The sequence below is a fragment of the Enterococcus sp. BWT-B8 genome (assembly GCF_020567625.1).
Lineage (GTDB): Bacteria > Bacillota > Bacilli > Lactobacillales > Enterococcaceae > Enterococcus_L.
Genome location: NZ_JAJDJV010000001.1, coordinates 173,015 through 230,685, shown reverse-complemented (window position 1 = coordinate 230,685; position 57,671 = coordinate 173,015). Strand labels below are relative to the sequence as shown.

The 57,671-nt window shown below is 37.4% G+C and carries 60 protein-coding genes, 1 pseudogene and 1 riboswitch (2 of these 62 running past the window's edge); of the genes and pseudogenes, 10 read left to right on the top strand and 51 right to left on the bottom strand.

Annotation, left to right across the window (positions count from 1 at the left end; translation table 11 throughout):
- From LI951_RS01080 to cysK, 4 genes are all read right to left on the bottom strand, one after another.
- On the bottom strand, positions 1–68 hold the start of the coding sequence (locus tag LI951_RS01080; protein ID WP_202069011.1) for an NADH oxidase. Its footprint begins 1,282 nt before the window's first position; the window shows 68 of its 1,350 coding nt (coding positions 1–68); its start codon is at positions 66–68; the stop codon falls past the left edge of the window.
- Between the two features lie 266 nt (positions 69–334).
- Complete coding sequence (locus tag LI951_RS01075) at positions 335–718, bottom strand: RidA family protein (RefSeq protein ID WP_229440999.1); 384 nt, start codon at positions 716–718, stop codon at positions 335–337.
- A gap of 9 nt (positions 719–727) precedes the next feature.
- Positions 728–1,162, bottom strand: coding sequence for a peroxide-responsive transcriptional repressor PerR (perR, locus tag LI951_RS01070; RefSeq protein WP_202069017.1), 435 nt, complete (start codon positions 1,160–1,162; stop codon positions 728–730).
- A 240-nt stretch (positions 1,163–1,402) separates the two neighbouring features.
- Positions 1,403–2,332, bottom strand: a complete 930-nt coding sequence (gene cysK / locus LI951_RS01065) for a cysteine synthase A (RefSeq protein ID WP_202069018.1) — start codon at positions 2,330–2,332, stop codon at positions 1,403–1,405.
- A 161-nt stretch (positions 2,333–2,493) separates the two neighbouring features.
- Between cysK and LI951_RS01060 the strand changes: the two genes are divergently transcribed.
- On the top strand, positions 2,494–3,492 hold the full coding sequence (locus tag LI951_RS01060) for a 4-hydroxy-3-methylbut-2-enyl diphosphate reductase (RefSeq protein WP_229440998.1): 999 nt from the start codon (positions 2,494–2,496) through the stop codon (positions 3,490–3,492).
- A 413-nt stretch (positions 3,493–3,905) separates the two neighbouring features.
- Here LI951_RS01060 and LI951_RS01055 read toward each other — a convergent pair whose 3' ends face one another.
- The gene (locus LI951_RS01055) at positions 3,906–4,184 is read right to left on the bottom strand and encodes a zinc ribbon domain-containing protein (protein WP_229440997.1); all 279 of its coding nucleotides are present in this window, start codon (positions 4,182–4,184) and stop codon (positions 3,906–3,908) included.
- A 594-nt stretch (positions 4,185–4,778) separates the two neighbouring features.
- Here LI951_RS01055 and LI951_RS15290 point away from each other — a divergent pair.
- A pseudogene (locus LI951_RS15290) lies at positions 4,779–4,988 on the top strand (DUF5626 family protein); the annotation flags it as partial.
- Between the two features lie 142 nt (positions 4,989–5,130).
- Here LI951_RS15290 and LI951_RS01050 read toward each other — a convergent pair.
- The 4 genes from LI951_RS01050 to LI951_RS01035 all read right to left on the bottom strand — a co-directional run bounded on the left by LI951_RS01050 (position 5,131) and on the right by LI951_RS01035 (position 8,987).
- Complete coding sequence (locus LI951_RS01050; protein ID WP_229440996.1) at positions 5,131–5,310, bottom strand: dioxygenase; 180 nt, start codon at positions 5,308–5,310, stop codon at positions 5,131–5,133.
- A gap of 168 nt (positions 5,311–5,478) precedes the next feature.
- Positions 5,479–6,333 (bottom strand): glucosaminidase domain-containing protein, encoded by an 855-nt coding sequence (locus LI951_RS01045; RefSeq protein ID WP_229440995.1) that lies wholly within the window; start codon positions 6,331–6,333, stop codon positions 5,479–5,481.
- 318 nt (positions 6,334–6,651) lie between these two features.
- Positions 6,652–8,646 carry a transketolase gene (tkt, locus tag LI951_RS01040; RefSeq protein ID WP_229440994.1) on the bottom strand — a complete coding sequence of 665 codons (1,995 nt, stop codon included), beginning with the start codon at positions 8,644–8,646 and terminating at the stop codon, positions 6,652–6,654.
- 98 nt (positions 8,647–8,744) lie between these two features.
- Complete coding sequence (locus LI951_RS01035; RefSeq protein WP_202069023.1) at positions 8,745–8,987, bottom strand: DUF896 family protein; 243 nt, start codon at positions 8,985–8,987, stop codon at positions 8,745–8,747.
- A gap of 150 nt (positions 8,988–9,137) precedes the next feature.
- On the opposite strand from LI951_RS01035, the gene lexA reads away from it, so the two are divergent.
- Complete coding sequence (lexA, locus tag LI951_RS01030; protein WP_229440993.1) at positions 9,138–9,758, top strand: transcriptional repressor LexA; 621 nt, start codon at positions 9,138–9,140, stop codon at positions 9,756–9,758.
- 574 nt (positions 9,759–10,332) lie between these two features.
- Here the strand turns inward: lexA and LI951_RS01025 are convergent.
- From LI951_RS01025 to LI951_RS01015, 3 genes are read right to left on the bottom strand one after another with little or no spacing between them, the layout of a single operon-like run.
- Complete coding sequence (locus tag LI951_RS01025; protein WP_229440992.1) at positions 10,333–10,827, bottom strand: dihydrofolate reductase; 495 nt, start codon at positions 10,825–10,827, stop codon at positions 10,333–10,335.
- Positions 10,828–10,849: 22 nt separating this feature from the next.
- On the bottom strand, positions 10,850–11,797 hold the full coding sequence (locus LI951_RS01020) for a thymidylate synthase (RefSeq protein WP_202069030.1): 948 nt from the start codon (positions 11,795–11,797) through the stop codon (positions 10,850–10,852).
- 16 nt (positions 11,798–11,813) lie between these two features.
- On the bottom strand, positions 11,814–13,676 hold the full coding sequence (locus LI951_RS01015) for an ABC-F family ATP-binding cassette domain-containing protein (RefSeq protein ID WP_267491688.1): 1,863 nt from the start codon (positions 13,674–13,676) through the stop codon (positions 11,814–11,816).
- A gap of 338 nt (positions 13,677–14,014) precedes the next feature.
- Between LI951_RS01015 and LI951_RS01010 the strand changes: the two genes are divergently transcribed.
- A complete protein-coding gene (locus LI951_RS01010; protein ID WP_229440990.1) occupies positions 14,015–14,554 on the top strand; it encodes a hypothetical protein in 540 nt (179 codons plus the stop codon).
- Positions 14,555–14,604: 50 nt separating this feature from the next.
- On the opposite strand, the gene LI951_RS01005 is transcribed toward LI951_RS01010, so the two are convergent.
- The 17 genes from LI951_RS01005 to LI951_RS00925 form a co-directional block, all read right to left on the bottom strand.
- The gene (locus LI951_RS01005; protein ID WP_229440989.1) at positions 14,605–15,000 is read right to left on the bottom strand and encodes a hypothetical protein; all 396 of its coding nucleotides are present in this window, start codon (positions 14,998–15,000) and stop codon (positions 14,605–14,607) included.
- A 254-nt stretch (positions 15,001–15,254) separates the two neighbouring features.
- Positions 15,255–15,455 (bottom strand): hypothetical protein, encoded by a 201-nt coding sequence (locus tag LI951_RS01000; protein ID WP_202069057.1) that lies wholly within the window; start codon positions 15,453–15,455, stop codon positions 15,255–15,257.
- Positions 15,456–15,638: 183 nt separating this feature from the next.
- The gene (locus LI951_RS00995) at positions 15,639–16,487 is read right to left on the bottom strand and encodes a DegV family protein (protein ID WP_229440988.1); all 849 of its coding nucleotides are present in this window, start codon (positions 16,485–16,487) and stop codon (positions 15,639–15,641) included.
- A 79-nt stretch (positions 16,488–16,566) separates the two neighbouring features.
- Positions 16,567–17,685 carry an LCP family protein gene (locus tag LI951_RS00990; protein ID WP_229440987.1) on the bottom strand — a complete coding sequence of 373 codons (1,119 nt, stop codon included), beginning with the start codon at positions 17,683–17,685 and terminating at the stop codon, positions 16,567–16,569.
- Positions 17,686–18,234: 549 nt separating this feature from the next.
- Complete coding sequence (gene pheA, locus LI951_RS00985; RefSeq protein ID WP_202069039.1) at positions 18,235–19,086, bottom strand: prephenate dehydratase; 852 nt, start codon at positions 19,084–19,086, stop codon at positions 18,235–18,237.
- Between the two features lie 4 nt (positions 19,087–19,090).
- Positions 19,091–19,600, bottom strand: a complete 510-nt coding sequence (locus tag LI951_RS00980) for a shikimate kinase (protein WP_229440986.1) — start codon at positions 19,598–19,600, stop codon at positions 19,091–19,093.
- A gap of 11 nt (positions 19,601–19,611) precedes the next feature.
- The gene (aroA, locus tag LI951_RS00975) at positions 19,612–20,895 is read right to left on the bottom strand and encodes a 3-phosphoshikimate 1-carboxyvinyltransferase (protein ID WP_229440985.1); all 1,284 of its coding nucleotides are present in this window, start codon (positions 20,893–20,895) and stop codon (positions 19,612–19,614) included.
- A 15-nt stretch (positions 20,896–20,910) separates the two neighbouring features.
- Positions 20,911–22,008: a prephenate dehydrogenase gene (locus LI951_RS00970; RefSeq protein ID WP_229440984.1), complete on the bottom strand. Its 1,098-nt coding sequence runs from the start codon at positions 22,006–22,008 to the stop codon at positions 20,911–20,913.
- Positions 22,009–22,038: 30 nt separating this feature from the next.
- Entirely contained in the window at positions 22,039–23,205 is a 1,167-nt protein-coding gene (aroC, locus tag LI951_RS00965) for a chorismate synthase (protein WP_229440983.1), read from the bottom strand.
- A gap of 5 nt (positions 23,206–23,210) precedes the next feature.
- Positions 23,211–24,275 carry a 3-dehydroquinate synthase gene (aroB, locus tag LI951_RS00960; RefSeq protein WP_202069047.1) on the bottom strand — a complete coding sequence of 355 codons (1,065 nt, stop codon included), beginning with the start codon at positions 24,273–24,275 and terminating at the stop codon, positions 23,211–23,213.
- A gap of 46 nt (positions 24,276–24,321) precedes the next feature.
- On the bottom strand, positions 24,322–25,347 hold the full coding sequence (gene aroF, locus LI951_RS00955; RefSeq protein WP_202069048.1) for a 3-deoxy-7-phosphoheptulonate synthase: 1,026 nt from the start codon (positions 25,345–25,347) through the stop codon (positions 24,322–24,324).
- A gap of 36 nt (positions 25,348–25,383) precedes the next feature.
- Positions 25,384–26,253 (bottom strand): shikimate dehydrogenase, encoded by an 870-nt coding sequence (gene aroE / locus LI951_RS00950; protein WP_229440982.1) that lies wholly within the window; start codon positions 26,251–26,253, stop codon positions 25,384–25,386.
- A 569-nt stretch (positions 26,254–26,822) separates the two neighbouring features.
- The gene (locus tag LI951_RS00945) at positions 26,823–27,275 is read right to left on the bottom strand and encodes a hypothetical protein (protein ID WP_202069050.1); all 453 of its coding nucleotides are present in this window, start codon (positions 27,273–27,275) and stop codon (positions 26,823–26,825) included.
- A gap of 86 nt (positions 27,276–27,361) precedes the next feature.
- Positions 27,362–27,724, bottom strand: coding sequence for a thioesterase family protein (locus LI951_RS00940; protein WP_229440981.1), 363 nt, complete (start codon positions 27,722–27,724; stop codon positions 27,362–27,364).
- A gap of 96 nt (positions 27,725–27,820) precedes the next feature.
- Positions 27,821–29,044, bottom strand: a complete 1,224-nt coding sequence (locus LI951_RS00935; RefSeq protein ID WP_229440980.1) for a CCA tRNA nucleotidyltransferase — start codon at positions 29,042–29,044, stop codon at positions 27,821–27,823.
- Complete coding sequence (dapB, locus tag LI951_RS00930; RefSeq protein WP_229440979.1) at positions 29,041–29,829, bottom strand: 4-hydroxy-tetrahydrodipicolinate reductase; 789 nt, start codon at positions 29,827–29,829, stop codon at positions 29,041–29,043. Before dapB ends, LI951_RS00935 begins: the two co-directional genes overlap by 4 nt.
- Positions 29,822–30,169, bottom strand: coding sequence for a nucleotide pyrophosphohydrolase (locus tag LI951_RS00925; protein ID WP_229441268.1), 348 nt, complete (start codon positions 30,167–30,169; stop codon positions 29,822–29,824). Before LI951_RS00925 ends, dapB begins: the two co-directional genes overlap by 8 nt.
- Before the next feature lie 116 nt (positions 30,170–30,285).
- Between LI951_RS00925 and LI951_RS00920 the strand changes: the two genes are divergently transcribed.
- Positions 30,286–31,179, top strand: a complete 894-nt coding sequence (locus LI951_RS00920; RefSeq protein ID WP_229440978.1) for a YitT family protein — start codon at positions 30,286–30,288, stop codon at positions 31,177–31,179.
- 59 nt (positions 31,180–31,238) lie between these two features.
- Here the strand turns inward: LI951_RS00920 and LI951_RS00915 are convergent, their stop codons facing one another.
- From LI951_RS00915 to LI951_RS00905, 3 genes are read right to left on the bottom strand one after another with little or no spacing between them, the layout of a single operon-like run.
- Positions 31,239–31,784, bottom strand: coding sequence for a YpiB family protein (locus tag LI951_RS00915; protein WP_229440977.1), 546 nt, complete (start codon positions 31,782–31,784; stop codon positions 31,239–31,241).
- Positions 31,785–31,792: 8 nt separating this feature from the next.
- Complete coding sequence (locus LI951_RS00910; protein WP_229440976.1) at positions 31,793–33,049, bottom strand: tetratricopeptide repeat protein; 1,257 nt, start codon at positions 33,047–33,049, stop codon at positions 31,793–31,795.
- Between the two features lie 4 nt (positions 33,050–33,053).
- Positions 33,054–34,106: a hypothetical protein gene (locus LI951_RS00905; protein ID WP_229440975.1), complete on the bottom strand. Its 1,053-nt coding sequence runs from the start codon at positions 34,104–34,106 to the stop codon at positions 33,054–33,056.
- A 607-nt stretch (positions 34,107–34,713) separates the two neighbouring features.
- On the opposite strand from LI951_RS00905, the gene LI951_RS00900 reads away from it, so the two are divergent.
- A complete protein-coding gene (locus tag LI951_RS00900; protein WP_229440974.1) occupies positions 34,714–35,616 on the top strand; it encodes a hypothetical protein in 903 nt (300 codons plus the stop codon).
- A gap of 86 nt (positions 35,617–35,702) precedes the next feature.
- Here the strand turns inward: LI951_RS00900 and LI951_RS00895 are convergent, their stop codons facing one another.
- The 4 genes from LI951_RS00895 to der all read right to left on the bottom strand — a co-directional run bounded on the left by LI951_RS00895 (position 35,703) and on the right by der (position 39,665).
- Positions 35,703–36,971, bottom strand: coding sequence for a hypothetical protein (locus LI951_RS00895; RefSeq protein ID WP_229440973.1), 1,269 nt, complete (start codon positions 36,969–36,971; stop codon positions 35,703–35,705).
- Positions 36,964–37,467 (bottom strand): RNA polymerase sigma factor, encoded by a 504-nt coding sequence (locus tag LI951_RS00890; protein ID WP_229440972.1) that lies wholly within the window; start codon positions 37,465–37,467, stop codon positions 36,964–36,966. Before LI951_RS00890 ends, LI951_RS00895 begins: the two co-directional genes overlap by 8 nt.
- A gap of 374 nt (positions 37,468–37,841) precedes the next feature.
- On the bottom strand, positions 37,842–38,117 hold the full coding sequence (locus LI951_RS00885) for an HU family DNA-binding protein (RefSeq protein WP_069698339.1): 276 nt from the start codon (positions 38,115–38,117) through the stop codon (positions 37,842–37,844).
- Positions 38,118–38,354: 237 nt separating this feature from the next.
- A complete protein-coding gene (gene der, locus LI951_RS00880) occupies positions 38,355–39,665 on the bottom strand; it encodes a ribosome biogenesis GTPase Der (RefSeq protein ID WP_202066185.1) in 1,311 nt (436 codons plus the stop codon).
- A gap of 635 nt (positions 39,666–40,300) precedes the next feature.
- On the opposite strand from der, the gene LI951_RS00875 reads away from it, so the two are divergent.
- The gene (locus tag LI951_RS00875) at positions 40,301–40,747 is read left to right on the top strand and encodes a hypothetical protein (RefSeq protein ID WP_229440971.1); all 447 of its coding nucleotides are present in this window, start codon (positions 40,301–40,303) and stop codon (positions 40,745–40,747) included.
- Between the two features lie 55 nt (positions 40,748–40,802).
- On the opposite strand, the gene rpsA is transcribed toward LI951_RS00875, so the two are convergent.
- The 5 genes from rpsA to LI951_RS00850 form a co-directional block, all read right to left on the bottom strand.
- Positions 40,803–42,014 (bottom strand): 30S ribosomal protein S1, encoded by a 1,212-nt coding sequence (gene rpsA, locus LI951_RS00870; RefSeq protein ID WP_229440970.1) that lies wholly within the window; start codon positions 42,012–42,014, stop codon positions 40,803–40,805.
- Between the two features lie 118 nt (positions 42,015–42,132).
- On the bottom strand, positions 42,133–42,804 hold the full coding sequence (gene cmk / locus LI951_RS00865; RefSeq protein ID WP_202066179.1) for a (d)CMP kinase: 672 nt from the start codon (positions 42,802–42,804) through the stop codon (positions 42,133–42,135).
- Between the two features lie 152 nt (positions 42,805–42,956).
- Entirely contained in the window at positions 42,957–43,487 is a 531-nt protein-coding gene (locus tag LI951_RS00860) for an SAG1386/EF1546 family surface-associated protein (RefSeq protein ID WP_202066177.1), read from the bottom strand.
- Positions 43,488–43,560: 73 nt separating this feature from the next.
- Positions 43,561–45,003 (bottom strand): RecQ family ATP-dependent DNA helicase, encoded by a 1,443-nt coding sequence (locus LI951_RS00855; protein ID WP_229440969.1) that lies wholly within the window; start codon positions 45,001–45,003, stop codon positions 43,561–43,563.
- A complete protein-coding gene (locus LI951_RS00850) occupies positions 44,954–46,045 on the bottom strand; it encodes a helix-turn-helix domain-containing protein (RefSeq protein WP_229440968.1) in 1,092 nt (363 codons plus the stop codon). Before LI951_RS00850 ends, LI951_RS00855 begins: the two co-directional genes overlap by 50 nt.
- A gap of 43 nt (positions 46,046–46,088) precedes the next feature.
- Here LI951_RS00850 and LI951_RS00845 point away from each other — a divergent pair, with 43 nt between their 5' ends.
- Positions 46,089–46,313, top strand: a complete 225-nt coding sequence (locus LI951_RS00845; RefSeq protein WP_229440967.1) for a ferredoxin — start codon at positions 46,089–46,091, stop codon at positions 46,311–46,313.
- Positions 46,314–47,025: 712 nt separating this feature from the next.
- Here LI951_RS00845 and LI951_RS00840 read toward each other — a convergent pair.
- The 9 genes from LI951_RS00840 to LI951_RS00800 form a co-directional block, all read right to left on the bottom strand.
- The gene (locus LI951_RS00840) at positions 47,026–47,631 is read right to left on the bottom strand and encodes an ECF transporter S component (protein ID WP_229440966.1); all 606 of its coding nucleotides are present in this window, start codon (positions 47,629–47,631) and stop codon (positions 47,026–47,028) included.
- A 179-nt stretch (positions 47,632–47,810) separates the two neighbouring features.
- Positions 47,811–47,934: riboswitch (FMN riboswitch) on the bottom strand.
- A 253-nt stretch (positions 47,935–48,187) separates the two neighbouring features.
- Positions 48,188–48,904 carry a pseudouridine synthase gene (locus LI951_RS00835; protein ID WP_202066155.1) on the bottom strand — a complete coding sequence of 239 codons (717 nt, stop codon included), beginning with the start codon at positions 48,902–48,904 and terminating at the stop codon, positions 48,188–48,190.
- A gap of 1 nt (position 48,905) precedes the next feature.
- Positions 48,906–49,523: an SMC-Scp complex subunit ScpB gene (gene scpB / locus LI951_RS00830; protein WP_229440965.1), complete on the bottom strand. Its 618-nt coding sequence runs from the start codon at positions 49,521–49,523 to the stop codon at positions 48,906–48,908.
- Complete coding sequence (locus LI951_RS00825) at positions 49,520–50,302, bottom strand: segregation/condensation protein A (protein ID WP_202066144.1); 783 nt, start codon at positions 50,300–50,302, stop codon at positions 49,520–49,522. Before LI951_RS00825 ends, scpB begins: the two co-directional genes overlap by 4 nt.
- Before the next feature lie 23 nt (positions 50,303–50,325).
- Positions 50,326–50,691: an N-acetyltransferase gene (locus tag LI951_RS00820; RefSeq protein WP_202066143.1), complete on the bottom strand. Its 366-nt coding sequence runs from the start codon at positions 50,689–50,691 to the stop codon at positions 50,326–50,328.
- Between the two features lie 18 nt (positions 50,692–50,709).
- Positions 50,710–51,603 carry a site-specific tyrosine recombinase XerD gene (gene xerD / locus LI951_RS00815; protein WP_229440964.1) on the bottom strand — a complete coding sequence of 298 codons (894 nt, stop codon included), beginning with the start codon at positions 51,601–51,603 and terminating at the stop codon, positions 50,710–50,712.
- Positions 51,604–51,850: 247 nt separating this feature from the next.
- A complete protein-coding gene (locus LI951_RS00810) occupies positions 51,851–52,774 on the bottom strand; it encodes an alpha/beta hydrolase (protein WP_229440963.1) in 924 nt (307 codons plus the stop codon).
- Positions 52,775–52,804: 30 nt separating this feature from the next.
- Complete coding sequence (locus LI951_RS00805; RefSeq protein ID WP_229440962.1) at positions 52,805–52,960, bottom strand: hypothetical protein; 156 nt, start codon at positions 52,958–52,960, stop codon at positions 52,805–52,807.
- A 197-nt stretch (positions 52,961–53,157) separates the two neighbouring features.
- Positions 53,158–54,252: a DUF871 domain-containing protein gene (locus LI951_RS00800; protein ID WP_229440961.1), complete on the bottom strand. Its 1,095-nt coding sequence runs from the start codon at positions 54,250–54,252 to the stop codon at positions 53,158–53,160.
- A 731-nt stretch (positions 54,253–54,983) separates the two neighbouring features.
- On the opposite strand from LI951_RS00800, the gene LI951_RS00795 reads away from it, so the two are divergent.
- Complete coding sequence (locus LI951_RS00795) at positions 54,984–55,727, top strand: peptidylprolyl isomerase (protein WP_202066137.1); 744 nt, start codon at positions 54,984–54,986, stop codon at positions 55,725–55,727.
- Positions 55,728–55,915: 188 nt separating this feature from the next.
- Here the strand turns inward: LI951_RS00795 and LI951_RS00790 are convergent, their stop codons facing one another.
- The gene (locus LI951_RS00790) at positions 55,916–56,464 is read right to left on the bottom strand and encodes a TetR/AcrR family transcriptional regulator (protein WP_229440960.1); all 549 of its coding nucleotides are present in this window, start codon (positions 56,462–56,464) and stop codon (positions 55,916–55,918) included.
- Between the two features lie 197 nt (positions 56,465–56,661).
- On the opposite strand from LI951_RS00790, the gene LI951_RS00785 reads away from it, so the two are divergent.
- Positions 56,662–57,671: the 5' portion of a DUF1576 domain-containing protein gene (locus tag LI951_RS00785; RefSeq protein WP_229440959.1), read on the top strand. Its footprint extends 331 nt past the window's final position; only the first 1,010 of its 1,341 coding nucleotides appear in the window; it begins with the start codon at positions 56,662–56,664; its stop codon lies beyond the right edge, outside the window.

Genomic DNA, 57,671 nt, shown 5'->3' with positions numbered 1-57,671 from the left:
TGATGGGCCAGAATATTTTTCACAGCCGCTGTACCAGCATGAGTACATCCTACAACTACCACTTTCATAATATGGTTCCCCTCTACTTTCAATTTTTCTAAATTTTGTTTCCTGCATAGGACCTAAAAGGCTCTAATACAGGTTACAATTAGAACTATAACAAACTGAGAATCATTATTCGATTCTTGTGCTTGTGAATCGAAAGAATATTTTTCACAATATCCAAGATGAAAGTATAATATATTTTCTATATTGTTCACAGATTTATCTAGGATTCCCTTATAGCAACAAAAAAAGCTGAGAGGATCAACTCTCTCAGCTTGTGAAATCAAACTTAATTAGGTACTGCAGCAATTACTTCAATCTCAATTAGCACATCTTTTGGGAGTCTTGCCACTTCAACTGCAGAGCGTGCCGGCAGGTGTTCGTTAAATGCTGTGGCATAAATCTCATTAAATGCAGCAAAATCATTCATATCTTTCAAAAAACAAGTCGTCTTAATCACTTGATCAAATGAAGTTTCTGCTTCGTCCAAGATAGCCTGAATATTTTTGAGTACCTGTTTTGTTTGTTCTTCTATCGTGTTTCCAATAACTTCTCCCGAATCAGGATGAAGCGGTACCTGACCAGATGCAAATAGAAATCCATTGTATATGTTTCCCTGTACATAAGGTCCAATTGCTTTCGGTGCACGATCAGTATGTATTTTTTTGATCATAAGGTACTCCTATTCCTTTATTTTTTGACAATCCGGACATACGCCATATAGCTCCAAACGATGTTCATTGATTTCAAAACCAGTAAGCCTGCTGGCAGCCATCTCTACATCTTCCAAACCAGGATAGTGAAAATCGACTATTTTTCCACAATTTTGGCAGATTGCGTGATAATGCTTTTTTGATCCGAAGTCGAATCGGCTGGAAGCATCTCCATAATTCATTTCCTGAACAAAACCAATTTCTGTAAAAAGTCTTAAGTTGTTATAAACAGTAGCAACGCTCATATTAGGAAAGCGCCCCTCCAATGCCCGATAGATTTCGTCCGCTGTTGGGTGCGTATGATTTTCTATTAAGTACTCTAAAATAGCATAACGTTGGGGAGTAATCCGAATATTGGCTTCTTTCAATTCTTCCATTGCATTTTTGACCAATACATTATCCATTGAAAAATCCCTCCTTTTCTTAAATAATACTATTTCTAAACAAGCTTTACAAGAAATATTGGCTGAAAATGTTGTAAAACCGGGAATTCTTCCTGTTTATGTTAAATAAAAGTTTCATTAGTAATGAAAAACATTTAAAAATTGGTCTGGTACATAAATAATTCCCAGACCAATACTATTTGGAAAATCCGAGTAAACGGTTGAACAGAAACACAAGGCTCTTTTATTGCCTGCGGTCAGCTATTCTTCTGTTTGATATAAAGCAGTCGACAGATATCTTTCACCATTATCAGGAATGACAGCAAGTACCTTTTTGCCTTTCCCAAGCTTTTGGGCGGTTTCAATCGCAGCTTTTATCGCAGCACCAGCTGAAATTCCTACCAAAATTCCTTCCTGTGAAGCTGCTGCTCTTGCAGTTTTTATTGCATCATCACTTGATACAGCAATCACTTCATCATAAACTTCTGTATCCAACACTTTAGGAATAAATCCAGCGCCAATTCCCTGAATTTTATGCGGACCAGGGGTACCCCCTTCTAAAACCGGTGATTCAGTTGGCTCAACTGCAATAATATTTATAGAAGGATAAACACGTTTTAATTCATGACCGGCTCCGGTAATTGTCCCGCCAGTACCAATACCGGAAACAAAAGCATCCACACCGGAATTGCCAAATGCGTCTTCAATTTCTTTTGCCGTTGTTCTTTCATGAATTGATGGATTTGCTGGATTATCAAATTGAAGAGGCATAAAATAGCCATTTTGTTCAGCTAGTTCAGTTGCTTTGGCGATTGCGCCCTTCATTCCTTCAGTACCGGGAGTCAAAATTAATTCTGCTCCGTAAGCTTTCATTAACTGGCGACGTTCCACACTCATTGTATCCGGCATAACAATGATTACTTTATAGCCTTTTGCAGCGCCGACCATTGACAAGCCGACACCTGTATTCCCGCTTGTCGGTTCAATAATCGTACCGCCTGCAGTTAATTTGCCGTCAGCTTCTGCTTTTTCAATCATACTTAACGCAATGCGATCTTTTACGCTCCCTCCAGGATTGAAAAATTCCAGCTTCACATAAACTTCAGCTGCATCAGTCGGAACAATATTGTTTAATCGAACAATAGGCGTTTTCCCTATTAATTGTGTAATAGATTTAGCAATTTTTGTCATGTGATTTCCCCCGTTCATAATTATCAGATTTCTCTAATCATAGCGCATTTTTTGAAATCACGCCATTAATTTGCTATAGTTATATAGTTGTCCACTGAAATTTATAAATCCTTAATAAAAGTAGTGTATAGTAAAGAAAACAATAATTAGGAGCTAGGTAAATGGAAATTATAAATATAAGTCCAAGAGGTTACTGTTATGGGGTTGTTGATGCAATGGTAATTGCCAGGAATGTCTCCCTAGATGAGTCGCTTCCGAGACCTATCTATATATTGGGAATGATTGTTCACAACAGACATGTGACGGAAGCCTTTGCCAGTGTTGGTATCCAAACACTCGACGGAGAAAATCGGGAAGATATTCTTGATCAAGTCGACACAGGAACTGTGATTTTGACGGCTCACGGAGTCTCTCCGAAAATAAAAAAGCTGGCTGCTGAAAAAGGACTGACTGTCATTGATGCAACCTGCCCGGATGTAACTATTACACATGAATTAATCGAAAAAAAGGTAAATGAAGGTTTCGATGTTATCTATATTGGCAAAAAAAATCATCCTGAACCAGAAGGGGCCGTAGGCGTCGCACCGGAGCATGTTCATCTGGTGTCTACTGTTGAAGATATCAATGAGTTATCGTTCACTGAAGATAAAAAATTATTTTTAACTAATCAGACAACGATGAGTCAATGGGATGTATTGGATTTGATTGAGTTAATAAAAAGTAAATTCCCATCTATCCGTGTTCATCAGGATATATGCAAGGCAACACAAGTAAGGCAGGAAGCAGTTGTGGAACAGGCTCAGGGCTGTGATTTGACTTTAGTGGTTGGTGATCCGAAAAGTAATAATAGCAACCGCTTGGCACAGGTTTCTGAATCTCAGGCGGGTGTGAAGGCATATCGTGTTTCAGACGTTTCCGAAATCCGTCCGGAATGGCTTAAGACTGTAAAAAAAATAGCAGTCACTGCCGGCGCTTCCACTCCCACACCAATTGTCAGAGAAGTTCTTGACTATTTGGAGAATTTTGATTATTTGAATCCAACTACCCATATTAAAAAATCTGAAGTTGCGGACGAAGCGATACTTCCCCGACCAAGAATAAAAGAAATAGACAAAAAAAGAGAACGACGCTTAGAAGAGCTGCGTCAGGGGAAACGGTAATCAGAACTAATTTTAAATTCCAAACTCTCTTTATATCTAAATGCGAATAAATGGCGGAACAAAAGCAAAAATTCTTTTTGCAATGAGTAACCGCAGGAGCAGCTCCTTCGGAATTAGGCCAAACGATCCTGAAAATATAAGAAACTCCAGGTAGGTAACATCGTCAACCTAAGAGAAACTTCGAAAAAAATTGGAGTTTCTCTTTTCTTTTCTCCCAAAATCTTTTACAGTAAAAGAAAAGGGGTGATTTGCATGGCTGCTCCCTATCATAAGCGATTTGATCTGATTACCCGCTTTGTCATAACGATACTCTATCACCAAGCCTAGTAGTAAACAAAAAAAGACACTGTAGTTTTTTACCAACAGCATCTTTGAAATTATTTTTAATTAGAGAGTAATCCAAACGTTCGAAATTATTTACTCCAACGTTCTAATTTCGCTACAAATTTTTTTGTGTACATTCTTTTCAAGAAAAATTTCTCGATTCGTTTCATGTCTGAATTTAAAAATCCTTGATATGATTTTTCATAAAATTCATTGAAGCTTATGTCGGGATCTGTCCATGTTCCATTTTGATAGCATAAGGCACAAAATTTTCCTGATAGTACTCCATCTTGCTCACTCCCAAAATCTTCTTGTCTTTTCATTGGTTTCCCACACGAACCACAATAGGTTATTTTTTGTTTATTCATTTTACTCACATCCTTTCGAAAGAAATAGTATATCATACTTCATTCTTAAATTAATATTTTTGAACAACAAAAGTTGGAAGAAATAGAATTTAGATTAATCAACTACGGTATCGTGATAAAAATAATGAAATTTTCAGTTTTTATCGTCTTTACTTGAGAAAGATATGCGGATTTCTTTTTAAGCCTTGTTTTTAGGAATGCACATCCCTGCTGTCATTGAAATTATTTTACTCCCTAATCTAATTGCTCTTATCTAAAATATTCTTGTTAATACTGAAAACAATCATGAGTTGACACACTGTAAACAGAACAGTGCTTACTTTTTCCCCCTTCTTTTGTACTGTTGAATTATAAAGAATGAGGAGTAATAATAATGAAAAAAAGTATTAATTTTAGACATCTCAATATTTTTTTGCATTGTTGGAAACAGCTCAGTTACTCATGCTGAAAAAGATCAAAAATCGGTTACCTATTCGTTATACAACACGCAAAAACAGATTTTCAGCAGAAAAAGAGCCCTCTCTTTTTCGAGTGTTGGGAAATGGTACGTATACCGTTTCAACAGAAAGAAAGGACTCTTGAAAAGCCAGCTATCAGGTAATTGTAAAAAATAACTCAATTACTTCACCAAAAAATGCAAGTGTTACTGCTATCTCTGGTTCATTTACTCGTAAATCTTTGCGAATTGACCATTCAAAACAAGCAACCTACTATTTAAAAAGAAAGGCAGGAACATCTACAACAAATATCAAATTTCGTGCAACAATCAATAGCTCTAACTTGAATGTTTCGGTTCTCACTTAGGACTCCGGCATATAATTTACTTCAATTTTTGATCCCACAAAAGATAGTCACCAATCATAATAAATGTGAAATATAAATTAATCAGAAAGCAACACGTACATACAACGTTAATTAGCCTATAAAATGTGTTGCTTTTTTTATTTCATTTCACAATAATTGGCGCAAGTAATAATCCTAATGGTGCTGCTACAGACAAACCGATGACAGCAATTAACAAAAGTAATCCTTCATCTTTTTCTCCTCTTCCTATATCATGCATCCAGTTCAATTTTTTACGATACTCTTCTATCGTTTCATTATTTTCTTTAATTCTTTGTTTCAATGCTTCATTTTCCTGAAGAAGTTCATTAGAGGGAAACCAACTTCATCTTAACTGTTTAGGAGGCTTTTTTACTCCCTCGCTGGAACCCCTAGCTTTCAGAACATCCAAAAAATAACACGCAGAAAGGCTGTTTTCCAGCTTCTCTGCGTATTTTCTGCTTTATCAGTATTAACGAACTTCAATGATTTGACCAACTGTAATCATATCCCCGGAAAGACCGTTTAAAGACATAAGCTGATCCACTGTAATGCCATAGCTTTCAGCGATTCCCCATAACGTATCTCCAGATTGTACCGTATAGCTTGAAAGCCCTGATGCAGTATAATCAACTGCTTCTCCGGCAGAATAATCGGTATAATAGCTGTAATCACTTCCTGAATCAAAACGTGTCAATCCATAGGCATCAATCAGCCAATTTAGTTTTTGCGCATAGCTTGGGTCTGTCGCATACACGCCAGTCAAAGCTGCTGTAGCGTCCAAATAACTGGTTGTATTACTTTTCCAGACACCGGAATAATGATAATCTCCATAGCTTGAAACCGCTGATAAGAGAACATTTGCGTGATCTAAAAACGATTCATAATAAGAGCTGTATACTCTGAAAGGCTCTGAAGTAACAAGCCACTGTCCTTCAAGATATTCTGTGGTTGACATATAAACGGTTTGACCATTGTAGCTTCCTTTCACACCGAATAGGTTATAATTAGGTGCAGAAGCCAGCTGAGAATTTCCGTAGCTGCTTTCCAGCAAAGCCTGTGCAATCATAACGGAAGCATATAAATCATTTGCACCTGCTACAGCAGAAGCTGAGTAACCAATCGATTCAATAAAGTCCTGAGGAGATACTGAGGAAATTTGTTCATAATCAGTTGCTTCAGCTTCTTCAGAAAAAACAAAGGCTCCGCTCATTACCGGAACGGATAGTAAAGCAATACCCATGCTGGATGCAAAACGGTTCATATTCTTCTTTTGTCTGTCGGCTTTTTTTATATGTCTGCTGCTCCGAGTTTCATAAATTTCCATTCACTTTTTTCCTCCCTAACGATTGTCATAGTAATAGTTTATGTGTATTTTATAAAAGAAACAACAATCTAGTTTTAAAAAAAAGAAATTTAAACTATTTGAAACTTTACTGTAATAAAAATAATTTTTGTTTCAAATTGATTTTTTTGAATATTTTCCGTATGTACAGCATATAATTAAGGTTTAGAAATGATTTGTTGCTCGTTTTCATTTTATTTTCATGACAAATACATTACTTTAACTAATTTGTATTTACAAGTAAAAAAAAGCAACCGATAAACTTCTTAATTACAGGAAGTTTATCGGTTGCTTTATGAACTAAAGTTTTTCATAGGTAGAAATCACATTATCAACTGTGAACCCAAATTTTTCTAGAACTACATCACCTGGTGCAGAAGCGCCAAAATGATCAATTGTGATGGTTGCTCCTTCTGTTCCTATATACCGCTCCCACCCAAATGGAGAAGCTGCTTCGATTGCTACACGTTTTGTAACAGCTTTTGGAAGGACTGTTTCCTTGTATTCTGCAGATTGACTTTCAAACAAGTCAAAACTTGGCATAGATACAACAGAGACATCTTTTCCTTGTTTGGCAAGCTCTTGTTGCGCTTCAATCGCAAGGTTCACTTCTGAGCCTGTCGCAATCAAAATTCCTTCAGGTGTTGCCCCTTTTTGAGGAGAGATTACATACGCTCCTTTTTGGACTGTATCGTGTGCATGTTCTTTTGTTCCTTCAATTACAGGGAGATTTTGTCGGCTTAACACCAAAATCGTCGGCTTGTCGGTTGTCGTCATGGCAATCTTCCAGGCCGCAACTGTTTCGTTGCCGTCTGCCGGACGAATCACCTGAACACCTGGCATGCAACGGACACTTGCCAACTGTTCAATCGGTTCATGTGTTGGTCCGTCTTCTCCTACCGCAACAGAGTCATGTGTCAACACATAAGTTACTGGCGTTTTTTGCAAAGCCGCCAAGCGAATTGCAGGACGCAGATAATCTGTAAATACGAAGAACGTCCCGCCATAAACTTTTGAGCCGCCGTGCAGCTGAATGCCATTCATTGCTGCCGCCATCGCAAATTCGCGCACGCCAAACCAAATATTTCGACCTTCATATTGCCCCTGTTCAAAATCTTTCTCACCAGCGACCATTGTATTGTTGGAAGCAGACAGATCGGCTGAGCCGCCCCAGAAGCTTGGAACGACTTTTGAAATAGCCTGAATCGTATCTTTGCTTGTCACACGGCTTGCTGCACTTGAACCAACGTCATAACTTGGCAATTCTTTGTCCCAGTCTTCAGGTAATTTTCCTGCAAAGGCATCTTTAAATTGTTTTGCAAGATCCGGATGAGATTTGCTGTAATTTTCAAACAGTTTATTCCATTCAGCTTCAGCTTTTTCGCCGTCTTCAATCATTCTTTCAGTAAAGCGTTCTGCTACTTCATCAGGAACTGTGAAATCTGGATATTCCCAACCATAAACAACTTTTGCTGCATCGATTCCTTCCTGACCAAGCGGTGCGCCATGAACCGCAGATGTTCCTTCTTTCGGTGCGCCAAATCCAATCACTGTTTTCACTTCGATCAAGGTTGGTTTGCCTGTCTCAGCTTTGGCGTCTTCGATTGCCTTTGAAATAGCCTCCAGATCGTTTCCATCCTTTACCAGAATATGCTGCCAGCCATAGGCTTCGAAGCGCTGGCCAACATTTTCAGTAAAGGACTTTGAAGTCGGCCCATCCAAGGAGATGTCATTGGAATCGTAAAGAACGATTAGTTTGTCCAGTTTCATGTGACCGGCCATTGAAGCAGCTTCCTGAGAAACTCCTTCCATTAAATCACCGTCACCGCAAAGAGCATACGTATAATGATCAACAACATTAAAGCTGTCTCTATTATAAACAGCAGCTAAATGTGCTTCAGACATTGCCATTCCGACAGCCATGGCAATTCCCTGACCTAATGGTCCTGTTGTTGCTTCCACGCCGTCCGTATGACCGACTTCCGGATGTCCTGGTGTTTTACTGTCCCATTGACGGAAGTTCTTTAAATCGTCTATTGTCACGTTATAGCCTGATAAATGAAGCAGACTGTAAAGTAAGGCAGAACCATGACCGGCAGAAAGAACAAAACGGTCGCGATCTGCCCAGTTTGTTGAGGTTTTTGGGTTAACCTTTAAATGCTTGGTCCAAAGCGCATAAGCCATAGGCGCTGCACCCATAGGCAGTCCTGGATGTCCCGAATTTGCTTGTTGAATGGCTTCGATGCTGAGCGTACGAATGGTATTCACACCTAGTTGATCAGTTTTGTCGAACAAAAATATCATCTCCTATTTAGGTTTTTTTTACCTTTATTACTCACATTGTACCTTAATTCATTTATGAAAGCAATTACTTTTAGTAAAGTTAACTCTAATTATTTGCGGTCATGCAGCCCTTTTTCTTTTTGAATCTGTTTCAGCTTCTCAGGTGTTACATCATTGCCTTTTGGATCTACCACTTTCATTCCCTCAATATGATGCCGCATTCCTTTACGAAATGTCTGCAGATATTCTTCACGCAGTTTCTTCTGCTCATTGAGTTCTAAATCTGTAAGCGGACCTTCTTTGGCTTTACGTGCCAGAGCGTTGATACGTTCCATCTTTTCTTTTGAAAGCATCGTCTTCCCTCCTTTATCAATCCCTTTTATCTTATAAGAACATGCTTGAAAAAACAACTGTCTTTCCTATTGATTTTACACGAACGCTTGTTTGATTTCATGAGAGAAATATGTTAGACTGTAACTATAATTTGAAAGAAGGTGTGGATATTGGCAAAACGTACCGAGACAAGACAGGTAGAAGTATTAAAATATATATATGAACAAGTAGAGCTAAAAGGATATCCGCCAACCGTTCGCGAAATTGGAAAAGCTGTGAATCTTTCCTCTACGTCAACAGTGCATGGCCATTTAGCCAGACTTGAAAAAAAAGGGCTGATTTTAAGAGATCCAACCAAACCTCGGGCAATTGAGTTAACAGCAGAGGGGTTGGAAAAAATTGGGGTTCAGCCTACAACTATTCCTATGCTGGGTGTTGTTACTGCCGGGGAACCAATACTGGCTGTTGAGGAAGCGTCAGACTTCTTCCCCTTGCCTCCTGACCTTCAATTTGAGCAAAATGCATTATTTATGCTGACAATTCGAGGAGAAAGTATGATCAATGCCGGTATCCTTGATGGTGATCAGGTCATTGTCAGAAAACAGGCTGATGCGACAAATGGAGATATTGTCATAGCTATGACAGATGAAGATGAAGCTACCTGTAAAAGATTCTTTAAGGAAACAGATTATATTCGTCTTCAACCGGAAAATGATGCCTTGGAACCCATTCTTTTGGACAATGTTTCCATACTGGGTAAAGTAGTTGGTCTATACAGAAATCATATTTAATTAAACCATTTACTGGGTCTGAATTCCTTTAATCGAAGGAATTTGGATCTTTTTTACAAAAAGACCAGTCGAGCTCTTTAAATTCGGCCTGACGGGTCTCTGCTATTTACTCAAAATGATTGCTTCATGTGCTGAAAGTGTTATAAAACAGAGCGGGCTGTTCAAATTGCTCGGAAAAAAGAAGCAAATAGATGAAACATCTCTTTATAGCCAACACAATCATCCTGTTTTCCAATGAGAAATATTACAGGTCTATATAGCTAAGTTTACCTAATTTGGATATCGTAGCCAATACTTTAATGATACTCAACAAATATATGATTTGCTTTTAACAGACTTGGAAGTACCTCATTCTGATATCTGGTCCAAGTAGAAGTCGTTGCTATTACAGCCATTTCAAAAAAACAGAACCTGCTTCTCTTTCTTCTGCAGAAATGGGGTCGTCCAATAATTTTACTTTTCCAAAAGTTGTCGTAACAGTAAAGTTCTGTTTTTCCTTTTTGCAACAACACCCGGACAAAGTAAAATTATCTCGTCAGCTGACTGTGGAGCCAGCCTTTCCTATACACAGAATTCATGAACCTGTCCGCTGATAGGTTTCGAATTCATGAGGGTACTTGTTTAGTTCGTCTGTTTCTCCTTCGCTTGAATTGATCAGCGTCCATTTTTCCCAATCGACAAAAGGAAAGGATGTATCTGCATCAAAATCGCCATGAATAACAGTCCGATATAGAACATCACAGTAAGGCAGAAAATCCTGATAAATATTTGCTCCCCCGGCAATAAAAGTAATACCTGAAAATTCTTCTGCATAGTTTATAACTTCTTCTATGCTGTTCATTACAACAACATTTTCAGCTTGATATTCTTTGTCTCTAGTCAGAATGATCGTCTTTCTATTGGGCAGTGCTTTGCTCCCCATTCCTTCAAATGTCTTTCTTCCCATGACAATCGTATTGTCCTCAGTCATCTTTTTAAAAAATTTCAAATCATTTGGCAAGTGCCATGGCAGGACATTTTCTTTACCAATATTCCCCTGTTCATCCTGAGCCCAAATAGCTGCTAACATTATTTTTTAACTCCCTTCAACTTTAAACCGCAATTGGTGCCTTTATCGCTGGATGGGGATTGTACCCTTCCAAAGTGATATCTTCCATTTCAAAATCAAATACAGATTTCTTTTCCGTATTTAAACGGAGTTTAGGTGCATCTCGTATATCGCGAGACAGCTGTTCCTTCATTTGTTCAAAGTGATTACTGTATAAATGAGCATCTCCCAGAGTATGAACAAAGTCTCCGACTTGAAGACCTGTTTCATGAGCAATCAAATGAGTCAATAATGCATAGCTGGCTATATTAAAAGGAACACCAAGAAAAACATCCGCACTTCTCTGATAGAGCTGGCAGCTTAGCTTCCCATCATTTACATAAAACTGAAACATTGTATGGCATGGAGGCAGAGCCATAGAAGGAACATCTTCCGGATTCCAGGCAGACACAATTAATCTTCGTGAATCAGGTGTTGTTTTAATCATCTCAATAACGGATTGGAGCTGATCAATAAAGCTGCCGTCTTTTGTTTCCCAATGTCGCCATTGCGCTCCATAGATATTTCCAAGCTCTCCAAATTTTTCAGCAAAAGCCGAATCTTCAAGAATATTTTTACAGAAATGCTGATGCTGCTCATCATAAGATTTTTTAAACGCTTCATCTGTCAGCACACGATGACCAAAGTCAGTCATGTCAGGGCCGTTGTATTCAGGACTCTTAATATAACGTTCGAATGCCCATTCATCCCAGATATGATTATTATGCTCCAGTAAATAGCGGATATTGGTATCCCCGTTGATAAACCATAACAGCTCACTTTTAATCAAACTGAAAGGGACGCGTTTAGTTGTCAGTAAAGGGAATCCTTCAGATAAATCAAATCGCATTTGATAACCAAAAATACTTTTTGTTCCTGTCCCTGTCCGGTCTTCCTTGTAATTTCCTTCTGTTAAAATTTTCTTTCCTAAATCAAGATACGCTTTTTCCATACAAAATCCTCCTGCTTTATTCTGAAAACTGACTCAAATAGTCCCAACGTTCAATTTTCTGTTCCAGTCTTTCTTCTGTATTTTCAAGATCCTTCTGCAATTCCTGCAAACGGGTAAAATCTTCACCGGATCGATTCATCTCAGCAATGATCTGCTCTTGCTTTTCCTCCAACTCTGCAATCTCGTCTTCGATAACATCCCATTCTTTTTGTTCCATATAGGTCAGCTTCTTTTTTTCTTTTTCCGTTTTTCCGTTTATCATGGGAGACTTTATTTTTTTAATTTCAACTTTTTCTTCAACGAGCTTTTTTTCTAAATAACTGCTCATTGAGCCATAATAACTGGAAATCTGTGCATTTCCTTCAAATATTAGCAGTTTATCTATCGTTTTATCAAGAAAATAGCGATCATGAGAAACAGCAATTACAGTGCCCTTAAATCCCTGAATATAATCTTCCAAAACAGTGAGTGTATCAATATCCAAGTCATTTGTCGGTTCATCCAAAAGGAGAACATTGGGTTGACTAATCAGCAATTTTAGAAGGTATAACCGTCTTTTTTCACCACCCGATAATTTTCCAATGACTGTTCCATGCATAGATCTTGGAAAAAGAAATCGTTCCAGAAGCTCAGCAACCCCTATTGTCTGTCCATCGGCTGTTCTGGTTTCCTCTGCTGCTTCCTGAAGATAAGCAATCATGCGCTTTTCCGGATTCATTTCTTCATTTTGCTGCGTATAGTAGCCCAATCGAACTGTTTCGCCAATACTGTAAAAGCCGCTGTCCAGTTCAAGCCTGCCGGAAAGAATATTTAACAGTGTTGATTTACCGGCACCATTCTTTCCAGTAATTCCAATTCGATCATTCGACTGAATCAGTAATGAAAAATCACGAAGCAATTGTTTTCCCTCAATACTGTAAAAACCGTTTTTTATCTCCAAAACTTTCTTACCCAGACGTTGCGAAGCAAGATTCAGCTCAACTGATTCTTTGCTCTGTACCTGATTCAAATTCTCTTTCAGCTCATGGAAACGATCCTGACGTGCCTGCTGTTTTGTTCCTCTCGCCTGTACACCAGCACGCATCCATTCTAATTCCTTCTTGAAAAGCTGCTTTCTTTTTTCTTCCTGCTCTATCTCAACACGTTCTCGTTCGGCCTTCGAACGTAAATAAGCTTCATAATTTCCTTTATATTCATATAATTTTCCGTGTGAGAGTTCAAAAATTCGATTGACAATACGATCCAAAAAATAACGATCATGGGTAACCATTACTAACGCACCGGAATAATTCTTCAAATATTTTTCAAGCCAGTTAATCGCTTCGTAATCTAAATGGTTGGTAGGCTCATCCAAAAGCAGTAAGTCAGGTGCTTCAATCAAGGTTTGAGCCAAACTGACTCTCTTTTTCTGTCCACCAGATAATTCTCCAATTCTCTTTTCCAAAGTAGCAATTCCCAGCTTTTGAAGAATTATTTTTGCATTGGTGTCAGCAGTCCAGGCATCCTCCTTATTCATTTTTTCTTCTGCTCGGCTGTACTGTTTTTGAATTGTTTCATCCAAGCCGTTTTCGTTTAATGCCAGAAGTGCCCGCTCATATTCTCGGACTGCCTGAACAAGGGGTGTATTCCCTTGAAATACCGCATCCAGTACAGTTAGTTCGGGAACAAATTCCTGAGCCTGTGAAAGATAACCGATTCGGTAATCCCTCATCACAGTAATGGGGTTGGCATCTCCCTCGCCGGAGTCCTCTCCTGCCAAAATATTGAGTAAACTTGTTTTCCCAGTTCCATTGATACCAATCAAACCAATTCTGTCTTTTTCATGAATCAAAAATGATAATCGATCAAATAATGTTTTTTCACCAAAAGTTTTGGTCAACTGTTCAACTCTTAATTCTTTCACAAGTTCACATCCTTTTCATCTTGAACATTGTAACAAAAAACGACTAAAAAAAGAAGTCGTGCTTCTTTATAAATATCGGCATCTGGATTTTGCGTAGTTAATATCAAGCTCATCCGCTGAACTTAAATATTTTTATGAGTGTTACAAATCTCGAGAATCAACGTTTTCAGCAGCAATAAGTTAAACTATGAAAATAGAGCTTCGTATTTTGAGATTGACTGCTAAGAAAAGGCTAATCAAAAAGATATAAATAAAATTTCATAAATACAATATTTCTTTCTTATGTTATTATAAAGTAAAAAAGGAGGTTTCGAATGAATCATCAAGAATTTTTTCACTTTTCCATTCCAATCTATTTCTCAAAGAAGAAATGGATTAATAACAATTTTGTCGTATTTAGAAGGTTGTTGGATGGCTGTATATTCTTACTACTCTGGTTGCCAGTTTTGATTGCAATTAATAAATTTCTAAGTTTTAGCTCCACTGATCAATTTTTATCTGCTATCTCTGGGATTCTAATAATCTTCCTGTCGAAGAAAATAACTAGATATATTCTTAATAATTATTTTTCTCAAACAACTACTATTGGTGAAATTGATCAATTTCGATTTTATATTCAGACTGGTGATGAAAAAAAGATTTATCGGAAAATTGATATTTTGGATGCTGATTTCAGGACACAATTTAACAGATTTAGCGCAACGTACTCTTTTTATATTCAATTAAGAGACATCCCGAAAATTTTATGGACTCATCAAAATGGAAAAAAACTGAATCAAACACTGAAAATAATCAATCACTGGAAAGAGAATCCAAGCCGGCTTACAAGCCTGAACGATTTAAAAAGCTCATAATAAGAAAGACAGAACAAATTGACCTGGAGTCGTAATTTGCCCTGTCTTTCTTATTCATTTTCTTCAATAATGATATCTATTTCCAAATCTTTTGCAACCTTATCTGCAAGGAATGTCAACAGCTGATCCAATGGTACTTTAAAGACTAAACATGAGCCTCTCCGGCCATTCCTAAAATAATTCATTCGAATCTCTTCACCTTTTATTGATAAAACGATCTTTTCAAGATCTGAATAGCTGATCCCTTTATTATCAAATGAATTCACAATGATTTTATTTTCTGCCAATCCTTTAGAATCAATCATAAAACTAAACAACAGACAGGAAGTAAAGATATCCAGCAGCTTGTCATTTAATGTCTGCGGTGTAAAAATTCCCAAACCGAGAAATGCCAGTCCAAGGACAATTCCGATAATAATTGGAATGTTGGAACGTTTAGCATACATGTCAATACTTTTACGGACTAAGAGCAAATAAATATACAGTGTTACTACAAATGCAATAAAAATGATTGTGAAAAAATCAATAATGGGAATACCCTCCTTTGTGCTCCTTTAAACCTGCAATGATTATGAAAAAACAGTCCGTTTTTTTACTGAATAGGCTCAGTGTTAACCTCAAGATAACAACAGGAAATCTCTTTTCTTTAAGTCGAACGATCTATTATGTCTCAAATCAAATGTTATATATTTTATTCTCTTTATAAAACTCTGTTATTACAATTAAAAGCCAGCAGCTGCTGATTTATTTGTTTGATCTTATTTTTACTAACTAGTATTTCTCGAATGATTTGATCACGCCTATCCCCTCGAGGTAAACGGTTAACCACCTGATAGTATACTGCGAGCAGTTGAACCTGCTGCATTTTTTCTTTCTGCAATCGTTCTATTTTTCCTGTCACGAATATATCCCCTTTAATAAATGATTGCCGTTGAGCACACTGTAACAGTGTATCACAGACTACTCAACTGTTGAAATATTTAGCCGACAATTGATTTTAGACAGGAAATGTTCAAGTAAAAACCGAGGAAAGTTTTTGCACACCTGCCTCGGTCAAAAAATAAAATGAATAAGTTCTGAAAAATTAGTAGGCAGAAATGGCCAGACCAATTGCTTTCTCTCCTAAGTGTGTACCAATAACCGGACCAAAATGACCAATCTCAATTTCTGCATTTGGATACTGTTCCTGAAGCTTTTGTTTTTCTTCTTCTGCAACAGCAAGATTATTCGCATGAATAACATACAGTTTCACAGGATGATTAATCTCAGAAGCACGTTGACCGATTATTTTTTCTGCTCGGGTAAATGCTTTTTTGATCGAACGGATTTTTTCAAACAGAACAATCTTTCCATCTTCAAATGTTAAAATCGGTTTAATTTTAAGCAGTCCGCCAATTAAAGCAACCCCATTCGTCAATCTTCCGCCTCGAACAAGATTATTTAAGTCATCAACAACTAAATACACATAAGTATTATCTCTCATTATATCCAGTTTATTGATAATATTCTGAATAGACTCGCCATTCTCAGATAAATTCAATGCTGTTTCTACCATGTTACCCATGGGCATACTTGTAATTTTCGAATCATACGGATAAATGTCTATTCCTTTAACACTGTCTTTAACAGAAGACAGATTAGTGACAAAGCCGGAAATTCCAGCGGATAAATGAATACTTAGAATAGTGTCATAGCCCTTAGCTGCCAAAGACTCATATAATTCAATCACTTCTCCCAATGCTGGTTGCGAAGTAGTTGGAAACTCCGAGCTGCTGTTTAACAGATCGTAATATTCATCTGCCTCTATATCTATCCCTTCATTGTAAATTTTTCCATCTAAAATTACTGGAATAGGGATAACAAACAAATCATCATGTTCCTTAATTCTATCTGGTAAATAAGCTGTACTATCAGTTACAACAGCAAGTTTCATATAAAAACCCTCGTTTCATAATTCTAAACTTTATTAAATATAACATACTCTTAAATAGATGAAAACTGTATTTTTTATACTAATCGGCCAAAAATGCTTGTATAGCCTGCTGGTTCATCTCATTATCAGTCGCTAAAACGCTCCCTGCATAATCATAGTACTCATCCCACCAGGAACCATCAACAGGGACTGTTAAACGATCAATACCTGCTGTTCCTTTCAAAGCCAGTGAAGGTCCGTTCTTTAAAATAAATGACATCGGAATATTATTGGCCATATATCCGATAAGCTTACCTGCAGATTCGGGTGTACGAATTAAAACCAGTGGTGATTTCAGTTGAGAAATGACAGCAGTCATCACCTGCTGCTGTCTCCGAACCCGCCCGAAGTCTCCTTCTTCATCCATTCTGAAACGAGCATATTGTAACAGAACATGTCCATCCATCTTTTGATTTCCCTGCGCAATATCAACGCCATCCAAATTTAAATCTTTTTCTGAATCAATTTCAACTCCTCCTGGGAATAGAGAATCAATCACCTTCTCAAAGCTTTGGAAATCTACTTTAGCATAGTATTTGCAATCAATACCGAAATTTTGTGCAAGAGTTTGTCTGACAAGCTCCGCACCGCCATATGCATAAGCAGCATTGATCTTATTTGTTTCATATCCTGGTATGTCAACAAATGTATCTCTCATGAATGAAATCAATTTCAGCTTTCCAGATGGCCCGTCCAATTGCAAAACCATGATAGTATCCGCTCTTCCTGAATCCTCTCCCCTAGTATCACTTCCTAGAATCAGAATGTTATTTGCTCCATTTGAACTCGTCACCCCATTAAATATCTCTGCTTCTTCTTGAGGAATCGATGTGTCATTTTCAGCAGCATGTTTCCCTTTGAAAAAGAAAACAATAGGAAGGACAATCAAAAGTATCAACATAATGAGCAGCCAACGCAGCAGCTTTATTTTTCTTCTCTTTTTAGGTTTCTTAACTTTGGGAGGCTTACCGGGACCCGGAATATTGCCACTATCTTCCGAATCACTGTACAATCTCGTTTCCTGATCCTGATAGTCCTGTTCAACTGGTTGTTTTTCTGTTTTCCGTCCATTCTTTTCTCGTCTTGGATTAAAGCTTCCTTTATTTTCAGATTTTTGGGAATCTTCATGTATATGCTTAAATCGGTCCATTCGACTCATTTCGTATCCACCTCATTTTTACTGTCAAGAATAAGCATACTCTATTTTAAAGTAAATGTCTTTGTTCAACAGTCATTTTTTAGAAAAAATAACCTTTTTAAAAAGAAGATTATCTCTGTTTATTTGTAATAAACACTCCCGAATTTCCAAATAAAACATGAAAAATATATAATTTAAATCACTTTTCTGTATTTGTAAAGCTCTTCTGTTGCTTTATCATATATTTCTAAATTAACGGATATTTTAAAAGGTCTCTGATAAAAATGAACATTTATTTTTTCTATTGTTATCTGTAAGCAAAGTATTTTGAATCTCCTTCAAAAACTATCTTATGTAAAAATTTTGCATAAATAATTCCGAAATATAAAAATAATTTTAATGACTAAAATCAGAGAAATAATTTTTGATACCTGGCGAACAATAGATTATATTTCTGCAAAATACGAACATGAGAATAGATCAAAAGTAGATGCTGTACTAATTTCTTGTTACACACGAAAGCAAGCTCCAACTGTGTTTATCATTAGTTGAATACTTGCTTCCTGTTTTCTAAATTCCATGTATCGGATGAATTTGATAGGTTCCGAATACTTTTACCGAACCGCCCAACAAGCGTATTTCCTCCAAAGCAAATTCTATAAGTTCTTTTGGTTTATTTATATTTACATCAATTAAAAAGAAATATTCTCCCAGCGTTGTTTTTAAAGGCCGCGATTCAATTTTGCTCAAGTCAATTTCCCGCCAGCTAAACACAGATAATGCCTTATGCAGTGCCCCCGGCATATTATTAGGCATTGTAATAGCAAGCGTCATTTTTTCCTTTTCAACTGGAATATGTTCAAGTTCCACCTGCTCAGAGCCAATTACCCAGAATCTGGTGCGGTTTATTGCAACATCCTGAATATTCTGTTGTACAATAACCAAATCGTATGTCTCGGCAGAAAGTTTAGGTGCTATGGCAGCAATCTTCTGGTCTGGATGTTCGGAAACAAAGTTTGCTGCATAAGCAGTTGAAGGTGTCGGCTCTAATAGTGCATCTGGAAAATACTGATTGATAAATTCCTGAGATTGAGCCAATGCCTGCGGATGAGATAAAATCCTAGTTATACTTTGCCAGTCGTCCTGATTTTTTTTACTGACCATCAGCTGTTGAAAAATCGGCAATACAATTTCAGCGCCCACAGGAATCCTGCTTTGATGGAAAAGATAATCCACTGTAGTATTCACTGAGCCCTCAAGTGTATTTTCTATTGGAACGACACCCAGATCAACTTCCCCGAATTCAACTGCTTTGATGCATGCAGGAATTGAACGAAATGGAATTAATGCATCTTTTGGAAACGCTGTTTTCGTTGCTGTATGGGTAAATGAGCTTTCCGGACCGAGATAACCTACATTCATTTTTTCACCTCTGCTTTAACCTAGTTAGTATTTCTTCTGTAATTTCTTCCGGTGTTCGCTGATCGGTACTGACAATCATACTTGCAGATTCTTTATAGAAAGAAATTCGAGGCTCAAACACCTGTTTTATTTCTTCTGGAGATTTAGATACAACCAAAGGACGAACTGTCGTATGATCATTTTTTAGTCGTGGTATAAATACCTCCGGAGCTGTTTCCAGATAAACAACCGGCTTCATCTGCTTTAATAGTTCCCGATTTTCCGGCCGCATAACAATTCCTCCGCCGGTAGAAATGACAAAGCCGTGATCAATATATTTTTTTAAGACAGTGGTTTCCTTTTCACGAAATGCATCCTCTCCATATAAATCGAAATATTCCTGAATCGTCATTCCAATCTCTTCTACTATTTTGTCATCAAAATCTATATGGTTCATTCCTGTAGACTTAGACAATAATTTCCCTACAGTTGTTTTACCGGCTCCCATAAACCCAATAAGAGTGATTCCCTGCATTTTTTCTCCTCCTACTTAAATAAAATTTCCAAATCATTGAAAAAATTCGGATAAGATACAGAGATCGCCTCTGCTCTGTTTAATTCAACTGATCCATTTTCTACCAGTAATGCAGCTATCTGAAGCATCATTCCAATTCGATGGTCTCCATAGCTTGTTACACGACCGCTGTTTAATGATGTTTTTCCGCGTATAATCAGACCATCATCTGTTGGTGTAATATCCGCTCCAAGCTTATTCAGCTCGTTGGCAACCGCATCAATACGGTTTGTCTCTTTCACTTTTAGTTCCTCTGCATCGCGAATAACGGTGATTCCTTCTGCTTGAGTGGCCATTAAAGCAATGATCGGCAGTTCATCAATTAGACGAGGAATAATCTCACCGCTGATCTCGATCCCTTTTAACTCGCTTGCTTCCACGGTGAGTGTACCAGCCTTATTATTTTCGCTGCTCACTTCTTCTATTGTAATCTTTCCGCCCATTTGCTTAATAACATCAATTATTCCGGTTCGTGTAGGATTTAAGCCGACATTTGTCAATGTAATTTTACTTCCAGGTATGATTAATCCAGCTGCTAAAAAGAATGCTGCTGAGGAAATATCTCCTGGTACAGTAACTTCCTGCCCAGTCAGTTTTTGAGGACCAGTCACTTGAATTTCTCTATCATTTACTGCAATGCTTCCTCCAAATTGGCGAATCATATCCTCAGTATGGTCTCTTGTTTTTTCTTTTTCAACAACAGTTGTCATTCCTTCAGCCTGTAATGCTGCAAATAGAACAGCTGATTTGACTTGGGCACTTGAAACAGGCATATCATAATGAATAGGCTGAAGTTTCTCCGATCCATTTATTGTCAGCGGAGGAAATTCTGTTCCTTCATGACCTGAGCATACTGCTCCCATTTGATTGAGCGGGTTCATCACTCTGGCCATAGGACGTTTCGCAATTGAATCATCCCCTGAAAGCTCTGAGGCAAAAGGTCTGCCAGCTAAAATTCCGCTGATTAAGCGGATAGTTGTTCCTGAATTTCCCACGTCAATCTGCCTAGCAGGTTTTTTCAAGCCTTCAAAACCTTCGCCATGAACAATAATAGTTTCTCCATCGTCTTCAATGCTCACACCTAATGCTCTAAATGCTTCAATTGTACTGAGACAGTCTTCCCCTCGTAAAAAATTTTTTACCACGGTTTTACCATAAGCAATCGAACCGAACATGATACTTCTATGTGAAATGGACTTGTCGCTGGGTACATGAACTGTTCCGGATAGCTGCTGTTTATTCGTTACTAATTTCAAAATATCCCTCCTTTATTATTTTTCATAACATAGATAATTCGTTTCTTTTTCAATAACTTCCTTTGCTTTTGTCAAGTCTTGTTCTCTTTTAAATGTCAGCTGCAAAATTCCAAAAATATCTTCCCTGGTTTCAAGAATTTTCAAATTAATTAGAGATAGATTTGCTTTTCCGATAATTCCCGTAATTTCCGCAATAACTCCTGGAATATCTGGAATGTCTATGAATAAGTCGTGAAAGGCTGGAATAGCACCTTCTTTATGGATCGGCATTTGATTTCGTGTCTCTTTTGCTTCCTGGAAAAACTGGAAAACAGCCAATCTGTTTTCCTCTTTCAGCCACTTAGAAACCTGATTCATTTCAGATTGCCAGCTTGAAATCAGCTCCAAAAGCTTTTCTCTGTTGCTCATCAATATATCTGTCCACATTTCAGGATCAGAAGATGCAATTCGTGTCATATCTCTGAACCCTCCGGCAGCCAATTGTTTTGCTCTTGGATGTCGGGTGGTGAAGTCCTTGCTTTGATTGACAAGTCCTGCAGCAATAATATGCGGTAAATGGCTTAGCATCCCTGTGATTTTATCATGCTCCTCTGTCGTCAATATCACAAATTTCGCATTTGTCCCTTTCAAAAGCTCTTTTAATGAACTTATATATTCCGGTTTTGTCAGAACATTAGGGGTTAAAATATAATACGCATTTTCAAAGAGCCGCTCATCTCCTGCTGTAACCCCCGACTTATGTGAACCTGCCATGGGATGGCCGCCAATAAATGAATGCAGCTTCAGCTTTTCTGCCTCGGCAACAATTTCCTGTTTGGTGCTGCCCACATCAGAGATGATTACTTCCTCTTTCAGCCGAAGCTTGCTTAGTATCAACAGCTGCCTCTTAACTACTTCAACAGGAGAGCACAGCAGAATTACATCAGCCTTCGGAGCTTCACTTTCAATTGAAGCCGCAATTTTATCTATTAGTCCTCTTTTCAAAGCAAAATCTTCTGAGCTTTTTTCGATATCCATTCCGATAATAACTGTTTTGGGATGTTCTTTTCTGATTACCAGTGCCAGTGACGTGCCAATCAGTCCTAGCCCAATGATTAATACATTTTGTTTCATTTCTCTTCACACCCCGATTTTTGTAGTTGGTTAAAATTGCTGAGTGTAAAGGCGATAATCCGTTATTTCCTTTTTCATTTGGTCGAATGAATCGCTGCCGAATTTTTCCAGCACTGCTTGAGCAATCTCGGTTGCTACTACTGCTTCACAAACGACGCTGGCAGCAGGCACTGCGGTGCTGTCTGATCGTTCAACACTTGCTTTATAGGCTTCTTTAGTATCAATATTCACGCTTTGGAGTGGTTTGTACAGTGTAGGAATAGGTTTCATTACCCCACGCACAATGATGGGCATGCCATTGGTCATTCCGCCTTCAAAACCACCCAGATTATTAGATGTTCTTGTATAACCGGTTTGTTTATCCCAAATGATTTCATCCATCACCTGACTGCCAGGTTTATGCCCCATTTCAAAGCCGATACCAAATTCCACACCTTTAAATGCATTGATGCTGACAACTGCCTGTGCAATTTTGGCATCAAGTTTTCGATCCCATTGGACATAGCTGCCCAATCCGACAGGGACACCGCCAACTAATACTTCGACAACCCCACCAATCGTATCGCCATTTTTCTTAGTTTGATCAATCAGTGTTTTGATTTCTTCCTCGACTGAAGGGTCAACGACTCGTACCTCTGACTGCTCTGATCTGTTTCTCACTTCAGATATCGTCATATTTTCAGGGATCTCGGCTTTAATTCCTCCAAGTACTACAACATGCCCGGCCACCTCGATATCAAGCTCTTTCAAAAGCTTCTTGGCAACAGCGCCAATTGCTACACGCATCGTTGTTTCTCTTGCTGAAGATCGTTCAAGTACGTTTCTCAAATCATCATGCTCGTACTTAATCCCCCCTACCAGATCCGCATGCCCCGGTCTTGGCTTATTGACTCTGCGAATATTTTTTTCTTTTTCAGACACCGGTTCAACCGACATTACAGACTGCCAGTTTTTCCAGTCTTTATTTTCCACAATCATAGTAACTGGAGATCCCAGAGTTTTTCCGTGACGAACACCTGATGTGATACGCACCATATCCTTTTCAATCAGCATTCTTCCACCTCTGCCATAGCCGGTTTGACGACGGGCGAGTTCAAAATTTATATCCTCTGCACTTAAAGGAAGCCCTGCAGGCAGTCCTTCAATAATTGCTGTTAATTCAGGTCCGTGTGATTCACCTGCTGTAATAAATCTCACTAAGCTCAGCTCCTTTTCAAATAGTCCTTCATCTCTTCAATGCTAACTGTTTCAATTTTTGCCTGACCAATTGTTTCAAGTAAAATAATCTTTATTGATGTACCTCTGGTTTTTTTATCATGAGTCAGCGCTTGAAACAATGTTTCTTCCTGCCAATTGTCATAAGTAGCAGGCAAACCGAATTTTTCTATTAACTCAATTAACTGGTTTGTCGTATTTTTTGGAGTCAACCCTTTTTCTTCAGCAATTTGATTCATCTGAACCATTCCTATTGCTACGGCTTCCCCATGACTGACAACACCATAACCAGCTGTATTTTCAATGGCATGACCAATCGTGTGACCGAAATTTAAGATCAGCCGAATGCCATTGTCCAGTTCATCTTCTTCTACAACTTTTCTTTTTATCTTTAAACAATCAGTAATAATTTCAGAAGCATGCTGCAGCAGATCCTGTTCATCTTTTAACTGCTGCAGTTTTCCCCAGAGCTCTTTATCGGCGATTGCTGCAGATTTTATGATTTCAGCAATCCCTTCCTTCAAACGTCTATTTTCTAACGTTTTCAATGTTTCAGGATCAATCAGGACACCGTCTGGCTGCCAAAATGCACCAACTAAATTTTTTGCTCGGTTAGTATTGACACCCGTTTTTCCTCCGATACTGCTGTCAACTTGAGCAAGTAGTGTAGTTGGTACCTGCAGGAAATGAATACCACGCATATATGTTGCAGCAGCAAAACCTGCCAGGTCACCAATCACACCACCTCCAAGTGCAATAATTCCATCACTTCGAGTAAACTGATTTTCAGCCAGATGATCATAGATTTTTTCAGTATTTGTTAAATTTTTACTGGGTTCTCCTGCCGGTACTACAAATTTAGTAACATCAAACCCTGCAACTGATAATTGCTCAAGTACCGTTGAACTATAAATTTTATCTACTGTACGATCTGTGATTACTGCGATTTTTTGAGGCTTCCATAATTGCTGAACCCACTCTCCCAGACGAGACAGACTGTTTTTTTCAATGATAATCTCATAGCTGTGATTTGGAAGGGTAACTGTTAACATATAATCCCTGCTTTCTTTTATACTCATTCATTGAAGCGATGCTGATTTATTTGTCCAGATTTCGAATCTCTTTCATCGCTTTTTCCATTATTTGAACTTCTGCCATCATTCGCAGGTAAGTTTTTTCGTTCAATGACTGAGGTCCGTCAGACCATGCATTTGCCGGATCTGGATGAATTTCCACAATCATACCGTCTGCTCCTGCTGCAACTCCTGCGCGAGCCATAGGCGGCACTAAATCCCAAATTCCTGTTCCATGGCTTGGATCTACAATAATTGGGAAGTGGCTCAGTTTTTTTATTAACGGAACTGCGCTTAAGTCAAATGTATTTCGTGTTGCTGTTTCGTAGGTGCGGATACCCCGTTCAATAAAAATCACATTATTATTGTTTTGAACAGCGATATATTCCGCTGCATTCAGCCACTCATCAATTGTACCTGAAATTCCGCGTTTTAAGCCAATTGGTTTTCCTGTCTTCCCGACAGATGCCAACAGTTTAAAGTTCTGCATATTACGGGCGCCAATTTGCAAAATATCACTGTATTCAGCAACCATGTCAATATGGGCTTCATCCATTACTTCTGTAATAACCTTCATTCCGAGCTCATCTGCTGCCTGACGAATGAATTTCAACCCTTCTTCTTCCAGTCCCTGAAAAGCGTATGGAGACGTCCGCGGTTTAAAAGCTCCTCCGCGTAAAATCTGAGCTCCTCCTGCTTTAGCAATTCTTGCACATTCTCTAATCTGATCCAATCCTTCAATGGAACAAGGACCGGCCATTGTGACAAATTCGCCATTTCCGATCTTAACACCATCTACATCAACAACTGTATCCTGTGGATGAAACTCTCTTGATGTCAGTTTGTAAGTATTGGAAATACGAACGGTGTTTTCTACCCCTTCATAGCTGTTAAAAGCAACATCCTGCATTTTTCTGGTATCTCCTAAAAGTCCGATAACTACATGGTCTTTTCCTTGATTAATCTGAACATCCAATCCCTCTTTTTTGACTCTATTGATAATTGAATCTACCTGTTCTTTCGTTGCATTAGCTTTCATAATAACAATCATAATTAAATTCCTCCTGAGTTTTCTTTGTATGTTTTATTAGCTGTTTTCAATAATAGATTTTACTGTTTCTATTGGCATTTCCTTACCCGTCCAAAGCTCAAATGCTGCGGCGCCCTGATACAAAAGCATCCCAAGTCCATTGGCTGTTTTTGCGCCTCTGGCTTTTGCTTCTTTCAACAATCGAGTTTCTCTTGGAGTATAGATGACATCAAATACCGCCAGATCTTTTGTGATGATTGAAAAATCACTGATAGGAGCAGCTTCCAAATCCGGCTTCATTCCTACCCCTGTAGCATTAACCAGCAATGTACTGTCTTTTACGTCTGCTGCCAGCTCGCTTTCATTTTCCAAATCATGCAAATGAATATTGCAGTCTGTCTGCTGCTTTATATAAGTCAGCTTTTCTTTTACTTTTTCAAAAAATTCATCTCTGCGATTATAAACGGCAATTTCTTTCACACCATCAAGTGCAGCTTGTACAATAATTGCTGTTGCTGCCCCGCCTGCTCCTATAAGTGTCATCTTTCGTCCGATGATATCGATGTCCATGTCTTTTAAGCTTCGCATAAATCCAGTACCGTCTGTAATATGACCAGTCAGCTTACCGTTCACATTAACAATCGTATTGATAGCGCCAACCAGCTTGGCTGCTTCACTTAAATCATCCATCAAAGGAACTGCAGCCATTTTGTTCGGCATGGACAGGTTTGCACCCAGCATGTCTAAATTACGTATTGAATCAATCGCCTGCGGCAGACGATCCGTTCCAAGCTCAAATGCCAGATATACTGCATCGATCCCGAGTGCCTGGAATGCTGTGTTCTGAATCATAGGTGAAACACTGTGTCGAATCGGAGTTGCATATAATCCGACCAATCGGGTGTGTCCTGTAATCTTGTTTTCCATCCTTCAACCTCCATAAAATCAAAATAAAAAGCGAGATACCCACTGAAATTTTACAGAAAATCTACAGTGAGTACCTCGCAAAAAAAATTAAAGAAAAAGCCACTATAGATTTTCATCTACGCGGCTTGAAAGTCATGTTGAAATTCTTTAGCCATCATAGATACAAACTTGCGTTTTGCACTGTTTGCACCCATGATACTCATGAATACAAACTCATCTAAAATAGCTAAAGTAATACTTATTCAGTTGTGAATGTTTCTTAATTGCTTTTTTCATGTCAATCACTCCACTACTGTTTTTAAGAATTGAGATAAGTATAAGCTTATCTATAACCATTGTCAACAAATAAATTAAAAAAAGAAAAGTTCTTTTTAATTCTGCTTTTAAATTCAGAGGGTTAGTGTATGAACTGTCTAAGAATATAATTTCCGATTAACTGTTGATGACATAACACTTTACCACATGTAGTTATGCATATTTTTGTTCAGCATCTTTATTGATTAAAACCGACTAAAACCGTTAATAAAAAGACACCTCCGTCAGAAGAGGTGTCCAAATAGAATATTGAATTATAATTCAGATGCGTAAATATCATCAACCGTTTGAGTTGGATCAATTACAATGTACAGACTGTTTGTTTTTTCACTGATTTTTGTTGATTGATAAACATTATCCAAGCCTTCATCACTTTTGTCTTTGTATGGGAAGTAAACTAAATCAGGCGTACCGCTTTTGTATAAAATTTCCATACGTTCGATATCTTCGTATTTCAAAGCTCGTGCGAACATTCCTGATTCTAAGCCGCCCATGTTGATATCATGGGTTTGAACATGATCGCCTTCCTGAAAAATCTCGATTTTAAAACCGGCACATGGATGAATTTCTACAAATTCACTGCCATTGATACGTCCAAAGCTTGTAGTTATCTGTTTGATCCACAAATCTCCAATGTAGCGGCGGTTAATTGTCCAAGTCTCGCCATTTCTAAAATAAAATTTTAACCCGGTCATTTCTCTTGCCATAATATTATCTCCTTAAAAAATAGTCTTAACACACTTTTCAGTTTAGCATATTTACGGACAAGTGACTAAAAAAACGCTTTGTTGTGCTAACCCAGTTTGCTCAGAAAAATTTCTGTTAATATCACTGCACGATAATGCTCACCTGTTGCAACAAGCTTATCTTCATCCATCACTTCAAAAGAGAAGCCGATTTTATTTTTTTCCTGCTCTGTACATTTTACATTAACAGTAATCTCAGTCCCTACTTTTGATGGATGTAAATGTTTCACATTAATTGAAGTCCCAACACTTGTTTCTTCGTCAGCCAATTCTTTTCCCAGAAAATCCTTTGCAGTATTTTCTACCATAGCAATCATTACCGGTGTTGCAAGTACATCCAGATCACCGGACCCAGCATTTTTAGCAGTGTGTTCTTCTTTAACAACAAATTTTTTGGAAAAAGTATCCATTTCTTCCACTCCTTTTATTTTCAAAAACAATTTGTTTCATTACCTGTAAAATTGGCAACAAAATAATTTTCAAGGTGAAATTGAAGCGATAAATACTCAGCCTTGAAAATCCTGCTGCTCAATAATTTTTTTTGAACAAGAAATTAGCATCTCTTTATCATTTGGAATCTCGTTATTGATAACAGATTTCTCAAGATAATCAATCAATAAACCCAGCCATTTGCCAGGCTTCCTGTCAATAATTGTCATTAAATCGTTCCCTGTAATTGCCAGATGCTTTCTTTCTTTGATTGGTAACGCTAAAAATTGTTCTTCCGTCTCTTTTAGTTTACCTTTCAGATTATAAAAAGACAATAGCTTTTCGACCGCCAACGCCCGATCAAGACCGGCACGATAAAGATCTTCCGGCAGCCAAGCTCCTTCCAATCTCTTATTCAAACAGTATACCAGTTCTGCTGTTTCATGCATCATCTGATTCGACAGCTTCCACTTTTTTAGAAACAGACGAATTTCCTTATTGGGAACTGACAGCTCCTTAATCAGCAACGCCCATGCTTGACGTTCTTCTTCTATTGGAAAATTCGGCAGCTCTGAAAAACGAAGCAGGCCTTTCAGATGTTCTGCCAAACCGGGACAATTTCGATAACATTCAGTTTCTATAAAAGGGCTGAACCCCTTTTGTCTGTTGTTTCCCAACAGTAGTTTTGAAAACTCTACAGAAATACGTTCTACAGATATCTTGGAAAGCAGCTCATGGAAGGTATAAATTGCTTTGAGTGTTTCTGTCTCAATCGTAAAATCAAGCTGACTGGCGAAGCGAAGCCCTCTCATCATACGCAGCGCATCTTCATGAAATCGCTCTTTGGGATTTCCAACTGCACGAATAACCCCATTTTTCAAATCATCCAGTCCATGAAACAGATCAATCACTGTACCTTCCTTGTCCAGTGCCAATGCATTAATCGTGAAATCTCTTCTTTTTAGATCTTCTTCGAGTGATCGGACAAATGTCACTTTGTCTGGTCTTCGAAAATCCTGATAGGTTGATTCCGTTCTGAAAGTTGTAATTTCATATTGAGAATCTTCATATAAGACTAATACTGTTCCATGATCAATTCCTACATCTACAGTCCGCTTAAAAATTCTCTTGATTTCTTCAGGATACGCACTTGTAGCAATATCGACATCATGACTTTTTTTCCCAAGCAAGGCATCTCTTACGCTGCCGCCTACAAAATAAGCTTCAAATCCATGAAGCTCAATTTCTTTAATAACACCAAGTGCTTTGACAAATTCTTCTGGCATGATATCCAATTTCATAATAGATTTTCCAATCCGTAAACCAGCTTATTTAAACCAACGACTTTTTTACAAGCCAGTGCAACGCCGGTCATAAATGAGCTGCGGTCATATGAATCATGACGAAGCAGCAGCCCTTCTCCAGTTCCTCCGAATTGAACTTGCTGATGGGCAATCAGTCCTGGCAGCCGTACACTGTGAATCTTCATTCCTTCATAATCTGCTCCACGCGCTCCTGGAATCAGCTCTTTTTCTTCCGTATGACCTTGATGCTTTTCCTGGCGAACCTCAGCCATCATTTCGGCTGTTTTAATTGCTGTTCCGCTAGGTGCATCCAGTTTCAAGTCATGATGAAGTTCAATAATTTCCACATCCGGAAAATATTCAGCTGCTTTCTGGGCGAACTGCATCATTAAAACAGCTCCAACTGCAAAATTAGGCGCAATCAAACCGCCAACTTTAAGTTCTCCTGACTTTTTTTTCAAGGTCTCAATTTGTTCTTCTGTAAAGCCTGTTGTTCCAACGACTGGAGCAATCTTATTTTCAACGGCAAAGAGCGTATTTTCGTAGGCAACAGCCGGAACTGTAAAATCAATCCAGACATCTGGTTTTGTGGGGAGCAATGCCTCTTTTGTCTTAAAAACAGGGATGTCCAACGAACGGTATTCAGGGATTTCATTAATATTTTTTTCTTCTGCAAAAGGGTCCAACACACTTACCAGTTCCAGCTCCGGGTCATTTAACACCATATTCAGTGCAGTACTCCCCATCTTCCCTTTAAATCCGGCTATTGTTATTTTAATCATGTGTTTTTCCATCCTTTCTCTCAAAACGGTAGTTGTCCCGTTTGTTAAATTTATCCATATTTCTATTAAACACTTCTGTCAGATCAATATCAAGAGAATTGGCCATAATCATTGTGACAAATAAGACGTCTCCCAGTTCTTCTTCCACTGTTTTTAGCTGTTCATCCGTTTTTTTTAGTTTTTCTCCGTAGTAATGATTGATCTCTCTGGCAAGTTCTCCCACTTCTTCTGTTAAACGAGCCATCTGGCTCAACGGTGAAAAATAACCTGCTTTAAACTGTTGAATATACGTATCTACTTCTTTCTGCATAGCTTTTAGTGATTCTGGCTTTTCTGTCATTTCATTCACAACCTTCCTTCTTTGACATCTTATCAAAAACTTTTTCGGTTGAAAAGATTCTTCTTGTTGTTTTTTGTATTGAATGATACAGTGATGAAGGAAAAGGAGGTGAGCATATGGAAGAAAAAAGTTTTTATGTTAAAGATAGTATTATTATTTTATTTGGGACGGCACTTTATGCTTTTGGTCTTGTAAATATAAATATCGCAAATGATCTTGCTGAAGGCGGTGTTACCGGTATTACACTGATTTTACTGGCACTCTTCAACATTGATCCAGCCTATTCTACTTTGCTTATTAATATCCCGCTGATTCTAATTGGCGGAAAAATATTGGGAAAGCACGCCTTTTATTATACGATTATCGGGACACTTTCACTTTCTGCCTTTCTGTGGATTTTTCAACGCTTTCCAGTTTCCATTAATTTAGACCATGATCTTCTAATTGCTTCTTTGCTGGCAGGACTGGCGGGAGGTGCAGGCAGCGGTTTGATTTATCGAGTGGGTGGAACTACTGGAGGAAGCGATGTTATTGCGAGGATACTAGAGAAGAATTTCGGAGTCAGTATGGGACGTTCTCTACTTCTCTTTGATGTCTTTGTATTAACATTATCCTTAACCTATTTGGATGTAAAACGAATAATGTATACGTTAATTGTTTCATTTGTTTTCAGCAAAATTGTGGACTCAGTCCTGGATGGTGCTTATTCAGCCAAAGGAATGTTAGTCATTTCAAACTGTTCAGAAGACATTGGTGAAGTGATTATGGCAATGCTGGAACGGGGAGTAACCTATCTCTCCGGAACAGGCGGTTATTCTCAAATCGACAAAAAGATCTTATATGTTGTTGTCAGCCCAAGTGAAATTATAGAGATTAAACGAATCGTTCACGAACTGGACCCAAAAGCATTTATTTCCGTTACAAATGTACACGAGGCGATTGGCGAAGGCTTTACCTATGCAAAGCCTGAAAAGAAACTATTTAGAAAAATGCCTAAAAAAGAAACATGATAAGCAGAGCACCTGTCTTATCATGTTTCCTTTTTTAGTATTGTAAACATCAAAGCTTCTTAATGATACAACTGCTTCATTCGATTCAGTTCATCAGACAATTCTAGAAAGGCTTCGTGGTTTCCATCTTCCAATGACTGATCAATCTGTGAACGAAGCAGCGCCATACGGGCAGTATGTTCTTGATGCTCAAAATAAGCATTTATTTTTTGAACCGTTTCATCACTGATATTCTCTTTCCAAGGGGAAAAAGGATTGTCTTCAAGTATAGAAAGATACTCCGTATTCTGGAATGCCTTATCAAAAATACATTCAAGGTACAGACGATCTTTCCAGTTCATTCGGATCTCATGAAAAATCTGATCCGTATCCGTAAAGGTTTTTCCTTGAAGATATAATATAATCGGTTCATAATCTGCGCTTGCTGAAGCAATTTGAATCCCGCGATCTGTTTTATTTGCATACTCTACAAATGATACATTATTTAAAATCACTTCATGATTAATCAAATAATTCAATATCCAGATTACTTCACGTTTTGGAAAGGAAATATTGTTCACTAGCCAAACCAAAAAACTCTTTTTTTCTGCTACATTAATTTCCATAATATCGCCTAACCTTCCCCGATGTCATCCAGTAAAGATAAAACCTCATTATCACCTGGTTCTATTGTCAGATAGCGCTGGAACAAATCTTTGGCTTCTGAAAGCATTCCTTCCTCTCTTAGAAAAAGTCCATACTCTTTTAAGAAGTCCGGTTCATGTGCCAATTCCTGATAGGCCTGCTGGTAATGGCGTTTTGCCTGATCAAACTTTTCCAGTTCATTGTAGGCATTCCCAAGATTCCATTCTGCGTATGGGTGTCCCTTTTCTTCCATTTTTTCAAGAGTCTGAATGACTTCGTCAAAACGTTCTTCTGTTCTGTATAAATTGCTGAGTGTCAGTAATGATTCATCTGATTTTTCTCCCAATTCAATTGCCTGTTTCAACAATTTTTCTGATTTTTCAATATCATGCAGCCGATAAGCATTTTCTGAAGCTAATTGATAGAGATCGACCTGAAACGGATTCTCGTGGATTCCCTCCTCCAAGACCTCCTGCGCCTCTTCCAGTAATTCTTCTTCCTGAAGAGCTTCTCCCAGATAAAAATAAAGAGATTGATAATGCGGATTTAGGGCTCTGAGCTGCTGGAATAAAATAATAGCTTTTTGGTTTTCGTGCATCTGAATGTAGGTGAAGGCCAATTGAAACAGACGATCATCTGTCTGTTGTTCTTTTAAACTATTTTCCAGAAAAGGGACAGCTTCTTCAAAATATCCCTGCATACTGTAACTGGTACCTAAACGTTCATTGATCGAAACCCCAGAAACATTTTCCTCTCCCTGTTCCAACAGCTCTGCATATTGTATTGCGGCTTCAGCGAACTGCCCATTCACAAAATACAGCTCACCCAATGCAAATTGAATCAGCGGTTCTTCTGGAAGAAGATGCTGTGCTTCTCTGAGTTTGGCTTCACTAACTTCCGGAATTCCCATCACTTGATAAAGATCTGCTAAAATCAATAGAGACTGAGGATAACTTGGGCTGTTTTCAGGTACTTTTTCCAGATAAGCAAGAGCTTCATCAAACTGATCATTCTCTACAGCAATTTCCGCTAATGGTAAATTCAGACCTTCTGCATTCGGAAATTTCGAAAGCAATTGTTCAAAAATCAGTTTTGCCTCTTCTAAAAAACCAATAGACAACAATTCTTCTCCAAGTTGAACTAAGGTATCTTCATCATCATTTTTCAATGCTTCTATCAGCATCAGCTGTGCTTCTGCCAGATTTTCTGCATGCAGAGCCTGCAACATCTTTTCACTATATGTCATTTTTTCACTGTCCTTTTTCTATCTTGTTAATCAATTTCCTGTATTCCTCTACTGTCAGAAGCAGTTGTTCTGCATCAAAGTTTACTTTCTCTTCTGGAACCCCTATATCCTGTAATAATAAAGATTTCCCCAAATTCTCGCTGCAGGTCAAAAGCTCCTGCACATAATCACTGGTAAATATTTGCTTCGGAAATTCAACAGGATAGCCTAAACGCATCAGCCAGATTAGGAAATTTTCAAAATGAAACGAAAATCCATTTTTTTGTTGGGACCATAATAGCTGTAATAAGATACCCAGCAGCTGCTTCATGTAGTTCGAAAGAAGATGTCCGCCATCTACAGCGTAAAATGCTTTTTCAAAAATATAGCCAAATTCCTGAATTGAATTCCCCTGCTTTTCATAAAACTGAAGCAATGGATTTAAAAGTCCGTTAAAGGATTGTTGATTCAGCCGTTGTTTGTCGGAAAAATTCCGAAACAGATCCCTTAAGAAATCATGGCTGCAAACAATCCCGCACTGAATAAATACCATAAAATCAGCCAACTGACTATCTCCGTCTTTTTTTATCATCGTTTGATCATAGATAATTTTTTCTGCCAGTGAAATAGACTGCAATGCTTTCTGACGATTCAGCTCTATTAGCCCATAACCTGAAATTGCTTTACTTAAGGCTTGCAGAGAAAGCGGAAGCTGCCATGTATTTATTTTAAATGGTGCTGTTCGATCAATAAAAGAAGAAAGATGCATGACTCCTTCATTTCCTATTCCAATCAGCATATAGTCTTTTGAAATTGGAAATGCTCCAATAAAAGCCAACAAAGATGCCAATTCACTAAAATTATTACAGTGGGCATCATTACTGCATATGTACCAGTCAAGGTTTTGACGATGATTAAATAAACGAATCAGCTTATCTGAAAAAAGATCGTAATATTTTTGATTTGTTACCAGCAAAATATGCTTTTCTTCAAACTGCTCTTCTTTTAATAATGATGCTACTGTCTCGCCATAAACAACCAGGCTTTGCTGCTCATCTTTTTCGTAAAGAACTTCCATAGAGCACCTCCCTGATTTTATTCTACCATCTTTCCCCTTCAACAGATATTTTAAACACCCGAAAAATTGTTATTCCAGGCTCTTTCAAAAAGAATCTGCAGGAAATAAAAGTAAATAGACTGATTTTTTAATCAGAGATTGCTTTTCTGCTGAGTATTCACTATAAGCTAAAAGATACGCAATTATCTTAGTTTCTTATTTTTTATTCCTATTATTTCCAATTTATGTTAAGCTATACATACAAATGTACATCAATAAGATACTTTGGAGCAGAAATAAAAACTCAAAGGATACACATTAACCATTTTATTCAGCAAAAAAACATTCTGTTGGAATGAATCACAGGAGGTGCATTTTGAATAACAAATAAATGAATAGATTGCAGCTATTGTGTTGACCAGTTTAAAGCTAAGTTAGGCTTCTAATTCAAGAAACGTGCAGCCAGCACAGGAGCAACTCGGAAGAAAACACCGATTTTATCCCTAACTGGAGTCAAGCTATTTGAAGTTGCTTGCTCTTGTCATTGACATCATTTGCAGACTATCTTTTATAGTAATTTATAATTTGATCAGAGCACTAGTATTATAACACGGAACGGGGAAAGAAAATGGATAATTTATTTGCGTTGGGAATTATTTGCAGTGCGTTTGCTACATGGTACTTTATTCGAAAAAAACCGAATAAACGATCGAGGAATATTTCTATCGGCATACTGATTATTTCTTTTATTTTATTGGGAATAACAGTTCCAAAAGAAAATGAATCTGTTGAGAAAAATCCAGATATATCCAGGAAAAATTCTACGATTATTTCGACAACCAGGTCAAGTTTATCTGAGCCAAAAATCCTTGAACTGGTCATTGAAAGCAGGCTGGAATCAGATGAAGAGGGTCTGATTTTAATAAGTGGTACAACAAAACCCAATGCAACTGTCAAAATTGGAACAATCAGTGAAATAACTTCTGATTCAGAAGGCTACTTTGAATATAATTATGCTCTCACAAACACTTCGAACACAAGTGTAAAAGTTTCTGTCGATAAAGATGGGATCGGCAACTATAGTTATGTTGATCTAATTGCATCAGGCCCCTTCATTTCAAAGAAAGCAGAAGAAATAAGAATTGCAGATGAAGAGGCTAAAAAAGCAGAAGAACTTGCAGCTCAGACAGCTGAAGCCTTTTCTGCGGTAGCTGCCGCAGAGGCAAATCTTACGAGAGAAAATTATGAGGCTGCGTTAGCTTCTGTGAATGGACTACCTGCGCACAATTCAGATTTGACAGCCAGACTAAATGCAATTGATGAAAATATTAGGAATCAGGAAGTTCAGGCAGCAGCCGAAATGCAGAAAGAAGAGGCTCTGCAGGAACAAACCAATGAACAAACCGTTTTAGTAACGAAAACCGGCGCACATTATCATACACGAAAATGCGGCAACGGAACATATACACCTGCTAGTCTGGAGGCAGCTCAAAGTATGGGGTTGACTCCTTGTTCAAAATGCTTTGGATAATAGAATAAAAAGAAAATGAAGCGAAAACAGTTTGTTCTCATCCCTACTGTACGCTTCATTTTTTATGAGTAATTATTACGCTATCCCTATAAATCGCTCCACAAAAAATTGTTCTCAATTTCAACACCTTCAAGTCCAACTCCTGAAATTATCTCATCGTCAATTAAGGATTCAAATTGATACGGCTGAATAACAATGGTTAAGGTACTGACAATCAGACCATTTTTCTCAACAATCGTTTTTGCTTCTTTAAGGCTGTCAATATATTTCGGATATGAGGCATAAAGCTCTTTTTCTTCCTCAGTTGAAGGATTATATACTTGAGGGAAGTAGACTTTTTCAATTTCGGTTCCCAACTCTTCCTGATCAATCAAATAACTCAGCATGGATAAATAATGCTGCTCCAACTTATCAGAATCCATGCTGATTCTGATATTATTTGACGGAAAAAGCTCCGGATATTTTTCATTCAGCTGCTCCAGTTGTTCTCTATGACTTACTGCGTCTTCCTGATTGAATATTCTCAAGTAGCTTTTACCAAAATTGAGTCCAAAATTAGAAGTACCTAGATAGGAATAATCAGTAGATAATATTCCAGCTCCCAGCACATACTCAAGCTCATTTTGTTTTACAAGCGACTGAACCTGATTCAATTCAACTTTTTTATAAGGTTCAAAATACAATTTGATTTTTAAATAGCTGCTTTTAGGCATACCATTGATTCGTTCTTTTAGTTCCGCTAAGTCAGGGTTTGGTTTACTGCCAAACATCTTTTCTGTTGAAATCCAGCTTGAAGGGAGAAAAGAATGATAGTATGAGGTTACCGGCTGGTAATCTATTTCATCTTTTTTAATTGTGATGGACTGCAGCTGATAGTTATTTCTGAAAACATCAACATACTGCCCATCTACTTGATAGGTACCAATTCCAGTCTGTTGAATATTAACACTTGTTAAATTAGGCCCATCCGGAGACAGACTATCCTTAATTCGTTCATACAATTCAAAATCACTATAGGTATTCTCACTTTGCCCCTTCAATGGATTGAAGTATAACTGGTTAAGCAGCGGTCCCCCTAAAAAGTATCCTCCCAACAGGATAAATAGAACAATTATTCCTGTAATTATCCCTTGCTTCAGCCATTTTTTTTGAATAACTTTTTGAATATGTTTAACATCTTCCGTCTCAAAAATCGGAATTTCTTTATTTTTCGGTAAATCTTCCAAAGAAAACAGGTAGTCCTGAATCGCTTCTGCTTTTTTCAACTCTTCCTCTACATATTGTTTTTCTTCTTCAGAAAGCTGACCATATTGATATTTTTCTAAAAGTATTTTAAAATTCTCATGTTCACCCATTTAGTATCCTCTCCTTTATCTTTTTGCGTCCTCTGTACAAGATTGTCTTTATTTGACTGCTGTTCATTCCAAAAAAGGCTTGGAGCTCCGTAACCGACATTTCTGAAAAGTAAAAATGAAAAATAACTTCGCGATAAGGAAACTCCAGACTGGCAATAATTGCCAACAGATTCTCTTTCTCAACTTTCTTTTCCAATGCTTCTTCAATTGATTCTGTCTGTAGTAAACTGTTTGTTTTATTATTAGAAAGAGATGTTAACCGCCATCTTTTCTTTTTTCGTTGAGAATCAATAAATTCGTTATAAATCACTCGAAGCAGCCAGAATTTTCTCTGGGAACTGTTGATCTTTTCAATATTCAAAAGATACTTGTACCAGGCGTTTCCAATTAAATCATCCGCCTGTTCTCTGTTTTTTGTCAGATGAAAAGCATAGCGAAAAAGCTCTTGCTGACAGCTTTTAAATTCCTTTGTAAAATCCCCGTCAAACCCATCCACCTTTTGACCCCCTTCACTCTAAATACGTCTCAGTGTTGAAATGGTTACAGAAAAAATGAATTTATTTTTTGAATCTGGAAAATCAGCTTCCTGCTGCAAATAAAAAAGTGATCAGCCGCTTCAGTACTGGTCACTTTTATTATCGATTAGTTGAAAACGCTTAAATTTATTGTAGCAAATAAAATAATAAACCAATAGATATCATTATGAAATTTAAGAATTAAATAACTAGTTATTTCAGGATAGAGAGAAAAAATTACTTAAATCATTTGGGTTATAAGCAGGGAATATTTTTCTAATCATTTTGTTCAGATACTGACTTTCCCCGGAAATAAATAAAGAACCCTTGAAAATCAAGGGTTCCCCGAACTGCTCTATTTAACAGCATCTTTCAACGCTTTACCTGGTTTGAACGCAGGTACTTTACTTGCAGCGATTTGGATTTCTTTACCAGTTTGTGGGTTGCGTCCTTTACGTGCAGCACGTTCGCGGACTTCAAAGTTACCAAAACCGATTAATTGAACTTTCTCACCTTTAGCAAGAGTTTCTTGGATTGTTGAAAATACAGCATCTACCGCTGCGGTTGCGTCTTTTTTTGTTAAGCCAGTTGAAGATGCAACATTTTCGATTAATTCTGCTTTGTTTGCCATGGATTATTTCACCTCCTCCATAAGGATAGGATATCTAAAATAGACATCAAATGTATTTTGACTTTGAGTGGTCCAAAGACAAAATATAAATATTGAATCGGATCAATATTCTGTTAACAAGATATCATAGGAAACTAGTAATAGCAAGGGATTTAACGCTATTTAAATAGTTTTTTTTGAAAAATCATCAAATATTCCAATATGTTTGAACATTTGATGACATTATGGTAAAATGCACTATTTTCGCCTTCTTGGGATAATTTTAATCGGTGTTCCTTCAAAAGTGAACGCATTTCGAATTTGATTCTCTAAAAAACGAGCATATGAAAAATGCATCAGTTCTTCTTCGTTTACAAAAATAACAAAAGTCGGCGGTTTAACCGCAACCTGAGTCGCATAAAAAATCTTCAATCTTTTGCCTTTGTCTGTTGGTGTTGGATTAATTGCTATCGCATCCATGATCACATCATTCAGTAAAGCTGATGGAATCCTCAGATTTTGATTCATACTGACTGTTTCAATCAGCTCCGGCAATTTGTTTAGCCGTTGTTTTGTAAGTGCTGAGACAAAAATAATCGGTGCGTAATCAAGATATTGGAACTCGTCACGAATTTCTTCTTCGAATTCACGCATTGTATTTGTTTCTTTCTTAACCGTATCCCATTTGTTGACAACAATCACAATGCCGCGACCAGCCTCATGTGCATAGCCTGCAACTTTTTTATCCTGTTCTCTAATTCCTTCTTCGGCATTCAGAACCATTAAAACAATATCTGACCGTTCAATTGCCCGCATTGCCCGCATCACACTGTATTTTTCAGTTGTCTCATACACTTTGCCGCGTTTACGCATACCTGCTGTGTCGATCATTAAAAATTTCTGACCATCTTCTGATTCAAAATACGTATCAATTGCATCTCGAGTTGTTCCTTCTATCTCTGAAACTATTACTCGATCTTCACCTAAAATTGCATTGATTAAAGAAGACTTTCCAACATTTGGACGTCCAATCAAACTGAATTTGATCAGCCCTTCTTCCTCTTCTTCCGTTTCCGTAGAGAAATGCTTCACTGCTTCATCTAAAACATCTCCGATTCCCAAGCCATGGCTGCCTGATACAGGAAACGGTTCCCCAAGTCCTAAAGCGTAAAACTCATAAATTTCTGCCCGCATTTCAGGGTTGTCAACTTTATTAACAGCTAAAATAACCGGCTTATTGCTTCTATATAATATCTTTGCCACCATTTCATCTGCATCTGTGACACTCTCACGACCACTGACGACTAAAATGATAACGTCTGCTTCATCGATCGCAATCTCAGCCTGATGCTTAATCTGCTCCATGAAAGGCTCATCACCTAAATCAATTCCACCAGTATCAATAATGCTGAATTCACGACCAAGCCATTCACCTTTTGCATAAATTCTATCTCTTGTCACTCCTGGAGTATCTTCTACAATTGAGATACGTTCACCAGCTATACGGTTAAAAATTGTCGATTTGCCGACATTAGGTCGACCAACAATTGCTATTGTAGGATTTGCCATATAAAACTACCTCCTTGACAGTTTTCAATCTTGTCTAGTTTACCTCATAATTCAATGATTATGCAAGAAAAACTCAAAGAACATGTCAGATTATGAATTGAAAGATTATAATCGTCAATAAATGCAAGAAATTTTTTTATATTTCTTCTGGTATAGAATACACTTATATATTTATGATCAAAAAAAAACTAATATTTTTTTAGTAAGTAAGTTACAGCTTCTTCCAATGGAAAAAGCTTAAAATTAATATTCCTGATGCCATTTCTGAAAGAAAGCAAATATCTCTATCTATTTCATCGATGATGCCACAGACATGATATAAAAGAAAGCTAATTTCACCACCAGCTTATTTTTTTACTGCACATTCTTTTGAATGCGAAAACATTCTAATTGAATGCTATGAATATCTTTAGTTTGTTTTCATTTTACATATTTTCATATATACTTTTTACCAATTTCCAAAAATTTATTTTACTAATTTGATTAATTTATCGTATTTTTAAAATAAATCCTTAATCAATAATACTTCTAATCAGTTTTAAAAAAAAGTCAGTTTTTTCTACTTGTTTGAAAACAGGTTGCTTTTTACTTATAATGATAGTATAAAAGAAACTTTAAGTAAGGGGGCGTTTTGTATGTATAATAATGATGAAAATTCAACCATGCCAGAAGGTCCTCTTTCTCTAGGTATAGAGGCGGTCTATTATTCTTCTGATATAGAAAAGACATTACATTGGTTTGATACATTTCTCGGCTGGCTGACAAAAGTGGAAAAAAGAGATGCATCTGGTTTAGCTGCTTACGGTTTAGCCTATACGATTCCCTTCCAGTATTTTTACGATAGGTCACAAAAATCGGTGAAAATCCATATATTTAAAGGAGAGCCAAGAAAAGAACTTGTCTCTATTATTCCTACGATAAAATTAGATAAACTAGTTGCATTTGTAAATAAAGCCTCTAACAATACGCCTTGTGTAATCAAACGTACTGATGATGGAATAAATTACGTGGAATTAACTACAGTGGATGGCTCAATTTTGACTTTTTATCAAAAATCATCCAAATCCAATTTTGATAGTTGACTAACAAAAAAGCTGCAGAAAACCAATCGGGTTTCCTGCAGCTTTTATTTCACTATTACTCGTCCTCTGTCTCCTGAGCTTTTAATTGATCACCAAGTATATCTCCCATGGTGAAGCCAGTATTTTCTTCAGGTAATTCATATTCCTGTACTTCTTTAGGCTCTTCCTGCATTTCAGGTTTCGCTTCTAATGCTTTAATACTCAAAGCTATACGATGCTCCTCTTCATTTACATCGAGCACCTTCACTTTAATTTCGTCACCTTCATGTAAAACTTCATGTGGTGTTGCAATGTGTTTGTGAGAAATTTGAGAAATATGAACAAGTCCTTCCACACCTGGGAATACTTCAACAAATCCGCCAAAGCTTGTCAAACGTTTTACAATTCCATCAAGAACAGCACCCACAGGAGCTTTTTCTTCAATATCTGTCCAAGGTCCAGACAGCGTTTCTTTGATGGATAATGAAATACGTTCTTCATCAGGAGTGATTGAAAGAATTTTAACTTTCACTTCGTCTCCTACATTCAGTACATCGCTTGGTTTATCAACATGATGATGAGCGATTTCTGAAACGTGAACCAGACCGTCAATTCCGCCTAAATCAACAAATGCACCAAAATCAGTTAATCTTGCAATTTTCCCGTCTACAACATCTCCGTCATGCAGATCAGCAAGAATTTCTTTTTTGTGTTCTTCCTTCTCTGCTTCAACTACAGCTTTATGAGATAGAATCAACCGATTCTCAGAAGGTTCAATTTCAATAATTTTGAATCTCATTGTTTTTCCTTTATATTCAGAAAAATCATCGACAAAATGATCTTCGACCATTGAAGCCGGTACGAATCCTCGTACCCCAACATCAACAACCAAGCCCCCTTTTACAACGTTTGTAATCGGTGCTTCAATAATTTTGCCTGCCTGGAAATCTGTTTCGATCTCTTCCCAAACTTTTTTTGCATCTAAACGGCGCTTAGACAATAGATAACTGCCGTTCTCTTTATCTTTGCCAATTGAAGTAATAACAACCAAGTCCAGAATATCATGTACTTTTACTAAATCATTGATATCCTCTACCTGAGAAGTAGAAAGTTCTTTCGCAGGTACAACACCTTCAACACCCGCTCCCTCAATTCCGACAATTACCTGTTTGTCTTCAATTGCAAGAACCTCGCCTTTAACGATATCCCCCACGTTAACTTCCTGAACGCTATTCATTGCGTCTTCCATTGTTTCATTGCTGTTTTCTACTAGATTATCTTCTGTCATGAATACTTATCCTCCTATGCCAACAAAAATTCGTAAAAAAAGTCTCGTTTCTCTAATATTAAGGGATTTGGAGGAAAAAATAAAGCGATTTCTCTTAAATAATCATATTTTATTGATTCTAATTCGCTTTTTCACGAATAATCGACTCAATTCGTTCAACTACCTGCGAAATTGACATTCCAGTTGTATCAATTCGTACTGCATCTGCCGCCTGAACCAGCGGAGAAACTTCTCTTGTTGAATCAATCTCATCTCGACGTTCGATTTCTTTTTTTAATGTCTCGAGATCTGTAGCAATCCCTTTTTCAACATTCTCTTTATATCGTCTTTGTGCTCGTTCTTCTGCACTGGCAACAAGAAATATTTTCACTTCAGCATGCGGCAGTACAGTTGTTCCGATATCCCGACCATCCATTACGATACCACCCTTTTTGCCAATGTCCTGTTGGAGCTCAACTAGTTTTTCACGAACTTCGCGGTGTGCTGAAACGACTGAAACGGAGTTGGTAACATCTGGCTGGCGAATCAAATCGGTCACATTTTGCTGATCAATAAAAACCAGCTGACCATTCTCCTCCTGCTTAAAGGAAATTGTGTGTGTTGAAAGCAATTCGCATAATTTAGTGCCGTTATCTATTGTTACATTGTTAATAAGAGCCAGATACGTCAGAGAGCGGTACATCGCCCCTGTGTCACAATAAATATAGTTTAATTTTTTTGCCAATATTTTTGCTACTGTACTTTTCCCTGATGATGCCGGACCATCAATTGCAATACTTATTTTTTTCATTTTTCTCTCCATTCCTGCCGACTGAAAAAAACATTCTTTATTATTTCAGACTTTTTTTAATATTATGCAGAAACAACCATTTCTGCTCAATCAACTGTTCATTTTTCTCTCAAAAAAACCGGGACAATAAAACCTTGTCCCAGTTTTTACTTTTATTGCACACGTAATGAATCACCGGGATGAATAATCGCATCTGCGCTTAATCCGTTCAGTTCCATTAATTGTTCAACAGTTATTCCGTTTCTCTCAGCAACCTGCTTAAATCCTTCTCCAGCAAATACCTCTGTATATAATGGTTCGACTGTATCAACAGTTGGCGTATCTGTTTGTTCGCCTTCACCTGAAGGTGCTGTACTTTCCGCCGGAGCCTCAGAAGATTGCACACTTGATTCTGCCGGAGGCGCTGTAGTCGTACTTTGTTCTGTTGATGACACTACTATGGAGGAGGAAGGTGTTGTTCCATTGCTGCTTGGTTTATCTCTTGCTACCCACCAATAAGTCCCTATAGGCAAAGCAATAATCAATAATAATAAGATAACCAAAATAGTTAAAAAGACGGTATTTCCTTTTCTATGCTGTCTCTTTTCAATTCTTGAATGCCCATTGTCTTCCTTAGTGTCATAAATCGATTGTTCCCAAGGTTCACGTGCTTCAGATTTCTTATATTTATCTTTTTTACTCACTCTATTTCCTCCTAAAATCATATCGTTTGCTATTATAACACAGCTTCCTCGGATCTGCTGAGATAAAGTTAAATTATTCATTAACTTTAAATAATCTTATTAATATTTCCTGCCATCCAGACTCAGTATTTGCAGGGGATTCAGACAATTTCTGATCATTTTCAGCAGTTGGAAATTCCAGTCCGCAGTTGTCACAGCAGCTATCTTTTCGACCGACTTTTCCTTTTTCAGAAAAGTAATCCATTACAAATATCCTTCTACAGTTTTTCGTCTGAATGTATTCAAGCATCTGATGGAGCTGATACTGTCTCTCTATTCTTTTTTCAATTAGTCGTTTTCTTAATTGATCAAATGTATATGAACCATTCAGATACCCTTCCAGCCATTTTTGTTGAATCTCACTTAATGAGTTGAAAAGTCCTTCAGAGAAATCCATTTCTGACTGAACAAGCCGTTGCAGTATTTTTAACTCCTCAGTTACTTCATTTTGAAAAAAATAATGAATAAATTCATCTCCATGCCTATATAAAAGAACAGCCTGACTTGACATTCCGTCTCTTCCGGCCCGACCAATTTCCTGAACATAATTTTCAAGACTTGCAGAACAATCATAATGAAGTATCAGCCGGATATCCGGTTTATCTATTCCCATTCCAAATGCATTGGTTGCACAAAGCAGCTGAATATCATTATCAACAAACTGCTGTTGGATTTTTCCTCTTTCAGCAGTTGAAAGTCCTCCATGATAAAATGCTGTTCTGATTCCCAACTTTTCATTTATCAAGCAGCTGATTCTCTCCGTCGTTTTTCTGGAGGTACAATAAATAATTCCGCTTTGGTTAAACTTATCCAGAAATTTAAAAAGTACAGCATCTTTATCTTCTGTTATCTCCACACTTAATGAAATATTATTTCTGTTTACCGAATAAAAATATTGTTGGATTTCTATATTTTCTTGAAACAAGTGCTGCCTGATTTCTTCTTTTACGCTGTCTGAAGCTGTTGCTGTTAATGCCAGAGTCAAAGGAAATCCTAAGATTTTTAACACGTCTTTTATTTTAACATATTCTGGTCTAAAATCCACTCCCCATTGAGACACACAATGTGCTTCATCAATTACAAAAAGAGCCAGCTTCATTTGTTTTAGTTTTTGCATTACCGATTCATTCATCAATGATTCCGGACTGATAAACAAATATTTGTAATCTGAGAGACGACCTGATACATGTTTCTTTTCGCTATATGATAGAGAGCTGTTAAAGGCAATCACTCTTCGTTCTCCTGATTTTTGTAATTGTCTCACCTGATCATCCATCAAGGAAATTAAAGGAGAAACAACAAGTACAGTTCCTTCAAGCATCCTTCCTGCAAACTGATAGCAGAGCGACTTTCCTGTACCTGTCGGTAGTACGGCAAAGGTGTTCTTTTGCTGCAACAGCGAAGAAATAATCTCCTCTTGGCCTTCTCTAAAGTTCGAAAACCCGAATTCCAGATTTAGTATTTTTTTTAAATCCATATCGATTCCCACGTTCTTTATGTAATGTTAAAATCTGAGCCATTCGATAGCTGAAGTAATCCAAATCAGGCAGTTCTTCTTTTACTGATGTGTAGCTCCATTCCTGACAAGCTGCAGGTAAAGCTTTAAAAAAATGAATATGTTGAATTGACAACAATTGTTCAAACGAATACATTGGATTCTGAATTGCCAGCTCCAGAAGATGATCATTTATTGTACTCTGCTTCATCTGACGTATTTCACAGATTTTTTCAGAAGAATTCCCGGAAAGCAATAACTTCTTTGTCTCCAGCATACTTTGATTATTGGCAGCTTCCACTTCATCAAGCACAACTTTTTTTAGCATGACGACCTTATCAGTTGATTCAATAACTCTAAAAAAGTGATGACAAGCATTTCTTCTTACTAATTTCGATTTAAAGGCAGGATATGAATCAACTACTTGCTGCTCAGCCTTCCCATTCCAGCGATAACCAGAAAATTGCAAAGCAAAAAATTGACTCTCTTCATTAGATAACTGATCAAATACCAGTAACAGCTCCTCTCTTACTCGGTTGCCAATTGTATTCCTGTCATTATTCTTGAGAAGCTGCTTCATTTTCCATTGATAATAGGGAGAGGATTCCAAAGGAGAATAAGTATTATTTTGATAAGAAAGATTAGAGGTTACCTGAACAAAAAATTGAATCAGCCGCCAGATTTTGTTATCGATTTTGCCATATCTGTAACTATTCAGCCATTGACTTTCTTTTTCTGCCTGCAAGCTGTATTTTTGTATACAATCTCTTCCTTTTTCAGTGATAACCGCTTCCAAATTTTCTTGTTGAAGGCTTAAAAATCCTTCTGCAACTAACTTTTGAAGAGTCGCTTGAAATTCTTCCTCTGTCAGTTCAGGAAACAGTTGAAAGAAAATTAAATTTTCATATAAAAATCCATTCATTAAAACAGAAATAGTTCGTTTCCCTTTTAAAAGATGAAAAAGGGTTGATATCTTTATCTTGTATCCCTGCTTGAATAAGGATAAAATGAATAGAGTTGTCATAGTGATCAGCCTCTCCAATAAATAAGATAGGATGTGTGATTCTTTGAAGTGTAGAATTATCCCCGATAAATGTATTGCCTGCGGACTTTGCCAAGTTTATGCTCCTTCTGTTTTTGATTATACAGAAGAAGGCATTGTTCTTTTTAAAAATGAGCCGCAGCAGCTTAAAATAAATGTTTCAAACACAGACCAGGCTACTCTGGACGCCGTGATCAAAGCTTACCGCAAATGTCCTGTTCGTGCAATAGAGATTGAAAAAAAAGACTGACATTTGTCCATATAATTTGCTTAATAGACTTACTTGTATTCATAGATTTAAGAAATTTGACAGTCTTTTTCTTCTTCATTAAATAAAGAGGACTCAATTAGAATTATTTTCAGCTAAATAATTATATTTCTATGCTTCGACCAACTGAGACCGCTGCTGAATAAGTAAATTACTGATAATTCTCTGCTGCTCATCACTATTTATTTCAAGCTCAATGGTTCGTTTTACTGACCATAGCTTCCAAATTCTGCATGATTTCCACCTTGAATTTCTTCAAAAGAATTGACTCAGGCAACTATTCTTTCGCTTCGGAAAATTTTTCCTGATTTAATACACTATCATTTATTTTATCAAAGTATTGCATACCCTCTTGCTAGCTTACCAATGAAGCACTAAACATTCATATCAAGATATTAGAATGTGTCCTCTATAGGCTTGAATCATACACTAATACGAAGATGCACATGCGGATTTAATCAAGATAAAATAACAATTAAAGAAGATAATGAATGCAAGATACGCCCTCCATCTATCATCTTTATAAAATCACTCATCAGTCCAAATTTATACGAAAAATTATCAATAACTTTCAGTATTCAGGATGAACGAATAGTATGGCTCATGACTGTTTGACAAAGTATCTAAAAAAACCTTCACTGCCCAAAAAAGCAGGAAGGTCTTTCTTTTACAATTTTTAATGGAGATGCTTCGCTTATTTTGCGGTTGTTTGATTGCCCAGCTGATTTTGCTTTCTGCTTAACCAAGGGAGTATCTTCACATAGAACAGCATAAACACACTGCTGATAATAACTCCTTTAATTAAGTTGAATGGAACAATTGCAGCAGCGATGTAGCTTTCCATTGATCTTCCCAAAAATTCCTGTGCACTTACTCCGTAAAGTCTCAAATACAATGGCGTAATCACAAAATAATTTGCTATGCTCATAAATACAGTCATCATCAGAATACCGGTTACAATTCCGGCTGCTTTGTTTACCAGCTTATGCGAGCCTTTATTGAAGAAATAATACATCGGCAACGTGAACATTGTAGAAGCCAGGAAGCTGGCAATATCTCCGACCATGTTCTGCGGTGACGGTCCTGTCATCAACAAATGCAGCATAGAACGAATAAGTGCTGTAACGATCCCAGCAAATGGACCGAATAAAAACATGCCCACCATCACCGGTATGTCACTGAAATCAATCTTTAAAAAAGGAACCGACGGCAACAATGGAAAATCAATAAATTGCAATGCTGCACCAAGAGCAGCTAACATTGCCACGCCAACCATTTTTTGTACCTTACTGTTTCTCATGAAATCCTCCTGACAAGGATCCATCTTCAAATGAACCATTCAAAAAGCGAACTTTCTTTAGATGTTCCGCATTTAAACATCCTCTTACAAATCTTTCAACTGCAGAAAAAAACTCTATTTTTCTGCAGGGAAAAATAGAGTTAGAGTCATCTTATCTGAAAGAAAGCTATTCAAATAAGCCCTATCTTCTTTATCCAGACTTTACTGTCGGTATTGGAATTACACCAATTCGGCTACTTGCAATAAGTAGGTCGTGGACTATAACCACCGGTCGGGAATTACACCCTGCCCCTGAAGACGAACCTTTATTTAATTTTTAATACATCCCAATTATACATCACTTCTGCAAAAAAGCAATAGTTTAGCATCTCACAATCACGACAAAAGCATGAAGAAATATTTTATGAAGCGATAGAAAGTACATGGGCCTTGATCATAAAATTTGCAATTGATACATAATAACCATCTATTTTTTTACTAACTATCCGCTATCAATAAAAGTGAATAGGAAACAGGCTGGCAAAATTCGAGCACAGATTAATTATTCATTGTGCTGCTATTTTGCCTCATTAAGCAGACTGCTGATTTCTTTTTTATTCAAACTGCGATATTCCCCAGGTCTAAGTCCCTGTAATGTCAGATTTCCAAATTTTTCTCTTTTTAATTTTTGCACCGGATAACCTACAGCCTGAAACATGTCTTTGACCTGATGATTTTTCCCTTCATGGATCGTCAGTTCAACAATACCGGTGTTTGTTTTCAAGTCCACTGACAGAATTTGAAAATCTGCCGGAGCCGTTCTGTAACCTTTAACGCGAACACCTTTTTTCAAAGGCTGCAAGTCATGTTTTTTAGGAAGTCCTTTTACCTTAGCCACATACACCTTATTTACTTCGTGGCTTGGATGAATCAGCTTTTGCGAAAATTCTCCGTCATTTGTTAAAAGAATGATCCCTGATGTATCATAATCTAAACGACCAACAGGATAAATTCGCTCTTTAACACTTGGGAAAAAATCCGTAACAACTTTTCTGCCCTTATCATCAGATACAGAGGAAATAACCCCTTTTGGTTTATAAAAAAGATAATAAACATTTTCTTCCTGATAAATCGGCACATCGTCTACCTCAATCAGATCATTTCTGCTGACTTTTGTTCCCAGCTCTTTAACAATTTTTCCGTTGACCTTTACTCTTCCCCGCTCAATATATTCTTCTGCTTTTCGGCGTGAAGCAATCCCGGCATGAGCAATTACTTTTTGCAGTCTTTCCATGTTATTCTTTCTCCTCACTCTCCGGCTCTTCTAGCATCTCTGTTTCAGCAAGTTCATTCTTGTATCGATCAAAAAAGAGATCCAAAGGCAGCTCTTCGTTAATTTCCTCTTCCATATCCTGAATATCTGGAAGTTCATCCAAAGTTTTCAATCCAAAATAATCCATAAAATAATCAGTCGTACCATATAATATTGCCCGACCAGGCCCATCAACCCGACCTTTTTCCACTATTAACTGTTTAGCAGCCAGCTTTTGAATAGAGCCGGCAGACTGCACTCCACGAATTTCGTCCACTTCAACTCTTGAAATAGGCTGCTTATAAGCAATGATTGACAGTGTCTCCAACGCTGCCTGGGAAAGATTATTGGCGATTGGCGATTGAGCATATTTTTTCAGCAAAGGAGCATATTTTTTCTTTGTAGAAAGAACAAACTGATTCCCCACTTCTAATATATTTAATGCCGAACACTTATCCTGTTCATATCTTTTCATCAATTCAGATACAATTTCAAATGTTTTTGCAGTAGGTAGATTTAATAGATATGCCAGCTCTTCCAAGCTGATCCCCTCATCCCCCACTACAAAAAGAACTGCTTCGACTTGACTCATCATCGTCACGTTGTTTCCTCCAAATCATTTGTTGTTTCATTGTTGCTCTGAGCATTATACAGAAAAATCGAACCATAATTTGACTCCTGTTCAACGCGGACCAGATGTTTTTTCATCAACTCGAGTAAAGCCATAAACGTTGTTACAATTTCCTGTTTAGAATAGCTTTCAAAAAAAGAATCCAGCTCGACCGGCTCATTTGAATGCAGCGACCCGATCTTTTCTGTCAGCTCCGCAAGTTTCATCTCAATCGAAACATCCTCACCTGTCACAGTTGTCTGAACCGGCTGACGTTTTTTCCTTTTTTCAAGCATGGAATGAAAAGCCAAAAATAAATCAATGGTATTTAGTTGATTCGGTTTAAGCAATGGCTGTACTTCCCTGTATTCTTCAATATCCATCGGTTCCTTTGTATAGTACAAGCTGCGTTCCGCTTCTTTTTCATGAAGTAATCCGGCAGCATACTTAAATTTTCGGTATTCAAGAAGCTGAGTAACCAGAGCTTCTCTCGGATCTTCTCCTTCGAGTTCTTCTTCATCAGTGACTTCCAGTTCTTGTTTCGGCAGCAGCATTTTACTTTTAATCGCCATCAATGTAGCAGCCATAACAAGATATTCTCCGGCAATTTCCAGCTCCAGCGACTGCATGGCATGTATATAGCCCATATACTGTTCTGTTACAGCAGTAATTGGGATATCATAGATATCGATCTCCAGCTTTTTGATTAAGTGAAGCAATAAATCCAGCGGGCCTTCAAAGATATCTAATTTTATATTGATTTCCTGCAAAATATATCCAACTTTCTACTTTATCAATTCCCTTGTTTCTGCTTCCATTTATCCAGGTATGCCACAGTGGCATTTGTTCCGCTAATCATACAATCGCTGTAATTTTCCTGAAGCTCATTTAATAAAAGAAACCCTGCCCCTTCTCCACGTAAAGACGGATTTATACTTATATCATGAAGCACCAGCATTCTTGCAGACTCCTGTTCGATTCCCAGAAGCCCCTGAATATTTTTCTCCTGAGTAGGAATCCACAGCAGCAAACTCAGATTATTGCTTTGCTCATAAATTTCTATTTCATTCAGCAGCGAATGATACTTTTCCATTTTATCATGAAAACTCAGCAGCCCTGCTGCAATCTTTTGATGTTCCTTTCGATAAGGGATCAACATAGGTGTTTCGCCTCCTCTTTAGGCTCTTGGAAAGTGTTTTTTATAGACATCAGCCATTCTTTTCTTGGTGATGTGCGTATAAATTTGTGTCGTTGAAATATCTGCATGTCCCAACAGCTCCTGAACAATTCTTAAATCTGTACCATTTTCCAACAAATGAGTGGCAAAGCTGTGCCTCAATGTATGCGGGGTGATATTTTTTTTAATTCCGGCTTCCTGAACAATTTGCTTAAGATTTTTCCAAATCCCCTGTCTCGACAATGATTTTCCATGGTGATTGACAAACAGCTGCGGTACATTCGAAGGAGACTTAATCAGATTCGGCCTGCCTTCTTCCAAATACTTTTCAATCCAGTAAATGGCATGATCTCCCAAAGGGATAATTCGTTCCTTGTCGCCCTTCCCAATCGTTTGAAGCAATCCGATCGCCAAATGAAGATCTGCCAGCTTCAGTTCAATTAATTCAGTAACGCGCAGTCCTGTGGCATACATAACTTCTAGTATTGCCCGATTTCGAATCCCCAGCGGCTTAGAAACATCCGGTGTTTCAATAAGTTGAATGACTTCTTCCACCGAAAGAGTATCAGGAAGTTTCTGAGCTTTTTTAGGCGAATCGATATGCTGCATGGGATCATGGTCTGTGACTCTTTCCTGACGCAAAAACTGATGAAAACCTCTCAGTGTTGATATCATACGAATAACCGAGGCAGGAGAATTTTTATCATTGTGAAGTTCCTGAAGAAAATCCAAAACAGTGTAACGGTCAACCGCCTCCCAAGAAGGGATTGCTGCCTTTTCTTTTAAAAAAGTAAAATACTTTTCCAAATCCCGTTCATAACTTTTTCGAGTATTCAGAGATAGCCCTCGTTCTATCTGTAAGTAGTGCAAATACGTATTGATTGTTTCTTCCATTAGGTTATTTTACCTCATTTCACTGTACTATCATAACAATTCACCGAGACAAAGTATAGTTAATTCCATTGATTTTCTCCTGCATCTGCAAAGCCTTGGTGAAAATATCAAAATAAACACAACAGAATCAGAAAAGTGATTACACTAATTCTGCTGCTCAAATTATTCTGTCGCTTATTGCTAAAAAGCTGCTAAAATATCCATTTCTTTATCGGCTTAAGATCGGTTTAAGCAAAATGACTCATTTTCAATCAATATACTGTTCAAGAAAGTTTGAAACCCGCCTTTTATACGTTTCCGAATCTGTCGACATGGCAGTCGCATGCTTGGCGCCTTCAACAACATATTTTTCCTTCGGTGCATCTGTCGCATCATAAACCTGATCAAGCATGGAATAAGGAACAAAATCATCTTTTGTTCCATGGATAAACATTATGGGTGTTTTATTCTTTTTCAGCTGCTTCACTGAACTGGCTTCTCCCAAAAAGTAGCCTGCTCTGATTTTAGTGATACCGCTGGTTACTTCAATTAGAGGGAAGCCCGGTAAATTGTACATTTCTTTTAACTGATACGTGAGCTCATCTTTCGCTGAAGTATAGCCGCAATCCTCCACAATAGCCTTCACATTCTTAGGAAGCTTTTCTCCACTGATCATCATGACTGTCGCTCCGCCCATACTGATTCCATAAAGAGCCAGCTGACTGTCTGCTCCGTTTACTGCAATCACTTTATCAATCCATTGAAGATAATCTTTTCTTTCAGGCCATCCAAAGCCAATGTAATGCCCTTCGCTTTTCCCATGTCCGCGTGCATCAGGAACAAGAACATTATAGCCCCAATCATAATACATTTTAGCAAATTTACCCATCGTTTCTGCGTTTCCCATATAGCCGTGAGCCAGAATGGCATTTTTTGTCGTCTTTTCTTTCGCAGGTAAATAGATTGCCTGCAGTTTCAGACCGTCATTGGATGTTATATTCCAATATTCTCTGCTTGCCTCTTCCTTAAACCATATTTTTTCGGGAGAGCCAATTTCATCTGTTCCAGGGGTATCATCCTTAATAAAATTCTTTTTTGAAGGAACAACAGCATACTGATAAAAATAGAACCCAGCTCCTGCCAAAGCAATTATCCCCATAATAATAGTAATGATAATCAGCTTTTTCCACATAATTCTAATCTCCAATTTTCCATTTCATTTTTAATCACAGAAGACTGACCTTTTTTTAGTAAAAGGCTCTTTAAATAGCATCCCAATATCTTCTGCTGCATTGCGTTCTTCTGAGAGTTCCGGTTGCTCTGTTTCTTCAAATATCTTTCCTGTTTGAGCAATTCCTTGAAGTTTTGAGAATAACATTCCGAGTTCTTCTCTCGATGTTATTTCCCTCCGCGCCTCCTTTATTTTATCATTAGATGGAAAAAAAAGCTTTTTTACTTTACAGGAAATTTGAAAAAATATAGTTAAAAATGAAAAGAGCAGAACAAGGTTTTAGTTCACCTTTGTTCCACTCCAGTAATAGAAAGCTCATTTTCTTCCATAAAGCTTTAAATGTTCTATTCTTTATTTTCAATTAGTTTAAAGCTTGACCAAGGACGTAAGAAGTTTAGAAGGAAAAGCTCATCTTCTGATATCCTTCCAACAACATTAACTCGTCCGTCATTCTTCATTTCTTTTAAAGCAATCTGTGTTTCACCCTTGTATTGCCCATACCCCTCATTATCTATCAGAATATCTCCTCTGATCATGTCTTTTGTGTTATGTGCAGGAAATTCTTTGTCCTTGTAATATATACGTGTCCTTGTTGAACGCAGGATATACTCAGAACGATCTCCCCGGTAGCTGTGCAAATTGTCAAACAGACAAATTCGTTCATTTTCAGTAATATCTGATGCCACATCAACTTTTAATGTCGGAAAATCAGCATTGAAAGCTTCTGACATTGCTTTTAACTCCGCTTCTGATGCATAGGCATTTCCAATTGAAATATCATCAATCAAGCCAGTTAAAATTAAATGTTTTACTTGAGTGGCAATTTCCAGATTGCGGTGCTCTTCCAGTGAACACAGTCCATCTGAAGTAGGCCATGGACCAAAAGTGGCATCATGTGAATTGACAAAAGCCATTGTATTAATGTTATATTTTCTGAACTGTTCTGAGCAATATACAAAATGATCATAGCTAAGACCTGAGTAACGATGAGGATAGAAATTGTGAGAGCCCATCAAATTTACTGTATTTGGTGAGTAATTCATAATATTGTCAACATAACTGGTTCCTGTACTCATGTTGATCTCAATTTTGATACCATATGGATTTCTGGTCATTTTTGCTTCTTCACTGCCTGTAAATCCAATATCTAAACGTACACCGTATGCACCCATTTCGTGGAAAAATGACAGGTCATCATAGGAAATATTCAATTGTGCAAATAGTTCAGGATTAATATCAACCATTACTTCCATACCCAAACTGTTGGCATAATCAACTACTTTTTTAAACTCAGCGAGAACTTTTTCTTTATCGTCTTTAATTTGAAGCAAACTGGTAAACACACGTTTAAACCCGTATTTGTGAGCGAGTTCCAAATATTCTTTGTCCTTTTCAAAAGTTGAGCGTTCTGGATAAATCGAAAGCCCTAATTTTCCCATTGTTGCTGCCTCCTAAGTTTTCTTCTTTATTGACATTGATTGTCACTGTTGATTATAACAGAAGCTAAAAAAATGGTCTACACCTTTCCTGTTATTCTCCAGGACAAAAGTATGAAGAAGACACTAGTGAAAATCATACTATTTATTTTCTGAATCCCAAATTTCTCTGTTATTTCCCATTCCCTTTTTTGATAGCAAATAGTGAGTCAAAAAAATACATAGTTACTACGTATCAATTGTAAATTTTCTGATCAATAATCATGTATTTTAGAAAACTTTCTGCAGTTTCTGAAAAATATTTCTTCATGCTTTTGTTGGAGGGCATTCACAGTCTGAAACCACCAATCAATATTATGAATACTTTATTAAGACGGAATAAAATCTGGAGTCTGCAGAAATGAAGCACGTACGCCAACCGAAAGCCCCTTGAAAAGAGTGATCTCTTTTTTTCAAGAGTTCTTCAGACCTATATAGTTCTTCTTATAAGGTTGGAAAGCCTTAGCTTCTCTCTATCAGTTACCTAAGATAGCTGCTTCGATTACACTTATCAACTATCTATGATTTTGAAGGGAAATACATTCAGCAAGCAATTATCTGAATAATGGATGAGTTTAAACTATAAATGAAATTTTTTATGATTTTGTTCTGTTTTTTTAAAATAGTCTGGTAGTCAGGTAGATGTTTTGTTATTATATTTAGGATGACTATATTAAAGGGGATGTATTTTACACATGAAGATCAATAAACTTTTTACAGCAACAGTTTCAATTGCTGCTTCAGTTCTGCTTTTAGCTGCCTGCGGCAATGGTAATGACAGTTCAAGTTCAGCTGACAGTAATTCAAGCACTACAACTGAAAGTTCATCTGAATCAATAGATTTAAATGCGTTGGATCTTCCTCAGCTTTCAGAAGAAGTTGCAGACAACGAAGCCCTGATTGAAATGGTGACTTCAGAAGGTTCCATTGAAATTAAACTGTTTCCTGAAATTGCACCAAAAACAGTTGAAAATTTCATCACACATGCTAAAGACGGCTACTATGACGGACTTATCTTTCACCGTGTGATCGAAAACTTTATGATTCAAGGCGGCGATCCTAACGGAGACGGAACAGGCGGCGAAAGTATTTGGGGAGAACCTTTCGAGGATGAAATCAGCAATCAACTGTACAATTTAAGAGGGGCTCTTTCAATGGCGAATGCCGGACCTGGAACAAACGGCAGCCAATTCTTTATCGTACAAAACTCAGATGATATGTCTGACGGGCTTTTAAGAACAGACAAGCCTGACAAAATTATTGAAGCATACAAAAATGGTGGTACACCTCATTTGGATGGTGCACACACCGTCTTTGGTCAAGTAATCAAAGGGATGGATGTCGTTGATAAAATCGCTGCCAGCGAAACTGACAGCAATGATAAGCCTAAAAACGAAGTAACAATTGAAAAAATCAATATTTTGCAGGAAGCAAAATAAAAAAAATTGATTAGTTGGACGCATCGGGGAATTCACTGTTTGGGTGAATTCTTCCCAGATGCTTTTTTTGTAGTAAAAAGAAAGGCTGAGACAAACATCCCGGCAGCGTTCTTTGCTAACGAATGTTTGTCTCAGTCTTTCAGTATTCATACAGTTATTTATTTGAGAATACGCTTGCCCTAATGAAATCATGCTGACGAATACTTTTGAATAGATTCCTCAAGCAATTGGCATACTTCATTCTCTGTTATCCCAGCTGTATTCGTAGTGTACAAAGTAGCAATTCCAGCAGCTGTTATCCATATTTTTTCATGAATCCGCTTTATTAATTCTTCCGCCAACTTCTGATATTTTAGGGATGTCTGAATTTGTTTCTCAAAGTGCTGATAAGACAATTCCTTCAGCATCTTGCCGTATCCATGATGATCAATGTATAAATACATAAAAAGTCGACGATCCTTCTTGGCAAATTCAATGATATTTATCCCAAGATCGATTACCGGGTCTCCTTTTGTTTTATTATAAAAATACTGTTTTTCCAATTGTCCATGAATCATTGTCAGCAAAGTAACTTTCAAATCTTCCATATTTGTAAATTCTAGATAGATCGGCTGTGTTGAGATTCCCATTTTTTCAGCGACATTTCTGGCAGTAATTCCTGAAAACCCTTCCTTTAAAATAATGTTATAGGAAGCATTTAAAATCTGATCTTTTGTATAGACTTTTTTTCTTACCATACTGTCTCCTTTCTATTTTTAACCCTAAAAACACTTCTCTCCACTACCCTCATCCTCATTTTACACTGTTCTTTATATTTTTTTTCTCAATAATTACCAAAAATATGGAAAATGCTGATAATTTGTTTGTTCTATATTGACTATTACTGCTCTTTATAGGTATATTAACTATAGATATTGGTTTAAGGGGGGATTTTTTGATCAAAAAAACTGACAGATTTACATTACTACATACAGAGAAATCAAAATTTCAGAAAAAAAATACGAAACAATCTTATTTTTTTATGCTCTCCTATTCATTCTTTCTAATTTTTATCGGTCTTTTCAGCGGTTCCCTGCCGCTATTATTTGACGGGACATTAAATATACTTACATCACCTAGTCATTTATTGACAGATTACATTGCATTGGGATCAATCAACAGTGCATTTTTAAATAGCGGTATTTTAACCCTGGTCAGTGTTTTATTAACCAGGCGAAACAACATACCGATCACAGGACCGCTTATAGCCGCTCTCTTTACAGTTTCTGGCTGTTCTTTCTTTGGTAAAAATCTTTACAACTCGATTCCAATTATTATTGGAGGATATATTTACAGCAAAATTGTCAAGAAGCCTTTTTCTTCAGTGATTGTTGTCAGTTTATTTGGAAGTGCCCTTTCTCCGATTATCAGCTATATCACATTTGGATTATCTTTACCCCTAATCCTTTCTATTCCTTTGAGTTATATAATCGGAATCTTTCTTGGTATTATTTTACCGCCTCTAGCTTCTCACGTACTAAATTTCCACCAAGGTTTCTCTCTTTACAATGTCGGTTTCACTTCGGGCTTGATTGCTATGCTGTTTACTAGTACACTGAAAATATTTGATAGACAAGTAGATGTTAAAAATCTGGTTTCAACTTCATTTCATGATGAACTGCTCTTATTTTTACTCGTATTATTCAGTTTAATGTTTTGTTCCGGTTTCCTCTTGAATCATTGTTCCATCAAGGGGTTGAAAACAATCAGCCAAACTTCGGGTAAATTAATTACAGATTTCATCACCATTGCAACGGTTGGGCCTACGTTGATGAATATGGCTTTAATGGGATTTCTTCTTACCGGTTTTACTGTGATTTGTCATGGAACAATGAATGGACCGATTATAGGAGCTATTTTATCTGCTGTCGGATTTAGTGCATTCGGTAATCATCCGTTAAACAG

Excerpts from the sequence above, each read along its gene's own strand:
- LI951_RS01075 (WP_229440999.1), bottom strand. The coding sequence starts at position 718 with ATGATCAAAAAAATACATACTGATCGTGCACCGAAAGCAATTGGACCT.
- perR (WP_202069017.1), bottom strand. The coding sequence starts at position 1,162 with ATGGATAATGTATTGGTCAAAAATGCAATGGAAGAATTGAAAGAAGCC.
- cysK (WP_202069018.1), bottom strand. The coding sequence starts at position 2,332 with ATGACAAAAATTGCTAAATCTATTACACAATTAATAGGGAAAACGCCT.
- LI951_RS01060 (WP_229440998.1), top strand. The coding sequence starts at position 2,494 with ATGGAAATTATAAATATAAGTCCAAGAGGTTACTGTTATGGGGTTGTT.
- LI951_RS01055 (WP_229440997.1), bottom strand. The coding sequence starts at position 4,184 with ATGAATAAACAAAAAATAACCTATTGTGGTTCGTGTGGGAAACCAATG.
- LI951_RS01045 (WP_229440995.1), bottom strand. The coding sequence starts at position 6,333 with ATGGAAATTTATGAAACTCGGAGCAGCAGACATATAAAAAAAGCCGAC.
- LI951_RS01035 (WP_202069023.1), bottom strand. The coding sequence starts at position 8,987 with ATGCTTTCAAAAGAAAAGATGGAACGTATCAACGCTCTGGCACGTAAA.
- LI951_RS01025 (WP_229440992.1), bottom strand. The coding sequence starts at position 10,827 with ATGTTAGCAGCTATTTGGGCTCAGGATGAACAGGGGAATATTGGTAAA.
- LI951_RS01020 (WP_202069030.1), bottom strand. The coding sequence starts at position 11,797 with ATGGAAAAAGCGTATCTTGATTTAGGAAAGAAAATTTTAACAGAAGGA.
- LI951_RS01010 (WP_229440990.1), top strand. The coding sequence starts at position 14,015 with ATGAATCATCAAGAATTTTTTCACTTTTCCATTCCAATCTATTTCTCA.
- LI951_RS01005 (WP_229440989.1), bottom strand. The coding sequence starts at position 15,000 with ATGTATGCTAAACGTTCCAACATTCCAATTATTATCGGAATTGTCCTT.
- LI951_RS00995 (WP_229440988.1), bottom strand. The coding sequence starts at position 16,487 with ATGAAACTTGCTGTTGTAACTGATAGTACAGCTTATTTACCAGATAGA.
- LI951_RS00990 (WP_229440987.1), bottom strand. The coding sequence starts at position 17,685 with ATGAGTCGAATGGACCGATTTAAGCATATACATGAAGATTCCCAAAAA.
- pheA (WP_202069039.1), bottom strand. The coding sequence starts at position 19,086 with ATGAATGTAGGTTATCTCGGTCCGGAAAGCTCATTTACCCATACAGCA.
- LI951_RS00980 (WP_229440986.1), bottom strand. The coding sequence starts at position 19,600 with ATGCAGGGAATCACTCTTATTGGGTTTATGGGAGCCGGTAAAACAACT.
- LI951_RS00970 (WP_229440984.1), bottom strand. The coding sequence starts at position 22,008 with ATGAAACAAAATGTATTAATCATTGGGCTAGGACTGATTGGCACGTCA.
- aroB (WP_202069047.1), bottom strand. The coding sequence starts at position 24,275 with ATGTTAACAGTTACCCTTCCAAATCACAGCTATGAGATTATCATTGAA.
- aroF (WP_202069048.1), bottom strand. The coding sequence starts at position 25,347 with ATGATTGTTATTATGAAAGCTAATGCAACGAAAGAACAGGTAGATTCA.
- aroE (WP_229440982.1), bottom strand. The coding sequence starts at position 26,253 with ATGGAAAACAAGATTACAGGACACACCCGATTGGTCGGATTATATGCA.
- LI951_RS00945 (WP_202069050.1), bottom strand. The coding sequence starts at position 27,275 with ATGGCAAGAGAAATGACCGGGTTAAAATTTTATTTTAGAAATGGCGAG.
- LI951_RS00940 (WP_229440981.1), bottom strand. The coding sequence starts at position 27,724 with ATGGATACTTTTTCCAAAAAATTTGTTGTTAAAGAAGAACACACTGCT.
- LI951_RS00935 (WP_229440980.1), bottom strand. The coding sequence starts at position 29,044 with ATGAAATTGGATATCATGCCAGAAGAATTTGTCAAAGCACTTGGTGTT.
- dapB (WP_229440979.1), bottom strand. The coding sequence starts at position 29,829 with ATGATTAAAATAACAATAGCCGGATTTAAAGGGAAGATGGGGAGTACT.
- LI951_RS00925 (WP_229441268.1), bottom strand. The coding sequence starts at position 30,169 with ATGACAGAAAAGCCAGAATCACTAAAAGCTATGCAGAAAGAAGTAGAT.
- LI951_RS00920 (WP_229440978.1), top strand. The coding sequence starts at position 30,286 with ATGGAAGAAAAAAGTTTTTATGTTAAAGATAGTATTATTATTTTATTT.
- LI951_RS00915 (WP_229440977.1), bottom strand. The coding sequence starts at position 31,784 with ATGGAAATTAATGTAGCAGAAAAAAAGAGTTTTTTGGTTTGGCTAGTG.
- LI951_RS00910 (WP_229440976.1), bottom strand. The coding sequence starts at position 33,049 with ATGACATATAGTGAAAAGATGTTGCAGGCTCTGCATGCAGAAAATCTG.
- LI951_RS00905 (WP_229440975.1), bottom strand. The coding sequence starts at position 34,106 with ATGGAAGTTCTTTACGAAAAAGATGAGCAGCAAAGCCTGGTTGTTTAT.
- LI951_RS00900 (WP_229440974.1), top strand. The coding sequence starts at position 34,714 with ATGGATAATTTATTTGCGTTGGGAATTATTTGCAGTGCGTTTGCTACA.
- LI951_RS00895 (WP_229440973.1), bottom strand. The coding sequence starts at position 36,971 with ATGGGTGAACATGAGAATTTTAAAATACTTTTAGAAAAATATCAATAT.
- LI951_RS00885 (WP_069698339.1), bottom strand. The coding sequence starts at position 38,117 with ATGGCAAACAAAGCAGAATTAATCGAAAATGTTGCATCTTCAACTGGC.
- der (WP_202066185.1), bottom strand. The coding sequence starts at position 39,665 with ATGGCAAATCCTACAATAGCAATTGTTGGTCGACCTAATGTCGGCAAA.
- LI951_RS00875 (WP_229440971.1), top strand. The coding sequence starts at position 40,301 with ATGTATAATAATGATGAAAATTCAACCATGCCAGAAGGTCCTCTTTCT.
- rpsA (WP_229440970.1), bottom strand. The coding sequence starts at position 42,014 with ATGACAGAAGATAATCTAGTAGAAAACAGCAATGAAACAATGGAAGAC.
- cmk (WP_202066179.1), bottom strand. The coding sequence starts at position 42,804 with ATGAAAAAAATAAGTATTGCAATTGATGGTCCGGCATCATCAGGGAAA.
- LI951_RS00855 (WP_229440969.1), bottom strand. The coding sequence starts at position 45,003 with ATGGATTTAAAAAAAATACTAAATCTGGAATTCGGGTTTTCGAACTTT.
- LI951_RS00850 (WP_229440968.1), bottom strand. The coding sequence starts at position 46,045 with ATGACAACTCTATTCATTTTATCCTTATTCAAGCAGGGATACAAGATA.
- LI951_RS00840 (WP_229440966.1), bottom strand. The coding sequence starts at position 47,631 with ATGAGAAACAGTAAGGTACAAAAAATGGTTGGCGTGGCAATGTTAGCT.
- LI951_RS00835 (WP_202066155.1), bottom strand. The coding sequence starts at position 48,904 with ATGGAAAGACTGCAAAAAGTAATTGCTCATGCCGGGATTGCTTCACGC.
- LI951_RS00820 (WP_202066143.1), bottom strand. The coding sequence starts at position 50,691 with ATGTTGATCCCTTATCGAAAGGAACATCAAAAGATTGCAGCAGGGCTG.
- xerD (WP_229440964.1), bottom strand. The coding sequence starts at position 51,603 with ATGGAAGAAACAATCAATACGTATTTGCACTACTTACAGATAGAACGA.
- LI951_RS00810 (WP_229440963.1), bottom strand. The coding sequence starts at position 52,774 with ATGTGGAAAAAGCTGATTATCATTACTATTATTATGGGGATAATTGCT.
- LI951_RS00805 (WP_229440962.1), bottom strand. The coding sequence starts at position 52,960 with ATGTTATTCTCAAAACTTCAAGGAATTGCTCAAACAGGAAAGATATTT.
- LI951_RS00800 (WP_229440961.1), bottom strand. The coding sequence starts at position 54,252 with ATGGGAAAATTAGGGCTTTCGATTTATCCAGAACGCTCAACTTTTGAA.
- LI951_RS00795 (WP_202066137.1), top strand. The coding sequence starts at position 54,984 with ATGAAGATCAATAAACTTTTTACAGCAACAGTTTCAATTGCTGCTTCA.
- LI951_RS00790 (WP_229440960.1), bottom strand. The coding sequence starts at position 56,464 with ATGGTAAGAAAAAAAGTCTATACAAAAGATCAGATTTTAAATGCTTCC.